This window comes from Pseudomonas donghuensis, assembly GCF_000259195.1.
GTDB classification, from domain to species: Bacteria; Pseudomonadota; Gammaproteobacteria; order Pseudomonadales; family Pseudomonadaceae; genus Aquipseudomonas; species Aquipseudomonas donghuensis.
Genome location: NZ_JH650770.1, coordinates 85,829 through 127,910, shown reverse-complemented (window position 1 = coordinate 127,910; position 42,082 = coordinate 85,829). Strand labels below are relative to the sequence as shown.

At 64.0% G+C, this 42,082-nt stretch carries 36 protein-coding genes; 10 read left to right on the top strand and 26 right to left on the bottom strand.

From position 1 onward, the window contains the following. From UW3_RS27265 to map, 3 genes are all read right to left on the bottom strand, one after another. Positions 1–2,309, bottom strand: a 2,309-nt coding sequence (locus tag UW3_RS27265) for a J domain-containing protein (RefSeq protein ID WP_010224247.1), incomplete at its 3' end; no start/stop codon positions are given. Then, a complete protein-coding gene (locus tag UW3_RS0118290) occupies positions 2,306–3,004 on the bottom strand; it encodes a DUF1266 domain-containing protein (RefSeq protein ID WP_010224245.1) in 699 nt (232 codons plus the stop codon). The genes UW3_RS27265 and UW3_RS0118290, both read right to left, overlap by 4 nt. 99 nt (positions 3,005–3,103) lie before the next feature. Continuing rightward, positions 3,104–3,892: a type I methionyl aminopeptidase gene (map, locus tag UW3_RS0118285; protein WP_010224243.1), complete on the bottom strand. Its 789-nt coding sequence runs from the start codon at positions 3,890–3,892 to the stop codon at positions 3,104–3,106. A gap of 297 nt (positions 3,893–4,189) precedes the next feature. On the opposite strand from map, the gene UW3_RS0118280 reads away from it, so the two are divergent. The 4 genes from UW3_RS0118280 to pcaQ all read left to right on the top strand — a co-directional run bounded on the left by UW3_RS0118280 (position 4,190) and on the right by pcaQ (position 12,233). After that, the gene (locus UW3_RS0118280) at positions 4,190–7,975 is read left to right on the top strand and encodes a bifunctional nitrate reductase/sulfite reductase flavoprotein subunit alpha (protein ID WP_010224240.1); all 3,786 of its coding nucleotides are present in this window, start codon (positions 4,190–4,192) and stop codon (positions 7,973–7,975) included. A 275-nt stretch (positions 7,976–8,250) separates the two neighbouring features. Beyond that, the gene (nirB, locus tag UW3_RS0118275; RefSeq protein ID WP_010224238.1) at positions 8,251–10,809 is read left to right on the top strand and encodes a nitrite reductase large subunit NirB; all 2,559 of its coding nucleotides are present in this window, start codon (positions 8,251–8,253) and stop codon (positions 10,807–10,809) included. Continuing rightward, on the top strand, positions 10,809–11,174 hold the full coding sequence (gene nirD, locus UW3_RS0118270; RefSeq protein WP_010224236.1) for a nitrite reductase small subunit NirD: 366 nt from the start codon (positions 10,809–10,811) through the stop codon (positions 11,172–11,174). Before nirB ends, nirD begins: the two co-directional genes overlap by 1 nt. A gap of 126 nt (positions 11,175–11,300) precedes the next feature. Further along, entirely contained in the window at positions 11,301–12,233 is a 933-nt protein-coding gene (gene pcaQ, locus UW3_RS0118265) for a pca operon transcription factor PcaQ (RefSeq protein ID WP_010224234.1), read from the top strand. Here pcaQ and UW3_RS0118260 read toward each other — a convergent pair. From UW3_RS0118260 to UW3_RS0118210, 11 genes are all read right to left on the bottom strand, one after another. After that, the gene (locus UW3_RS0118260) at positions 12,224–13,573 is read right to left on the bottom strand and encodes a TolC family outer membrane protein (protein WP_010224232.1); all 1,350 of its coding nucleotides are present in this window, start codon (positions 13,571–13,573) and stop codon (positions 12,224–12,226) included. The genes pcaQ and UW3_RS0118260 overlap by 10 nt on opposite strands. Continuing rightward, on the bottom strand, positions 13,537–15,111 hold the full coding sequence (locus UW3_RS0118255; RefSeq protein WP_010224230.1) for a DHA2 family efflux MFS transporter permease subunit: 1,575 nt from the start codon (positions 15,109–15,111) through the stop codon (positions 13,537–13,539). The genes UW3_RS0118260 and UW3_RS0118255 overlap by 37 nt, the downstream gene beginning before the upstream one ends. Continuing rightward, positions 15,108–16,172: an HlyD family secretion protein gene (locus UW3_RS0118250; protein WP_010224228.1), complete on the bottom strand. Its 1,065-nt coding sequence runs from the start codon at positions 16,170–16,172 to the stop codon at positions 15,108–15,110. The genes UW3_RS0118255 and UW3_RS0118250 overlap by 4 nt, the downstream gene beginning before the upstream one ends. Positions 16,173–16,252: 80 nt before the next feature. After that, entirely contained in the window at positions 16,253–17,056 is an 804-nt protein-coding gene (locus UW3_RS27260; RefSeq protein ID WP_010224226.1) for a DUF3050 domain-containing protein, read from the bottom strand. 32 nt (positions 17,057–17,088) lie between these two features. Then, positions 17,089–18,081 carry a fatty acid desaturase family protein gene (locus UW3_RS0118240; protein ID WP_010224225.1) on the bottom strand — a complete coding sequence of 331 codons (993 nt, stop codon included), beginning with the start codon at positions 18,079–18,081 and terminating at the stop codon, positions 17,089–17,091. 10 nt (positions 18,082–18,091) lie between these two features. Continuing rightward, positions 18,092–18,910 (bottom strand): SDR family NAD(P)-dependent oxidoreductase, encoded by an 819-nt coding sequence (locus UW3_RS0118235; protein WP_223253828.1) that lies wholly within the window; start codon positions 18,908–18,910, stop codon positions 18,092–18,094. Positions 18,911–18,915: 5 nt separating this feature from the next. Beyond that, the gene (locus UW3_RS0118230) at positions 18,916–20,061 is read right to left on the bottom strand and encodes an acyl-CoA dehydrogenase family protein (RefSeq protein WP_026001394.1); all 1,146 of its coding nucleotides are present in this window, start codon (positions 20,059–20,061) and stop codon (positions 18,916–18,918) included. Between the two features lie 5 nt (positions 20,062–20,066). Further along, positions 20,067–20,510, bottom strand: a complete 444-nt coding sequence (locus UW3_RS0118225; protein ID WP_010224222.1) for a type II toxin-antitoxin system RatA family toxin — start codon at positions 20,508–20,510, stop codon at positions 20,067–20,069. After that, positions 20,507–21,778 carry an aspartate aminotransferase family protein gene (locus UW3_RS0118220; protein WP_010224221.1) on the bottom strand — a complete coding sequence of 424 codons (1,272 nt, stop codon included), beginning with the start codon at positions 21,776–21,778 and terminating at the stop codon, positions 20,507–20,509. The genes UW3_RS0118225 and UW3_RS0118220 overlap by 4 nt, the downstream gene beginning before the upstream one ends. Further along, positions 21,779–22,852 (bottom strand): SDR family oxidoreductase, encoded by a 1,074-nt coding sequence (locus UW3_RS0118215; protein WP_010224220.1) that lies wholly within the window; start codon positions 22,850–22,852, stop codon positions 21,779–21,781. A gap of 205 nt (positions 22,853–23,057) precedes the next feature. Continuing rightward, a complete protein-coding gene (locus UW3_RS0118210) occupies positions 23,058–23,792 on the bottom strand; it encodes a helix-turn-helix domain-containing protein (protein ID WP_223253819.1) in 735 nt (244 codons plus the stop codon). 327 nt (positions 23,793–24,119) lie between these two features. Between UW3_RS0118210 and UW3_RS0118205 the strand changes: the two genes are divergently transcribed. The 4 genes from UW3_RS0118205 to UW3_RS0118190 all read left to right on the top strand — a co-directional run bounded on the left by UW3_RS0118205 (position 24,120) and on the right by UW3_RS0118190 (position 26,374). Continuing rightward, positions 24,120–24,848: a BamJ family beta-barrel-assembly machinery protein gene (locus UW3_RS0118205; protein ID WP_010224217.1), complete on the top strand. Its 729-nt coding sequence runs from the start codon at positions 24,120–24,122 to the stop codon at positions 24,846–24,848. Between the two features lie 280 nt (positions 24,849–25,128). Then, complete coding sequence (locus UW3_RS0118200) at positions 25,129–25,569, top strand: YkvA family protein (RefSeq protein WP_010224215.1); 441 nt, start codon at positions 25,129–25,131, stop codon at positions 25,567–25,569. Between the two features lie 98 nt (positions 25,570–25,667). Further along, a complete protein-coding gene (locus UW3_RS0118195; protein WP_010224213.1) occupies positions 25,668–26,006 on the top strand; it encodes a helix-turn-helix domain-containing protein in 339 nt (112 codons plus the stop codon). Continuing rightward, positions 26,003–26,374, top strand: a complete 372-nt coding sequence (locus UW3_RS0118190; protein WP_010224211.1) for a hypothetical protein — start codon at positions 26,003–26,005, stop codon at positions 26,372–26,374. The genes UW3_RS0118195 and UW3_RS0118190 overlap by 4 nt, the downstream gene beginning before the upstream one ends. Here UW3_RS0118190 and UW3_RS0118185 read toward each other — a convergent pair. Beyond that, positions 26,350–28,128 (bottom strand): bifunctional diguanylate cyclase/phosphodiesterase, encoded by a 1,779-nt coding sequence (locus tag UW3_RS0118185; RefSeq protein WP_010224209.1) that lies wholly within the window; start codon positions 28,126–28,128, stop codon positions 26,350–26,352. The genes UW3_RS0118190 and UW3_RS0118185 overlap by 25 nt on opposite strands. A 125-nt stretch (positions 28,129–28,253) precedes the next feature. Continuing rightward, positions 28,254–30,341: a carboxy terminal-processing peptidase gene (locus UW3_RS0118180; RefSeq protein ID WP_010224208.1), complete on the bottom strand. Its 2,088-nt coding sequence runs from the start codon at positions 30,339–30,341 to the stop codon at positions 28,254–28,256. 140 nt (positions 30,342–30,481) lie between these two features. Here UW3_RS0118180 and UW3_RS0118175 point away from each other — a divergent pair, with 140 nt between their 5' ends. Then, positions 30,482–31,444, top strand: a complete 963-nt coding sequence (locus UW3_RS0118175) for an NAD(P)H-quinone oxidoreductase (RefSeq protein ID WP_010224207.1) — start codon at positions 30,482–30,484, stop codon at positions 31,442–31,444. A gap of 80 nt (positions 31,445–31,524) precedes the next feature. Here UW3_RS0118175 and UW3_RS0118170 read toward each other — a convergent pair whose 3' ends face one another. From UW3_RS0118170 to UW3_RS0118145, 6 genes are all read right to left on the bottom strand, one after another. Continuing rightward, positions 31,525–32,178: an HAD family hydrolase gene (locus UW3_RS0118170; protein ID WP_010224206.1), complete on the bottom strand. Its 654-nt coding sequence runs from the start codon at positions 32,176–32,178 to the stop codon at positions 31,525–31,527. 25 nt (positions 32,179–32,203) lie between these two features. Further along, a complete protein-coding gene (locus tag UW3_RS0118165) occupies positions 32,204–33,193 on the bottom strand; it encodes an ABC transporter ATP-binding protein (protein ID WP_010224205.1) in 990 nt (329 codons plus the stop codon). 1 nt (position 33,194) lies between these two features. Further along, complete coding sequence (locus UW3_RS0118160; protein ID WP_010224204.1) at positions 33,195–33,992, bottom strand: ABC transporter permease; 798 nt, start codon at positions 33,990–33,992, stop codon at positions 33,195–33,197. Next, positions 33,979–34,812, bottom strand: coding sequence for an ABC transporter permease (locus UW3_RS0118155; protein ID WP_162471133.1), 834 nt, complete (start codon positions 34,810–34,812; stop codon positions 33,979–33,981). The genes UW3_RS0118160 and UW3_RS0118155 overlap by 14 nt, the downstream gene beginning before the upstream one ends. A gap of 5 nt (positions 34,813–34,817) precedes the next feature. Further along, entirely contained in the window at positions 34,818–35,624 is an 807-nt protein-coding gene (locus UW3_RS0118150) for an alkaline phosphatase family protein (RefSeq protein ID WP_010224202.1), read from the bottom strand. Positions 35,625–35,756: 132 nt separating this feature from the next. Then, on the bottom strand, positions 35,757–36,821 hold the full coding sequence (locus UW3_RS0118145; RefSeq protein WP_010224201.1) for an ABC transporter substrate-binding protein: 1,065 nt from the start codon (positions 36,819–36,821) through the stop codon (positions 35,757–35,759). A 293-nt stretch (positions 36,822–37,114) separates the two neighbouring features. Between UW3_RS0118145 and phnR the strand changes: the two genes are divergently transcribed. Further along, on the top strand, positions 37,115–37,828 hold the full coding sequence (phnR, locus tag UW3_RS0118140; RefSeq protein WP_010224200.1) for a phosphonate utilization transcriptional regulator PhnR: 714 nt from the start codon (positions 37,115–37,117) through the stop codon (positions 37,826–37,828). Here phnR and UW3_RS27255 read toward each other — a convergent pair. The 4 genes from UW3_RS27255 to UW3_RS29755 form a co-directional block, all read right to left on the bottom strand. Further along, positions 37,825–39,984 carry a mechanosensitive ion channel family protein gene (locus tag UW3_RS27255; RefSeq protein WP_010224198.1) on the bottom strand — a complete coding sequence of 720 codons (2,160 nt, stop codon included), beginning with the start codon at positions 39,982–39,984 and terminating at the stop codon, positions 37,825–37,827. The genes phnR and UW3_RS27255 overlap by 4 nt on opposite strands. A gap of 48 nt (positions 39,985–40,032) precedes the next feature. Further along, positions 40,033–40,197, bottom strand: coding sequence for a hypothetical protein (locus tag UW3_RS29015; protein WP_010224196.1), 165 nt, complete (start codon positions 40,195–40,197; stop codon positions 40,033–40,035). 162 nt (positions 40,198–40,359) lie between these two features. Beyond that, positions 40,360–41,649, bottom strand: a complete 1,290-nt coding sequence (locus UW3_RS0118125; protein WP_010224194.1) for a M18 family aminopeptidase — start codon at positions 41,647–41,649, stop codon at positions 40,360–40,362. A gap of 135 nt (positions 41,650–41,784) precedes the next feature. Continuing rightward, the coding region (locus tag UW3_RS29755; protein WP_010224191.1) for a pseudouridine synthase at positions 41,785–42,082 on the bottom strand (298 nt) is incomplete at its 5' end.

The following is a 42,082-nucleotide window of genomic DNA, read 5'->3' as shown; positions in this document are numbered from 1 at the left end:
GGCTGGCTGCCGGTATTGGCCAGCAGCAGACGCTCAGACCACGACAGCAATGCCGTCAGTGCTGCGCGAATGCCGGCGTCCATGCCCGGGTAATCCTTGCCGCGCTGCAGCTCCTTGAGCACCTTGGCCCGCGGTACCCCGGCGCTGCCGTAGCGTGCCAGGTTCTTGAGGGCGTCGAGCATGCTGTAGAACAGCGTGCTGTTGATCAGCTCGTCTTCTTCCAGCACCTTGCGTGGCGGGCGCACCGGTTCGCCCTTGATCAGGCCGCTGCGAAACGGTTCGAACCAGGCATCCGGGCAGGTCAGGGTGGAGATGCGCCGCAGCAGGCTGCCATGCTGCTCGGCGCTCAGGCTCGGGTCGTGATAGAGGATGCCGCACAGCACCATCATGCCCAGCACGTCATCGTCAAACGCGTGCGGGTCGTGCTCCAGGCAGGCATACAGTTGCAGGTTGCTGGGCAGCTTGGCGCTGTCCAGGGCTTGTTGCACGGTGAGCAGGCGCTGGCTGATAAAGTGCTGCAGCGGATCGTTGTCGTCCAGCCAGCCCAGCAGGCCATTGACGTTGCCTTGCTGGCTCTGCAGGCGTAGCAGCAACTGCTGCAACCCGGCGAACGGATGGCCAGGCGCATACGGCAGGCTTGCCAGCAGTTGCGTCGGCACCATCGCCAGCCAACGCTCGGGTTCATCGATCAGGGCGAGCATGAACAGGTTCTGCCGGTGCCAGGTCCACAGGCCGTCGTCGGCAGGCGGGCGCGGCAGCTCGATACCGGCCTCGGCCAGTTCCGAAAGCAGCTGCACGCCATAGGGCTCGGGCATCAGGTTGCCCGGCTTGATCAGCTCGGTGAGCTTGGGCAGGGTTGCGGCCGGGTAGCTGCGCACCCGCCGCAGCCAGTCGCGGGCCACCGGCGAGCCGCTGTCTTCGCGCAGCACCTCGGGCAGTTGCGGGTGCGCCGAAGGGCTGTTGATGAAGGCGGTCAGGGCCAGGGCCAGCGGCGACTGGTTGAGCCAGCGCAACTGTTGCTCGGCCTGGTACTTGAAGCCTTCGAGGATCAGGATCTCCAGCGGATCATCGCCCAGCGGTTCGTCCAGGATTTGCCGCAGCAGGCCGCTGTCACCGCGGGTCAGTGCCCAGGCGTGGCGGTACAGGCGCTGCAACTGGCGGTCCGGCTGATCGTCGAGCAGCCAGGCCAGCAGCGGCAGTTCATCTTTGCCGTCCAGGCGCCATTTGACGAAAATCCCGGCGATACCTTCGTGCTCGTTACGCGCGGCTTCGAACAAGCGCGTCACGGTTTCCGGGCGCTGCGACGGGCTGCCCCAGGTCTGCCCTGGATCGTTCAGGTCTTGCGGCCATTCGTATACCGGATCCAGGCGATCCATGGCCAGGATCAGCAGCGGCAGGCGCTGCGGCTGTTGCTTGGCGTACAGGTTCAGCAACCAGCGGGCGGCTTCAGGGTACTGGTGTTCGCGCCACAGGCGGGTCCAGCACTGGCGGGCCAGCTCTACCTGGCCGGTGTCGCTGGCCTGGCAGGCGAGCATATACAGCAGGTCGATATCGTCCGGCGCCTGGCGTTGTTGCTCGGCGATCAAGGCAAAGAAGCAGGTGTTGCCGATGCCGGCCTGGCACAGCTGTGCCAGCAGGCGCTGGATATAGGCCTGGTCATCCGGGAACGGCATGCAGGTGTGCAGGGTGGCGAAGCTCTCGAATTCGAACAGCGGCCGGTTATGGTAGAAGTAATCCAGGTTCCTGGCGAACCACAGGGCTTCGACCTGCGCTTCGGCCGACCAGTGTTTCATCACGCGGGTGTCGAACGGGTCTGGCTCGCTGATACTTTCGAGGAATTCGTCGGCCTGGCGCGGATCCTCCAGACGCAGCACTTCGTTTTCCCAGCCCAGGTGAGTGGCCATCAGCTGCACGCAGGCGTGCGACAACGGGCCGGCCTCCATCAGGTTGTACAAAAGGTGCCAGCTGATCTGTTCCTGGTCACCCAGGCTCAAGCTGCTGAAACCATCGATGAAGGCCTGCCAGGCCGGCGGATCGAAGCGTCGGGTCGGGTCGGCGAGCAGCTTGGCGAAGTCCGCCATGGTCTGTTCGATCAGTGTATTGCGCGCAGGCACCGGATCGTTGTGCTCAAGGTCCTCATCCTGCTCGTCGCGGGCCAGGCGCAGGGCGTGCTCATAGGCCTCGCGCAGGGCCTGGAAACCTTGCGGGTCGGTTTCCGGGTGGTGCTGCGGCAACAACGCGCGGTAAGCGCCGCGGATGACATCGGGATCGTTGGTCGGCTCGATGCCCAGGCGAATCCAGCAGCTCATGACCAGCAATCCTTTGGCAGGGTGTCGGGGCATTCAGGCAGGTTTAGCGGCAGGTCCCAAGGAATGTTGGCGAAAAAGTCCAGGGCGTTTTGGCTCAGGTTCATCATGATGCAACGGTTCCAGTGTTCGCTGCCCTGGCGTTCCAGGTTCTGGGCCAGTTCCTCGTCGCTGCTGCTGGAGCAGTTCCACAGCGCCCTGCCAAACAGGTAACCGGCCAGGTAGCGGTCCCAGTCGTTGTAGTAGTGGCGTGCACGCAGGGCCAGGCGGCCGTGCAGCCAGAGGCTTTCATCGAGGCTGACGTAGCCCTTGCGCAGGCCGGCACGCAGCAGGTAGCTCATGCGCCCGATGTCCCAGGCGCGTACGCCGCCTTGGCCGCAGTCGGCGAGAGTGCGCAGGGCGAATTGGTACTGGATGCGTTGGCGTGGGCTCAACAGCTCAAGCACCTGCTGCCATTCGCTGGGCAGGCAGCGCGCGGCTTGCCAGTAGGCGTCCTTGACCTGCTGGGCGTGGCCAGTGTCGGCCATGGTGAGGATTTTAAGCAGCTCCTGGCGATTGCTGATGCCCCACCACTTTTTCAGGTCGGCCTCGTCTTCCACGTCGGTTTCGAAGTAGGTCGCCGCGGTGTAGCTGGCGCCGTTGAGGGCGACCATGGGCGCGGAAAGGGCGTACAGCCAGTGCTGCTCGATTTCTTCCATGAAAAAGCTCCGGGGCCGGTAGAGGAGTGTGCGGGTGCCGGCCGTAATGGCGCGGATTGTAGAGAGCCGCGCGGTGCGCGGCAAACCGGATTCGCTGCGTTAAGCGCTGGCCAGCATGGCGCGCTCTTCTTCGCGCAGGGTCAGCACTTCAAAACCGTCGGCGGTGACGGCGATGGTGTGTTCCCATTGCGCCGACAGGCTGCGGTCGCGGGTGATCACCGTCCAGCCGTCCTTGAGGGTGCGCACGCCACGTCCGCCCTGGTTGATCATCGGCTCGATGGTGAACACCATGCCGGGCTTGAGCGGCAGGCCGCTGCCGGGGTGGCCGTAGTGCAACACTTCGGGCGCCTCGTGCATCTGCCGGCCGATGCCGTGGCCGCAGTACTCACGCACCACGTTGTAGCCAGCGGCTTCGGCGTGGCGCTGGATGGCGTGGCCGATATCGCCCAGGGTCGCGCCGGGGCGCACGTGGCGAATGCCTTGCCAGAGCGCGGCATAGGTGGTGTCGACCAGTCGCCGGGCGGCGGCATCGATCTGTCCCAGGCAGTACATCTTCGACGAGTCGGCAATGTAGCCGCCTTGCTCCAGGGTGATGTCGACGTTGACGATGGAGCCGGCCTTGAGCACCTCGTCGGCGTGCGGCACGCCGTGGCACACCACGTGGTCGACCGAGGTGTTCAGCGAATAGGCAAAGCCGTACTGGCCCTTGCTCGCCGGTCGCGCCTTGAGCACATCGACGATGAACGCCTCGGCCCGGTCGTTGATCTGCAGGGTGCTGACCCCGGGGGCGATGAAATTGTCGAGGTGGGCGAACACCTGGCTCAGCAACTGGCCGGCAGTGCGCATCAGGGCCAGCTGTTCGGCGTTTTTCAGGACCACTTGGCTCATGGGGGAAGGTATTTCGTCTCTTTGAATGTACGCCAATGATACGGCCACGCCTGCTGGCTGTGCCATCCGATGGTGCAAGCGGGCCCAATGCGGTGCAGCCTGGCAGCCGCCGGTGAGTGCCCGAGCCCCGCACAGCAAGGCCTTGCCGATTCTGGCGCGGCCCTTGCTATAGCTTGAACATCCGGCAATCAACGCAGATTGCCCCGTTCACGACAAAGGCGCCGTGTTGCCCCCGCTTGTTGATTCAAGCCGGGGCAGCAGGGCGCCTTTTTGTTTGCGCAATCAGGAGGTAGGCCGATGAGCAGCACCAGCGTGCGCAGCGTGTGCCCGTATTGTGGCGTCGGTTGTGGCATCGTCATGACCGTGGAAGGCGGGCGGGTGACCAAGGTCAGTGGCGACAAACAGCACCCCAGCAACTTTGGCCGCCTGTGCACCAAGGGCCTGACCGCCCATCAACCGCTGCGCGAGTCCGGGCGCATGGAGCACGCCTACTTGCGTGACCAGCGTCAGCGCGACCCGGTGCAGCGCGGCATGCAGACCGCCATCGAACAGGCCGCGCAGCGCCTGCGGGCGATTATTGATGAGCATGGGCCCGACGCCCTGGGGTTCTATGTCTCCGGACAGATGTCGTTGGAGGCCCAGTACCTGATCAACAAACTGGCCAAGGGCTTTGTCCGCAGCCGGCATATCGAGTCCAACTCGCGCCTGTGCATGGCCAGTGCCAGCAGCGGCTACAAACTGTCGCTGGGCGCCGATGGGCCGCCGGGCAGTTACCAGGATTTTGATCGCGCCGAGGTGTTTTTCGTGATTGGCGCGAACATGGCCGATTGTCACCCGATCCTGTTCTTGCGCCTGCTCGACCGGCTCAAGGCCGGCGCGCGGCTGATCGTCGTCGACCCCAGAAACAGCGCCACCGCCGCCAAGGCCGACCTGTTCCTGCAGATCAAGCCAGGCACCGACCTGGCGCTGCTCAATGGCCTGCTTTATCTATTGCGGCAGAACGGCCAGTGCGACGCCGATTTCATCCAGCGCTACACCGAAGGCTGGGAGGCGATGCCGGCCTTTCTCGAGGACTACACACCTGAGCGGGTCGCCGCCATCACCGGGCTGCGCGAAGCCGATATCCGCCAAGCTGCAGCGTGGATCGGCCAGGCCCCGGAGTGGATGAGTTGCTGGACCATGGGCCTGAACCAGAGCATCCATGGCACCTGGCAGACCAACGCCCTGTGCAACCTGCACCTGGCCACCGGCGCCATTTGCCGGCCGGGCAGCGGGCCGTTTTCGCTGACCGGCCAGCCCAATGCCATGGGTGGGCGCGAAATGGGTTACATGGGCCCCGGCCTGCCAGGGCAGCGTTCGGCGCTGGTCGCGGCAGATCGTGCCTTCGTCGAGCAGCTCTGGCAGATCCCAGCCGGCAGCCTACGCAGCGAAGCCGGTGACGGCACGGTGGCGCTGTTCGAAAGCCTGGCGGCCGGGCAGATCAAGGCCTGTTGGATCATCTGCAGCAACCCGGTGGCCAGCGTCGCCAACCGCCAGCAGGTGATCGAAGGCTTGCAGGCGGCGCAGCTGGTGATCACCCAGGATGCCTTCCTCGACACCGAGACCAATCGCTACGCCGATATCCTCCTGCCCGCCGCCTTGTGGGCCGAGGGCGAGGGGGTGATGGTCAACTCCGAGCGCAACCTGACCCTGATGAACCAGGCCGTCGAGGCGCCGGGCGAGAGTTTGCCCGACTGGCAGATCATTGCCCGTATCGCCTGTGCCATGGGCTACGCCGAGGCGTTCAGCTACGCCAATGCCGAGGCGGTGTTCGACGAGCTGCGCCAGGCCTGGAACCCGGCCACCGGCTACGATGTGCGCGGCGTCAGCTATGCCAGCTTGCGTGAGGCACCGCAGCAGTGGCCGTGTGAGCCCGGGTGCGAGCATGATCGCAGCCCGCTGCGCTATCGCAACGACGGTGTCAGCCAGGTCCTGCTGCGTGATGCGCAAGGCCAGGTGCCTGCCATTGCCTTCCCCACCCCCAGCGGCAAGGCACGCTTCTTTGCCCGGCCTTGCCTGCCCAGCGCCGAACGGCCGGACGCTGACTTTCCGCTGGTGCTCAACACAGGCCGGGTCCAGCACCAGTGGCACACCCTGACCAAGACCGGCAAGGTGGCGGCGTTGAACAAGCTCGACCCCGGGCCGTTCGTGGAGATTCATCCGGACGATGCCGAGCGCCTGGGCATCGCTGAAAAGGATCAGGTGCAGATCCGTTCACGCCGCGGGCAGGCGCTGCTGCCGGCACGGATCACCACCCGGGTACTGGCGGGCAACTGCTTTGCGCCGTTTCATTGGAACGACGTCTACGGCGACAACCTGGCGATCAATGCGCTGACCAGCGACGCGGTCGATCCGCTGTCGCTGCAACCGGCCTTCAAGTACTGCGCGGTGGCCCTGAGCCGGGTCGCTGGCGAACGTATCGAGGCCGTCCAGGTCGATCAGCAGCACGCCTCGGTACAGGACAAGCACCTGCTGCTCTGGGCCTCGCAAACCGGCAACGGTCAGGCCCTGGCCGAACAGTGCGCCGAGCGCTTGCGCCAGGTCGGCTTGCCGGTCCAGTTGCGCTGCATGGAAGACGTGGCTGTGGAGCAACTGGACAATCCCGCCAGCCTGCTGCTGATCGCCAGTACCTTTGGCGACGGTGACGCGCCGGACAGCGGCGCGGCGTTCTGGCGTGGCCTGCATGGCGAGCACTCCCAACGCTGCGCCGGTGTGCCCTATGCGGTGCTGGCCCTGGGGGATTCCAGCTATGAACAGTTCTGCGGGTTTGGTCGCAAGCTCGATCAGCGCCTGGCAGAACTGGGGGCTGAGCGCTTGCTGGACAGGGTCGATTGCGAGGGCGATTTCAATGAACCGGCCGGGCAATGGTTGCAGGCGCTGCTGGGCAAACTGGGCCACGGCGAGCTGCTGTTCGAAGCGCCAGTGGCAGCGCCGGCCGCAACCGGCTTCAGCAAAACCAGGCCGCTGGCAACGACCCTGGTCGGCAATCGCCTGCTCAATGGCCCCGGTGCGCTCAAGGAAACCCGCCAACTGGTATTCGACCTGGGCGACAGCGGTTTCACTTATCAGTCCGGTGACGCCCTGGGTGTATGGCCGCGCAACTGCCCGGCGTTGGTCGACGAACTGCTGACCGCCACCCGCTTCGATGGCAGCCGCTGCGTCAGCCTCAAGGGCCAGGCCGACATGCCGTTGGCCGAGGCGCTGCTGGAGCACCTGGAGATCGCCCGCATCACGCCGCCATTGCTCGAGGCCTTCGCGGTTGGCAATGCGCAGTTGCGCGAGTTGCTTGCACCGCACAACAAGGCTGCGCTCAAGGACTGGCTGTGGGGCAAACAGCTGATCGACCTGGTGCACGCGTGCAAACCCGAGCTGAGCCTGGATAGCTGGTTGGGCCTGCTCAAACCCTTGCAGCCGCGGCTGTACTCGATCAGCTCAAGCCAGAAGCTGCATCCGCATCAGGTGCACCTGACGGTTTCCACCGTCCGTTACGGCCAGCGCAAGGGCGTGTGCTCGACCTACCTGGCCGACCGCAGCGAGCCCGGCCGGGTAGAAATCTTCAGCCAGCCGACCGCGCACTTTCGCCTGCCCAGTGACAGCTCGGCGCCGGTGATCATGGTTGGCCCCGGCACCGGTGTGGCGCCGTTCCGGGCGTTTCTTCAGGAGCGTCAGGCCGAGGGTGCCACAGGCCGCAACTGGCTGCTGTTCGGTGAGCAGCAAGCGGCCACGGATTTCTACTACCGCGACGAGCTGCTGGCCTGGCAGCGGGACGGCCACCTGAGCCGCCTGGACACCGCGTTCTCCCGCGACCAGGCGCAGAAGATCTACGTCCAGCAGCGCATGCTCGAACACGGCGCCGAACTCTGGCGCTGGCTGGAGGAGGGCGGGCACTTGTATGTCTGTGGTGACGCCGAGCGCATGGCCAGGGACGTCGATGCGGCGCTCAAGCAGGCGGTTCATCAGCACGGCGGCATGAGTGTGGAGCGGGCCGAGGCCTATGTCAGCGAACTGAGCCGCGCCAAGCGCTACCTGCGCGACGTCTACTGAGTGCCCCATAAGGGGGAGGGCTGCACCAGCCTGGGTCGATAACGGCCCGGACGGATAGCGTAGAACCCCCGGTTTCAAAGGCTTTGGCAGTTGGCACGCTACCTGCTTTTGCTTGCTTACAACGTCCTCGCGGGTCAATGGCGATTCGCAACCGGGACTACATAAAACGACCAGGCAAAGGCGCCTGGAGCTTCGGCTCCAGGCGCCTTTTTTGTTTTTCGGGGTTGGCCCCCAGCAGCAAAGCCACCGTGAATGGCCTTGAGTGAGGATCGGGTATGAATGGGTTTACCAGCATCGAAGCGCGGCAACAGCTGATCATCGTCGGCAACGGCATGGTCGGTCATCACTGCATCGAGCAACTGATCGAACGCGGTGCCCTGGGCCGCTTCCAGGTGCGGGTGTTCGGCGAAGAGCGCCAGCGCGCCTACGACCGTGTGCACCTGTCGGAGTACTTCAGTGGCAGTGATGCCGAGACCCTGGCGCTGGGCGAGGCGGGTTTGTACGCCGGGCACGGCATCCACCTGCACCTGGGTGAGCCGGTCCTGGAGATCGACCGCGAACGCTGCGAAGTGGTCACCCGCGCCGGGCGCTACCCTTATGATCAACTGGTCCTGGCCACCGGCTCCTATCCGTTCGTGCCGCCGATTGAAGGCTCGCACGGGGCGGCGCGCCTGGTCTATCGCACCCTCGATGATCTCGATGCCATCCGCGCCGCCGCCAGCAGTGCCCGCCGTGGCGTGGTGGTCGGCGGTGGCCTGCTCGGCCTTGAGGCGGCCAATGCCTTGAAGTCCTTGGGCCTGGAGGCCCACGTGGTGGAGTTCGCCCCGCGCTTGATGCCGGTGCAACTGGATGCCGAAGGCGGCGCGGCCTTGCGTGCGCAGATCGAAGCCCTGGGGGTTGGCGTGCACCTGTCGCGGGCGACCCAGGCCATCGTTGCCGGTGAAGACTATCGCTACCGGATGAACTTCGACGGCGGCGAGTTTCTTGAAACCGACCTGATCGTGTTCTCCGCCGGTATCCGCCCACAGGACGCCCTGGGTCGCAGCAGCGGCCTGGAAATCGCGCCGCGCGGCGGGGTGGTGATCGACAGCGCGTGTCGCAGCAGCGACCCACGGATCTTCGCCATTGGCGAATGTGCCTCATGGAACGGCAGCGTGTTCGGCCTGGTAGCGCCGGGCTACAGCATGGCGCGCAATGTCGCGGCGGCCCTGGCCGGTGAAGACGCTGGCAATTTTACCGGTGCCGACATGTCGACCAAGCTCAAACTGCTCGGCGTCGATGTCGGCTCCATCGGCGACGCTCACGGCGCCACGCCGGGCGCACGCAGCTATCGCTTTATCGACGAAGCCGCATCGGCCTATCGCCGGCTGGTGGTCGATGCCAGCGGCAAACAGGTGATCGGCGCGGTGCTGGTCGGCGACAACAGCTACTACGACACCTTGCTGCAATACGTGCAGAACGGCATTGCCCTGCCAGCCGACCCGGCCGGCCTGATCCTGCCGCAGTCGGCCGGCGCGCCGGCACTGGGCATCGATGCCTTGCCCGCCAGCGCGACCCTCTGCTCCTGCCACAACGTCAGCAAGGGCGCGGTCTGCGCGGCTATCGACAACGGTTGCGGCGACCTCGGCGAGCTCAAGCAGCAGACCAAGGCCTGCACCGGTTGCGGTGGTTGTGCGGCGTTGCTCAAGCAGGTGTTCGAGCATGAACTGATCGCCCGTGGGGTCAGCGTCGACAAGAGCCTCTGCGAGCACTTCGCCTACACCCGCCAGGAGCTGTACGCGCTGGTGCGGGTCGAGGGCATCCTCAGTTTTGACGAGATGCTCGCCAGGCATGGTCGCGGCCATGTCGGCTGCGATATCTGCAAACCCACGATCGGCTCGATTCTCGCCTCGTGCTGGAACCAACCGATCATGGACCCGTCGCTGGTACCACTACAGGACACCAACGACACCTTCATGGCCAACATGCAGAAGAACGGCACCTACTCGGTGGTGCCGCGGATTCCCGGCGGCGAGATCACCCCCGAGAAGCTGATCGTCATCGGCGAAGTGGCGAAAAAATACGACCTCTATACCAAGATCACCGGCGGCCAGCGCATCGACCTGTTCGGCGCCCAGCTGCATGAATTGCCAGAAATCTGGGCCGAACTGATTGCCGCAGGCTTCGAGACCGGCCACGCCTACGGCAAGTCGACGCGCACGGTGAAATCCTGCGTGGGCAGTACCTGGTGCCGCTACGGCGTACAGGACAGCGTACAGATGGCCCTGACCCTGGAAGACCGCTACAAGGGCCTGCGTTCGCCGCACAAGCTCAAGTTCGCGGTGTCCGGCTGCACCCGCGAATGCGCCGAGGCACAGAGCAAGGACATCGGCGTGATCGCTACCGAGAAAGGCTGGAACCTGTACATCTGCGGCAACGGCGGCATGCGCCCGCGGCATGCCGAACTGTTCGCCACCGACCTGGACGACGCCAGCCTGATCCGCATCATCGACCGCGTGCTGATGTTCTACATCCGTACCGCCGACAAGCTGCAGCGCACCTCGGTGTGGCGCGAAAGCCTGGAGGGCGGCCTGGACTACCTCAAGCAGGTGATCCTCGACGACAGCCTGGGCCTGGGCGCAGAACTGGAAGCGCAGATGCAGCTGGTGGTCGACCGCTACGAGTGCGAGTGGGCCAATGCCCTCAAAGACCCGGACAAGCTCAAGCGCTTCCGCACCTTCGTCAACGACCAGCGCCCGGACCCGGGTGTGCACTTTGTCCGCGAACGCGGCCAGCGCCGGCCCATCGGCGCCGGCGAACTTCACTTGATCCCGACCACCGAGGAGGTGCTCTGATGAGCCAGACCAACGCTGCGATAACTGTTCAGGCGCAACACTGGCAGGCGGTCTGCAGCCGTACCGACCTGATCGCCCAGTCCGGGGTGGTGGTGTGGTTCGACGGCCGCCAGGTGGCGCTGTTCTACCTGCCCGGGCATGCCACGCCACTGTTTGCCGTGGACAACCGCGACCCCAAGTCAGGGGCCAATGTGATCGGCCGCGGGCTGGTGGGGGAGCTCAAGGGCGAGTTGGTGGTGGCGGCACCGTTGTACAAGCAGCATTTCTGCTTGCGTGACGGGCGTTGCCTGGAGGATCCGCAGCAGGCCTTGCAGGTGTGGCCGGTGCGCATCAGTGGTGAGCAGATAGAGTTGGGGCGCTGCTGATGGCCTCATCGCTGGCAAGCCAGCCCCCGCAGTGTCTGGGGTATGCAGTACCTGTGGGAGCCGGTCTTGTCGGCGATCGACCGCAAAGCGGTCGCAGTCTTGCCGGAGCCCCGATAAACTCCCGGGATGAACCTCGACACCCGGATCAAATTCCGCCACTTGCTGTGCTTTCTCGAAATCGCCCGCCAGGGCAGTTTCGCCAAGGCTGCCGACGCCATGGCGATCAGTCAGCCGGCTATCTCCAAGACCCTCAAGGAGCTTGAAGAGCTGCTTGAGACGCGGCTGTTCGAGCGCAGCAAGCAGGGCGTCGAGCTGACCCCGGCCGGGGTGCGTTTCATGCGCTACGCCGGCCCCAGCGTGCAGGCCCTGCGCGAAGGGGTGAGCACCCTGCGCGGTGAAGAGCACGCACCGCCCCAGGTGCGTGTCGGCGTGTTGTCGACGGTTGAAAGCCTGCTGATGCCCGAGGTGCTGTGCCGCCTGCACCAGCGCCATGAGGCCCTGGTGGTCAGCGTTGCCACTGGCCCCAGTGCGCACCTGCTGGGGCAATTGCATGTGGGCGAACTGGACCTGGTGATCGGGCGCATGACCGACAGCCCGCAGATTCAGGGGCTGATGTTCGAGCACCTGTACAGCGAGTCGATGTCGCTGGTGGTGCGCCCAGGTCACCCTTTGCTCGGCCGCCAGCCGATCGAGCGCAGCCAGGTCGGGCACTACCCGCTGGTGCTGCCGCTGGCCGGCACGACCATCCGCAAGCATGCCGACAGCCTGTTCGTGCAGTGCGCCATCGAGCAACCGGCGCAACGCCTGGAAACCCTGTCGCCGGCCCTCAGCCGACGTTATGTGCAAGGCAGCGATGCGGTCTGGGTCGCCCCCCGGGATGCGGTGCGCGTTGACCTCAGCCGCGGTGAACTGTGCGAGCTGGACCTGGGCGTCAGTGAACCGGGCGGCTCGGTCGGCATCTGCAGCAACGCCGCCTTGCCCCTGGCGTTGCCTGCGCAATGGTTATGCGAGGTTTTGCGCGAGGTGGCGGCGCAGTACCGCGACGGCCACTACCCTTGAGCGCCCGCTGAGAGCAGGGCGTTGATCTCTTGCAGGCCGGCGTCGCCGAGGCTGCCGCTGGCGGCCAGCAACCTGAGCTGGGCCAGCACGATCGCATAACGCTGCTCGGCCAGTTGCTGTTCGGTCTGGGTCACCTGTTGTTCGGCGTCCAGCACATCGGAACTGATCCGCGCGCCGGCCTCGAAGGCGCGGGTGGTCGAGGTCAGGTTGGTCTGGCTGGAACGCAGCGCCTGCTGCAGCGCCGCGTACTGGCTGATGCCGCTGGTCAGGGTCAGGTAGGCCTGGCGCGCCATCAGGCCGGCCTCGCGGCGGGCGTCCTCGACTTCATCCAGGGCCACACCGTGCAGGGCGCGGGCTTCGCGGGTGCGGCTGGTGGTGCCGCCACCGGCGTACAATGGCAGGCTGACCTGCACACCGACCACGGTCTGGGTGTACTTTTCTTCCGGCAGGGTGACGTCGTAGAGGCTGCCGCCCACCGAGGCGAAGCGGCCGTGAGCGGCCACCAGGTCGACCGTGGGCAAATGCCCGGCTTGCTGCTTGTCGATTTCCTTTTCTGCCACCAGGCGCTTGATCTGCGCCGCCTGGACCTTGAGGTTGTGCTGTTGCGCCTGCTCGGCCCAGGTGCCGATCAGCGCTGGCTGCGGCCCCTGGAAGCGCACCTGCGGGTCGAGCCGCGCCAGGGCCGCGGGTACACTGCCGGTCAACTGCGCCAGGGTTTCCTGGTGCAATTGCACGGCGTTGTGCGCGGCCATCTGCCGGGCATAGGCCAGGTCGTAGCGGGCCTGGATGCGCTGCACTTCGCTTTCGGTGCCGGAGCCGGCCTGGTAGAAGCGTTCAGCCTTGCTGCGCTGCTCCTGCAGGGTGCGCACCTGCTGGCGGCTGGTGCTGAGCAGGTCTTCGGCCAGCAGCAGGTCAAAGTAGGCGTCGGCGACTCGCAGCATCAGGTCCTGGCGGGCGGCCTGCAGGTTGATTTCCCCGGCCAGCACCAGGGCCTTGCTCTGGTCATGGCCGATCACGTTCTGCCAGCGCAGCAGCGGCTGGATCAGCACCAGTGCGTAGGCATTGGAGTTGTCGCGGTTGCGTGTGGACGCGCCGCTGTCGTCGCGGTCGACCCAGGCGGCGCCCCCTTCAAGTGACAGGTTGGGCAGCAGCAGGGCGCGGCCCTGGGGTTCTTTCTCGTTGCTGGCACGTTGTTGTTCGATGGCCGCGGCGTATTTCATGTCATGGGCCAGGGCTTTTTGATAGAGCTGGTAGAGGTCATCAGCCCGGGCCTGCTGGCTGCTGGCGAGCAGTAGCAGGGCGATCAGGCTTGCGCGGATTCGCGAGAGTTGTTCGAGCACGGCAAGGCTTCCTGTTCGGATTGAGCGATTCGTTTGGGGTTGCGCATCAGCAGGACCATCGGCACACCGATCAGCATTACTGCGCCAAGCAGGCCGAAGAGCATGCTGAAGCCGAGCATCTGTGCCTGTTCACGGGTATTGACCAGGGCCAGCAGGGCTTGCGCCTGGGCCGGATCGCTGGTGCCCAGCGAGAGCACGCGTGGGTCGTAGCGGGCAACATCCCAGCCGCTGGCGATGATGCTCGACTCGGTGACGTGCTCGGATAATTGCCGGTAGCGCGCCCAGGAAAAGCGCGTCAGCAAGGTCGCGGCGATGGCGATGCCGACGCTGCCACCGAGCTGGCGCATGAGGTTGAGCACCCCCGAACCGACCGAGATCAGCTGTGCAGGCAGTTGGCGCATGGCCAGGTTGGTGAGCGGAACGAAAATCATGCCCAGGCCAAGCCCGCGGATGATCAGCGGCCAGTACAGGGTGTCGGGGCTGCTTTGCAGGGTGAACTGGGTGTGCAGGTACATCGCATAGCCGTAGATGAGGATGCCGACGCTGACGAACAGCCGTTCATCGATCTTGTTTTCCTGGGACAGCTTGCCGATCACCAGGGTGCTCACGGCGCTGGCCAGGGCCCCGGGAAAGATCACCATGCCGCTCTGGTAGGCGCTCTGGTCCAGCAGCGTCTGCAGCAGTAACGGCACCATGAACAGCGTGCTGTACAGGCCGAAGCCGACACAAAAGGCACAGACCGAGCCCATGAGGAACTCGCGGTTGCGAAACAGCGCCATATTGACGATCGGAGTGGCCACGCGCTGCTCCCACCAGAAAAACGCCAGCAGGCCGAAGCTGCCCAGCAGCAGGCAGGCGATGGTCAGGTCCGATTCCAGCCAGTCCCAGTGTTCGCCGCGCTCGAGCATGATCTGCAGGCTGCCGACGCCCAGGGCGAGCAGGGCGAAGCCGATGTAGTCGATGCTTTGCGGGCGTTTCTCGTTGATTGAGTCATGCACGCAGAGCCACGACAGAAGGATCGCCACAGCGCCGATCGGCAGGTTGATCAGAAAGATCCAGTGCCAGGAGAATTCATCGATCAGGTAACCGCCCACCGAGGGCCCCAGGGTCGGTCCCATCATTACCCCGACCCCGTACAGGGCCAGGCCAGTGCTGACCTTTTCCTTGGGGAACACGTCGTAGATGATTGCCTGGGAGATACCCAGCAAGCCACCGCCAGCCAGGCCCTGGATAATCCGGAAGGCCACCAGTTGCCAGAGCTCGGTGGACATCGCGCAGCCCAGCGAGGCCAGTACGAACAGGGTCGAGGAAACCAGGTAGTAGTTGCGCCGGCCGAACCAGGCCGACAGCCAGCCACTGGCCGGGAGGATTACTACGTTGGCGACGATGTAACCGGTCGAGACCCAGGAGATTTCATCCACCGAGGCGCCGAAGCTGCCCATCAAGCTGGGAATGGCAACGTTGACGATGGTGACATCGAGCAGCTCCATCATCGAGATCAGGGTGACCGTGAAGGCCACCAGCCAGGGCGATTTCATAGGGTCTGCTCGGCGTCCCGGATGTTCACCTCAACGAACACGCTCATGCCCTGGCTCAACGCATTGCGGTATCGCTCGGGCACCTGGTCGAGTTCGATGCGCGCCTGGATGCGCTGCACTACCTTGGTGAAGTTGCCGGTGGCGTTTTCCTGGGGCAGCAGTGAGAAGCGCGCACCAGTGGCCGGCACCAGGCTTTGCACGACGCCTTCGAAGCGTTCACCGGGGAAGGCATCGACGCTGATCCGGGCCTTTTGTCCGACCCGCACGCGGCCGATGTGGGTTTCCTTGAAATTGGCGATTACCCACAGGTGCTCGGTACTGACCAGGCTCAAGAGCTTTTGCCCGGCGACCACGAATTGCCCGGGCTCGACTTCCTTTTTTGCGATGATGCCGGCCTGGGGCGAGGTCTGGCGGGTGTCCTGCAGCTGGATCCGAGCCAGTTCAAGTTCCGCTTCGGCAGCACCGATACGGTATTCCTCGACTTTCAGTGCCGCCTTGTTGGCCAGGGTGCCTTCGACGGCGGCGCGGGAGTTACTGCGGGCTGCCTGTAGCTCGTGGTTCAGGGCATTGAAGCGCGCCTGGGCGGCTTCCAGGTCCTGGGTGCTGACTACGCCCTGGCTGGCCAGGCGCCGGGTACGCTGGTAGTCGCTGCGGGCTTGCTCGAGGTTGGCACCGAGCTGGGCGATGGCGGCTTCGGCGGCAAGGCTGCGGGCCGCGGCGCTGCGCACCTGGCTGTCCATCAGGCCGGGCATGCCACCCTGGCCGGCGGCGACCATCAGGCCGAGGTAGTTGGCCTGGGCTTGCTCGACCCGCCGGCGGTACTCGTCCTCGCGTACCTGGTAGAGCAGTTCGCCCTGTTCGACCCGGGCGTTTTCGCGGATCGGAACCTCGACCACGGTTCCGGAGAGTTTGGCACGGATCGGGATGATGACCCCCTCCACCTCGGCATTGTCGGTACTGACGTATTCCCGGGCGTATTGCCAGCGCTGCCAGCCAAGAAACAGCAGGCCACCGATTACCAGTGCACATACCGCCAATTTGCCGTATTTGCTTTTCACCATGTCATACGCTCTTCGTCTGGATTTTTATCGCGCAGGAAGGGCTGTGCACCGGGCCGTAGCCCGGCACGCAGGTGCTGCCCTCAGCCCAGTTCGGCCTGGTACTGGTGTTGTAATTCGGGTGTCGGCAGGCGCTCGGCCAACAGGTGCTGCACGCCGTCCCACAGGCCGATGCGGGCATTGATGGCGCTGCGCGCGCTGTTGACCAACTGGGTTTGCTGGGCCGGTTCGGTGATGATGGCGGCGATGATGCGTTTGGCCGCCGGGCCGTGGTCGTCGCCGTCCATCTCGATGTGGCGTTTGAGGTAGTAGGTCAGCATCGGCACGCTATCCTCGCTGACCGACCAGTTCTCCAGCAGGCGCCCGAACATGTCCGGGATGATGTCTTCGCGACCGAAGAAGAAATACGCCAGGGCTTGCTCCGTGGTGCCGTACAGGGCGACGTCGAGGGTCTGGCTGACGAAGATCTTGGCCGGCAGCGGAATGTCCGGGGCCGCCAGGGCCTGGCCAAGCGGGGCGCCGTTACCGAGCTGGGTGAGGAAGTTGCGAAACGGCGCGGTGTTGGCACCGATTTCTTCCATGGCGTTGACATACAGCTCCATGTGGCTGATGAAGCCGCCACCGGGACGCTCGTCGGTTTCCTCGCCGATGACTATCTCGTTGATCAGGCGGGCGGCGGTGATGTGCTTGGGCGCCAGCCACGGCAGCTCGACGCAGGTCAGGTCACGCTGGATGCGTTTGAGCAGGGTCATGAAGTCCCACACCGCAAAGACGTGGACCTCCATCAGCAAGCGCACGTCATCCAGGGTGGCGATATTGGCGAACAGCGGGTGCTCCAGCAGGGTGCGGCGTTCGTCCTGGATATATTGATCGATCTCGAAAGACATACTCGGCTCCATGAGTGTCATTGTTGGAAGTGTCAGCGGGCGGGTCCGCTGCCCTCGAGCGAAGCGGGTGCCCGCTCGGGTGTTGCCTGCACCTCCCCGCTGTAGGGGAACTGGCTGGAGCAGTACCTGAACGAGCCGATGAAGCTGGGCTCGAGCAAGGCCTGCCGGTCCTGGTACCAGCCACTGGCGAGCAAGCGCCGATGGACCTGGGGGAGCCGCCAGCACGGCACCCGAGGGTACAGATGGTGTTCCAGGTGATAGTTCGAGCCCGCGTGTAGCAGGCTGCACAGCAGCGAAGTGCGCGAACGGGCGATCGGCGTTTCGACGTCGCTGGCGAAGGCATGCTCCTGGTAGGCATTGACGCCGGAAATCAGCAGGGCCAGCAGCAGGCACACCACGAGCGCCGGCAGCAACACTGGCCAGTGGCTGGCCAGGCCAGCCCAGAGGACGATCCAGCCGGCCTGGCACAGCAGGTTGACCCGTGCCAGCAGGCGGATCTGCTGCGCCGGCAATGGCAAGCGGCCCTCGACCCTGGCCCCGGGCAGCGCCAGTTGCACGGTCTGCAGCAAGTAGCGAGCGGTGGCCTGCAAGCGCGAGACAATCATCCGCATCAACGGATGCCGATAGCGGCGAAACAGTCGCCAGTCCGGGTCTTGCGGGCCGTTGCTGTGGCGGTGGTGCTGCCAGTGGTCGACGAAGTAGCCGGTGACACAGAACCCTGTAAGTATCGAACTGCACAGCACGCCTAGCAGGCAACTGAGCAGGCGCTTGTCGCTGAAGTTGAAGTGAAACCCCTCGTGGCCGAGGATGCCCTGCAGGAACATCCCGTACGCCGCCGGTATCAGCAGCGGCAGGGCGCCCAGGGCCCACGCCGGGCCATGTCCGGCAAGGCCCACATAGGCCAGCAGGGGCACGGCGAACAGCAGCAGGGCATAGCCGATGACCAGGGCCGACTCCAGCGCGGACGTCGCGAACAGGCGCCGTTCGAGCTTGAGTTCAGGCTTGTGAAATGCCGGCCGGTGCATGCCTGGCTCCTTACTCGATCAGCTCGGGTTTGAGCGTCAGTTGTCCAGCCTTGGTCAGCGTGCGCAGGCGCAAGGCGATGAAGGCGTCGACCAGGCTCGGCATGCAGCGCGCACTGTACATGGCCACGGTGCCGAGGAAGGTCAGGCCGCGATTGCGCAAACCGCGCTTGAGGCAGGCACGAACCAGGCCGTCGCTGGCAGCGCCGATTTTTTCTTCAAGCGACAGCAGGGTCTTGTCGCCCAGCTTGAAGCTCACCAGGCGCTTGACCGACAGCCCCACCCGCTGGGCGGGCTGGTGGATGGCGGTATCGATGAAACCGGGGTAGACGGTGACCACATCCAGCTCCCCGGGGTACTGCATGCGCAGCACGTCTGAGTAGGCGCTCATGGCCCGCTTGCTGGCGGCATAGGCGGCAACATAGGGGGCGTTGACCAAGGCGAACAGTGACGACACGTTCACCACCTTGCCGCGGCTGCGCAGCAACCCCGGGAGGAAGGCGGCGGTGAGTTGCCAGGGGGCGAGCAGGTTGATTTCCATGGCCCGGCGCACTTCATCGGTAACCCCGGTCTCGCCGCGTTCGAGGGTCAGGGTGCCGGCATTGTTGACCAGGATATCCAGGTCGCCGAATCGTTCCTGGATTGAGTGCACGGCCTCGGCCAGGGCTTGCTGGTCGCACAGGTCGAGCAGGTAGAAGGCATCCAAGTGCAGGCTGGCGTCGCTTTCCAGGCGGTCGATACCGATCACCGTCGCGCCCAGGCGCTTGAGCTTGTGGGCGGTCTCCAGGCCCAGCCCACGGGCGACACCGGTGATCACCACGGTCTTGTTCATCAGGTTCACGCTGCAACTCCTTTGGCAATGCTGAATGAGGCGTCCTGCAGGTAGGCGTCGAGATTCTTGCTCATCGCTATCTTGGCTGGCGGATGGAACTGCAGCCCGCGACAACTGAGCATCCACTGCGAGCTGTCGGTGGAGCGGATGAAGTCCAGGCCGCCGAGCATCTGGTGAGCCTGGTCCGAAGTACTGGCCAGCAGTTGCTCTATGCCGTAGCGCACCAGCAGCAGGCGGGCCAGGACCGCCGAGAGGTCGTCGGGGTGGCGCTGGATATCAAGTGCCGCGCCTTCCAGTGCGCTCAGGCACAGTTGCATCTGCGCGGCCAGTTCGACCCGGTGGTGTTCGCTCCAGCGCTGCTGCGCCACCACCGCTTCCACCAGGCCCAGGCAGGCGCCGAGGTAAGAGGCGCTGATCAACAGCTCGAACCAGATGAAACCGATAGTCTGGACTTCGCCCAGCTGGGTCTTGAGGCCGGCGGAAAACACCATCTTGTTGTCGACCAGCACCCGGTCCAGGCGCACCTCGACGCTTTCGGCTGCCGCCAGGGCGCTGTTTTGCCAGAACGGCTGGTGGCTGATGCCCGGCGCGCTGGCCGGGATAAGCGCGACCATCAGTTCTTCGCCCGCCGGGCTGATGCGGCTGTAACTGGCGGTCAGCAAGTCCATGGACTTGCCCAGGCTGCAGGGTTTCTTGCTGCCGCTGAGGATTACGCCGGAGGGGGTTTGTTCAGCCTGCATGCCGGCGTCGAGAATGCCACCGCCGGGTACGCCCTCGGCAAAACCCGAGGCCAGCAGCAAGCGCTGGCGGGCAATGGCTGAGAGCAACAGGCCTTCGGCGCCCGCGCCGTTCTGGCCGATGGCGACCAGGCTTGCCACCGAGAACTGGTGCATGGTGCTGGCCACCGCCAGTGACGGCGAGCGTGCGCCCAGGGCGAGTTGTACATGCACGGCCTGGAAGGCGTCGGCGCCCAGTCCACCAGCTTCCTGGTTGATCAGCAGGCTCACCGGACCGTGATGCTTGAACCAGCCAACCACCGGGCTGTCGGCTGCTTCCCGTGCGGCGAAGGGGATTTCGCCAAGCAGGGCATCAAAGCCTGGGGCAAAGTGCTCGAGAATGGCCCGCGAGCGTTGCAGTAAAGCCAGGGTCATGGTCATCAATCCTTGATGTAACTGGCCGGGAACAGGCCGCTGATGATGGCGCGGATGTTTTCCGAGATTGCCTGTTCGGCGACCGGATCGAGCATGTCGGCAAGCATCGGCAAACCGAGGTCGAAGCAGGAATCGAAGGCAATGGTGGCGTCGTTGCCATCGGCCTCTACGTGCCAGGAGCCGGAGAAGTGATCGATGTCACCGGCGGTCTGGCGGAAGGAGATCTGGCGGTTGCTCGGGTCGAAGGTGTCGCGTTCCTGCCACTTGAGGATGCCGTTGTGAAAGTTCACCTCCCAGTCAGTGAGCGTCACGTTTTCGCTGAGGTTCTTGACGTCGATCTTGCGTACCGACGTGCAGTACTGCGGATAGGCGCTGAAATTGCTGATGGCGGCGTAGACTTCATCGGCGCTTTGACGGGGGATGAAGGCATTCAGGCGGACTTCTTTCATGGGCGGGTACCGGTCGGGAGTGAGGAGGTGAGTGCCACGGCAAAGCCGTCCAGTAGCCATTCGACGTCGGTTTCGCTGTACAGCGCCGGTGGGGTCAGGCGGATGACCCGGTGATCGTTGAGCGAATGGCAGACGATGATGCGTTGGTCGAGCAGGGCCATGACCATGTTGGCGGCGATGGACGCATCGACGAACTCGAAGCCCAGCAGCAGGCCGGCGCAACGCAGTTGTACCTGTTTGGTCCAGCCGTTTTGCTCCAGTAGCTGTTCGAAGCGCCCGCGCAGCAACTCGCCCAGCGCACGGGCTTTCTGTACCAGGCCGTCACGCTGCATCACCTGCAAGGTGGCCTGCACCGCCGCCATGGCCAGCGGGTTGGCACCGAAGGTGGTGGTGTGCATCAGCGGGTTGCGGTTCAGCGGTTCCTGCATCCGCGCCGTGGCGACCATGGCGCTGACCGGCACGCAGCCACCGGACAGGCTTTTGCCGACCAGCATGATGTCGGCCACCACGCCTTCGCGCTCACAGGCCCACCAGTAGCCGGTTCGGCCCAGGCCCGACTGGATTTCGTCGAGGATCAGCACGGCGTCGTGATCGTCACAGAGTTCGCGCACCCGGCGCAGGTAGCCTGGCGGCGGGATCAGCACGCCAGCTTCGGCCTGGATCGGCTCGAGAATCACGCAGGCACGGCAATCGAGGCTGGCCAACTGCTGTTCCAGGGCCTGGGTGTCACCAAAGGGCAGGAAATGGGTGTTGCCCAGCAGGCCGGCGAACGGCTCGCGGTAGGTCGCGCGGCCGGTCACGGCCAGGGCCCCGAGGGTCTTGCCGTGGTAGCCGCCGATGGTTGAAAGGGTTGCCTGGCAGCCGTTCATGCAGGCCAGCTTCAGCGCCGCTTCGGTGGCTTCGGTGCCTGAGCTGCAGAAGTACACATATTGCAGCCCGGGCGGGCAGACCTCGGCCAGTGCCGCCGCAGCGGCGGCCTGATAGGGGTTGAGCAGCAGCTTGCTGGCCATGGCGTGGCTGTGCAGTTGCTCGCTGACCTTGGCCAGCACCTCGGGATGGCCGTGGCCAAGCAGGAACACGCCATAACCGCCGGCATCCAGGTAGCGATTGCCATCGATGTCGTAGATGTACACACCGGCACTGGAGGCTTCGATCTGCAGGTTCATCATTGACGCCAGGCGCGCATAGCCGGCATTCACATGATTGCGGTACTGCTGCTGGATCTTTGCCTTGAGGGCTTCGTTGGGGTTGGCCGTAATGCTGTTCATTCATGCCTCCATGGCAATGGCGGATCGTTGGGGACCCGGCGCCGGCACCTTGAGCATGCGCTGCATGGCCGAGAGCTTGGGCGAGAGCTGGCCGAGGGTGCGGGCCAGTTCCCGCTGCGGGTCGCGGGTATGCATGCGGTGCGCCGGCAGCAATTGCGCCAGGGAGCTGGGCAGCGGCGTACGCAGGCTGGCGTAGCGGCACATCTGCGTGGCCCGGCCCAGTGCGGCACGTACGTTCTCTTCCAGTGCCGGCAGGAATACCGGACGGATCAGCCGGTCGTAGATGTCCGGGTTCATGCAGCGCGGGCGGTCGAAGGGCTTTTGCTGGTTGGCCATCTCCGCGCACATCAGGTCCAGCAGGGTTGTGATGTCCAGGGCATCGGGGCCGTTGGTGAGGTAGTAGTCATCGCCAATCAGGCGCTGGTCCAGGGCGCTCTTGATTGCCGCGGCAGCGACGTCACGGGCGATCAGGTCGACATAGCCGCGTTCCGGGCAGGGGATGATTGGCAGGTAGCCGGACATCATCAGGCCCATGGTCAGGTGAAACCCCTGGAAGTTGGGCATATGCCCGTTCTCGGCATCGCCGATGATGATCGAGGGGCGGAAGATCGACACCGGGATGTCGGCGCTGCGCACCAGTTTTTCGGCCTGGCGCTTGGCGATTTCATAAGGCGTTTGCGGCACCACGCCAGGGTAGTAGTCGCAAGGGTGGGTGAAGGCTGTACTGATGTGGTACAGCGGCGTGCCCGCCTCCTGGACGAAGCTGACAATGTTTTCCGTGCCCTGGTAGTTCACTGAAAAGATCTGCTCGGCCTGGCCGTCGAGGCGGGTGATGGCGGCCGAATGGATCACCCAGTCGACCCTGGCCAGCAACGCCCGGTAATCGCTGTCGCTCAGGCCCAGGTAGGGCTGGCAGATATCCCCGCGCAGCACTTCGACGTTGCTCTGGCGAATCCGGCTTTTGCGCGCCAGGCAGATAATCCGGTAGTCATCACCCAGCTGGTCGATCAAGGTTTCGCCCAGTACACCGGCTCCGCCGGTCAGTAGAACGGTCATCCGTGAATGTTCAGACATGTGCTTACGCTCCTTGCAGACATGAAGTGAATGAAGAGGGTTGGCGCTGAAGGCGACCGGGCAGTCAAAGGGCGGGCACTGTGCCCGTCGCGAAGCGAATTTTTATTGTTTGGCCGCAGGCCCCATTAAACCGGGGCCGCAGCCGAGCCTTCCCGCCACTGATTGGAGATCCCGAGGAGGAGGGCGGGGCAAGGATGGCGGTTTGTCAGGAGAGGGTCTTGAACGATTCGCTTGTCTTGCGCAGTACCAGCGCGGCACGGCTGGGCGACATGCCGATCATGCGCCGCATCATGCGGGTCAGGTGGGCCTGGTCGGAGAATTCGCCGTCGGTGGCCGCCTCGGTGAGGCTGGCGCCGGCGGCCAGGGACTGGCAGGCGCGTTCCAACTTGCGCCAGATGATCCACTGCGACAGCGGCACGCCCATCTGGCTATGGGCGAAGAAGCGCAGGCGCGGGCTGGACAGCCCCACGGCGTTTGCCGCCCGCGATACGGCGCCGGTGCCGCCACAATATTCACGCAACAGCAGCAGGGCATTGGACAGGCGCGGGTCGAAACTGTCATCGGCCACCAGCACCGCATTGAGCGCTGCCATCACCTCTTCGAAGCTGTCGGCCTGGCGAAAACACTCGAGGATTTCGTCACTCGCCAGGACCGTGCCGCTGGCATCGAGCAGCGCATTGAGGGCGCGGCCCAGCGGCGCGTCCGGATAGACATAAAGGAAGGCGACGCGATCGGCATTGGGCCGCGAGCGGTGATTGACGAAGGGCCCGATGATCACCCCGGCACCGCACAGCGTCCGTTCCTTCAGTTCGACGGTGACATCGCTGTGAATACCGATGCACAACTGGATTGCCACGTGGGCATGAGCACTGGTCTGGTCGGTCTTGCCGACATAGCCGAACCAGTAGTCGCCAAAGGTAACCTTGCCATCCCACATCATCTGATTTCCTTTTCGATTGCGCGGGTCCTCTTGAATGAACGAGTAGCCTCATGCCGTAATCTACCCGGTCAGACGCCGATGATAACTGTGTGCCATGGGCTGGTCGATAAAGGTGGTTACAAATGTACTCTGGCAGATTTGTCATATGCTGCTACGCCTGATGAGGTGCAAGCGCAGGCCCGCTCACCCGGTAATATCCTGCTTAGGCTACAGCGGTGAACTTATCCGGCGTTTCTCGCTCTTATCCCGGTAGCCATTGGTCGTGGCCGCCTGATAAGCTCGCGGCTTTACTCGATTGCCCTATTGGCGCATGAACAAGGAAATAGCATGAAACAGCATCGGTTGGCGGCTGCGGTTGCCCTGGTTAGCCTGGTACTGGCGGGTTGCGATTCGCAGACCAGCGTCGAGCTGAAGACCCCGGCACAGAAAGCCTCCTACGGTATTGGCCTGAACATGGGCAAAAGCCTGGCTCAGGAAGGCATGGACGACCTTGATTCGAAAGCTGTCGCTCAAGGTATCGAAGATGCCATCGGCAAGAAAGAACAGAAGATCAAGGACGAAGAGCTGGTTGAAGCCTTCGCCGCCTTGCAAAAGCGCGCTGAAGAGCGCCTGGTCAAGATGAGCGAAGAGTCGGCTGCCGCCGGCAAGAAGTTCCTTGAAGAAAACGCCAAGAAGGCTGGCGTGGTCACCACCGCTTCGGGCTTGCAGTACGAAGTGATCAAGAAGGCCGACGGCGCCCAGCCCAAGCCGACTGACGTGGTTACCGTTCACTACGAAGGCAAGCTGATCGATGGCAAGGTGTTCGACAGCTCCGTCGAGCGCGGCAGCCCGATCGACCTGCCGGTCGGCGGCGTGATCCCGGGTTGGGTCGAAGGCCTGCAACTGATGCACGTGGGCGAGAAGTACAAGCTGTACATCCCGTCGGACCTGGCTTACGGTGCCCAGAGCCCGAGCCCGATGATCCCGGCCAACTCGGTACTGGTGTTCGAGCTGGAACTGCTGGGTATCAAGGACCAGGCCAAGGCTGAAGAGCCTGCCGATCCAGCTGCCGAGTAAGGCCAGCGGATCCCCGCAACGCCCCGTCTCGACGGGGCGTTGTCGTTTCTGGGGTTTACCGAACCCTGGGGGCCGTGCAGGGTCTTAAGCGCTGCACCTGTTGATGGATGAGCGCGCGGCGGGCAAAACGTTTGCGTGATTGAAACAGGTGTGTAAAAAACGCCCGATTTAACCCGGACCCTTGCCGGGCGGGCGCCTTGAGCCTGAAACTGAGCTCTGTTCACAAGGTTATCCACAATTATTGTGGATAACCTTCCTTGGCACTGGCCCTGGAGGCCGTATGAAAGCACCGTGGAACTTCGCCCGATTTCTGCCCCTGGCCGAGCGTCTGCTCAGCCGCGGACGTTTGCCGGCGCTGATTTTTGCCGTGGCGCGCAAAGGCCCACGGCTGGGAAAACTGCGCGAGGACGTGCGCCTGATGCAGGCCCTGTGCCTGGCCTGGTGGCGCGGCGAGTACCGGGCGATCAGCCCCAAGGCGCTGATCACCGTGGTGGCCGGGCTGCTGTACTTTGTCAGCCCGCTGGATGCAATCCCCGACTGGTTGTTGGGCGTCGGCCTGCTCGATGACATCGCCGTACTGGCCTGGGTGATGAAAGCGGTGGCCGATGAACTGGCCGCCTTCAGCGCCTGGCGCAACCGTCAGGCACCGGAAAAACTGCGGGTGGTCGAACGCCTGCCCGACACCCCCGAAGCCCTGCGCCTGGAGCAAGAAAAAAGCTGATCACATCACGACCCTGCACACCCTTATTGGCTGGTAATATAATTGGCATAAGGATTATGCCTACCGATTACATATCGTAATCCTACAAGGGGGTTGTAATGGGTATTCAGGTCATCAGCCGAGACGGTCAACCCGAGTACGCGGTTGTTCCCTGGGAGCAGTACCAGGCGCTGCTCAAAGCCGCCGGGCAAGGCGAGCCGGGTGCCGCCGAAAACACACCATCCAACATTACCGACAGCGCCAGCTTGCCGAGTTTCAGTGAGCTGGCGCGTTTGCGTGAGGGCAAGGGCCTGGCGCCGGAGCAGTTGGCACGCAGCGTTGGCATCAGCCCGGTGTACCTGGCGCTGATCGAAAGTGGTGAGCGCCAGCCGGATGCTGCGATTCGCCGCAGCCTGGCCTGGGAACTGGGTGTGGCCGGCTGGAGCGAGCCGTCGTGAGCGTTCGGATCAGCCGCCAGCACTGGGAAGGCCTGCTCGGCGAGCTGGACGTCGCCCGCCGCCAACGCCACCTGCTGACTTACCGTGCCTTGCTTGAGCGCCTGCAATTGCCCAGCCCGGCCATGCAGACCCTGACCGCTGCCCTGGAGCACCTGGCGGCGCTTGATGCCCGCGCCGAGCAGCCACTGCGTAGCTCGCTGGTGATCAGCCAGGGCGCCAGCCGCTTGCCGCGTACCGGGTTTTTCGAGTGCGTCGAGCGCCTGGGGCGTTTCTCCGGTCCCTCCGATGGCATGGCTGCGGCCTCCTGGCATGCTTCGGAAGTGGTGCGGGTGTTCGAGTACAGCTACCCCGAACACGAAGAAGCCTGAGCGGCGGGCGCGGTATCGATCAGGTGCAGGCTGTGCCCCGGCACATCCTTGGCCTGATGCTTGGCCTGTGAGGCCAGCTCGGCCAGTTGCCCGGCATCGAGGCCGGCACAGGCCTGTGGGTGCAACTGCACTACGCCGATCGACAGCGACAGCAAGGCGAATTCCTGGCGCCGGCCCTGACGGTCGGTGGCAATGAAGCACCCGGCTTGCAGGTGCTCAGCACGGTAGAAGCGCCGGCACTGTTTGTGAAAATCCTCCAGCAACAGCTGCAAACGCTGTTGCCAATCCTCTGAACCGAGCACCAGCATGAAATCGTCGCCTCCGATGTGGCCGACGAAGTCCCGGCTGGGGTCGACCCGTTCGTTCAGGCACTGAGCCAGGCACAGCAGCACTTCATCGCCGCGAGCGTAGCCGTAGATGTCGTTGAACGGCTTGAAGCTGTCGATATCGACGTAGCAGATCGCCGCAGCGCGCTGCTGTTGCAACAGGCGGGTCAGGCACTGCTGGATCGGCACATTGCCTGGCAGCAGGGTCAACGGGTTGGCGTAACGGGCCTGCTGGATCTTCTGCTCGGTGATCAGCTTGAGCACGTCGATCACCCGTCCCAGGCCCAGGTAACGGCCGTTGTGGGTGATGATGAAATCTTCTTCGATACGCTGGCGGGCGCGGCTGGTGAGCAGGCGGCTGACCTGCTGCAGCGACTGGCCAAGATCCACCGCGAGAAAATCGTCGCTCATCAAGCGGCTGATCGGCTTGCGCGCGAACAGCTCGGTGGCAAACGGCTTGAGCAGGGCATCGGAGAGCGAGTGGCGATGGACGATGCCACAGGGTTGCTGGTGCTGATCGAGTACCGCCAGCGAGTTGAGGTTGGCCTGGCTGCGAAACAGCTCGAGTACCTGCGGGGTTGGCGCGTCGCGGTTCACTGCGGGCTGTTCGATCAGCAGTGCGGCGAGGTTGCCGCTGTCTTCGTGGAGGCTCTGCAGCGCCTGCGTCGGTTGTCCGAGCATGTTCTGCACATCCCGCGCCGCCTGTTCCTGCGGACGGCCCAGCAGGTAGCCCTGGACCAGGTCGATGCCCATCTCGGTCAGTACCTTGAGCTCTTCGGCCAGCTCGATGCCTTCGGCGATCACCTGGGCGCGCGAGGCCCGGGCGATTTGCAGGATCGAGCCGACGAACTCGCGCTTGACCGCATCCAGGTGAATGCCGTCGATGAAATGGCGGTCGATCTTGACGTAGTCCGGGCGCAGCTCCGACCACAGGCGCAGGCTCGAGTAACCGGCGCCCAAGTCGTCGAGGGCGATTGAGAAGCCCATGTCGCGGTAATGGTGCAGGGCATTGAACAGCAGTTGGAAGTCGTCGGTGGGAGTTTGTTCGGTCAGTTCGATCACCACCCGGCTGGGCGGCACGCCAAGCTCGTGAAGCATCTTCAGGGTGCGTCCGGACTGGTACTGCGGCTCGAGCAAGGATTCGGGCGAGACGTTGAGGAACAGCTTGCCCTCGAGGTTCTGCTGGCTGAAGCGCCGGCAGGCGTTTTCCCGGCAGGCCACTTCCAGTTCGGTCAGGCGTCCGGCCTGGCGGGCCACGGCAAACAGGTTGATTGGCGAGTGCAACGGGCTGTTGGATGGGCCGCGGCTGAGGGCTTCGTAGCCAAGGATGCGCCGTTCGGAAAGGCAGACAATGGGTTGGAACAGGCTGTGCAAGCCGCTTTGAGCGAGGATGGTGCTCAACGCGCTGAGCTGTTCGTTGACGGTCATTGTCAGGGCTACCTTGAAAAAAAGGGACTGGGCACCTACGGCGCTCAGTCCCTTATTTCACGACAGTCTGATGACTATTTGATGACGCAATGACGCGCAGTCACATTATTTTGCCATCACCGCTTTCACGGGTTGTTTTTCGCCACCGCCGTATTCAGGCCCAGGTAGTCCAGCAGGATTCGTCCGGACTCCGCCAGGTAGGCGTCGTCTTCCGGCTTGGTATCGTCCGGTTCGACCGGCAGGGCGTCTTCGTCTTCCTTTTTCAGTTCCTTGAGCGGCTCTTCGCCCTTGGCCTTGCGGCGGGTGTTTTCCAACGCCAGCTGCTTGCTTTCGATATCGGCGTGCTGGGCACGGCGTTCGGCTTCGTTGAGGCTGACGGTTTTCTCGTTCATCAGCTTCTGGGTCAACGCCAGGCGGTCGCGGATGTAGACGAACTCCGGGTCCTTGGCCGTACGGGTGTCGTGACGGGCCTTGAGCTGGGCCAGGAACGGCTTGAACGGGTCGAGCGCAGGCTTGATCGCCGGGCGGATGGTGTCCCATGGCATGGCTTCGGGCAGGGCGCTTTCGCCGATTTCCTTGGTGTCGATGATCGACGGGTAATCGATGTCCGGCAGCACGCCCTGGTGCTGGGTGCTTTGCCCGGACACCCGGTAGAACTTGGCCAGGGTCAGCTTCAGCTCGCCATGGTTGAGCGGCTGGATGGTTTGCACGGTGCCTTTGCCGAAGGTCTGCCCGCCGAGGATCAGCGCGCGGTGATAGTCCTGCATGGCGCCGGCGAAAATCTCCGATGCCGAGGCTGACAGGCGGTTGACCACCAGTGCCAGCGGGCCTTTGTAGAAGGCGCCGTTGTTTTCGTCTTCGAGCACGTCGACGCGGCCGTCGCTGTTGCGCACCAGCACCGTCGGGCCCTTGTCGATGAACAGGCTGGTCAGTTCGGTGGCTTCCTGCAGCGAGCCGCCGCCGTTGTTGCGCAGGTCGATGACCACGCCGTCGACTTTTTCCTTCTGCAGTTCAGTCAGCAGTTTCTTCACATCGCGAGTGGTGCTCTTGTACTCGGGATCGCCAGCACGGAAGGCCTTGAAGTCCAGGTAGAAGGCCGGGATCTCGATGATGCCGAGCTTGTAGTCGCGCCCATCCTGCTTGAGCTTGAGCACCGATTTTTTCGCTGCCTGCTCTTCGAGTTTCACCGCTTCACGGGTGATCGGCACGATCTTGGTGGTCTGGTCGTTCGGCGCATTGCTGGCCGGGATGATCTCCAGGCGCACCACCGAGCCCTTCGGCCCGCGGATCAGCTTGACCACTTCATCCAGGCGCCAGCCGATCACATCGACCATTTCCTTGTTGCCCTGGGCCACGCCGATGATCTTGTCGGCCGGTGCCACCTGCTTGGTCTTGGCGGCAGGACCGGCCGGTACCAGGCGCACGATCTTGACCTGGTCGTTGTCGCTTTGCAGCACGGCACCGATACCTTCGAGCGACAGGCTCATGTTGATATCGAAGTTTTCCGCGTTGTCGGGCGACAGGTAATTGGTGTGCGGGTCGTAGGACTGGGCGAAGGTGTTGATGTAGGCCTGGAAGATGTCTTCGGCACGGGTCTGGTCCAGACGCGTGAGCTGGTTCTTGTAGCGCTTGGTCAGCAACTCCTGGATCGCCTTGGGTTCTTTGCCGGCGATTTTCAGGCGCAGCACTTCATCCTTGACGCGTTTGCGCCAGAGGTCGTCGAGCTCGGCCTGGTTCTTCATCCACGGCGCGTCCTTGCGGTCGATCAGCAGGGACTCCTTGGTGGTGAAGTCGAAGTTGTCGACGCCCTTGCTCAGCTCGGCCAGGGCGAAGTCCAGGCGCGATTTGACCCGATCCAGGTAGCGCTTGTAGATGGTGAAGCCGGGGTCGAGATTACCGCTCTTGAGGAAATCGTCGAACTGGGTCTTCCACTTGTCGAACTCGGCGATGTCGCTGGCGGTGAAGTAGCTGCGCGCAGGATCGAGGAGTTTGAGGTAGCTGTCGTAGATGATGACCGAGCGCGCATCGTTGAGCGGCGGCTTGCTGTAGTGGTGGCGCTTGAGCAGCTCGACCACGTTGAGGCTGGCGACCACTTCATCGCGGTCGGGCTGGAGCTTATCCCAGCTGTTGGCGGCCCATGCACTGCCCGCCAATGGCAGACTGCCCAGACCGATCAACAGGGCGAGGGTGGTGCTTGGCAGAAAATGCTTCATGCTGATTCGACGTAGGGACAATTGATCACGCATATTAGGCCGTCTTTGAATTCGCCGGTTCCATGAAAACCGGACGCATAATGCAAAAAGCCCGGGGCTACAGCACCCGGGCTCAGTCATGACTCAACTATGGAGGCACTGTGAAGGCATTGCAAGGCGTTGACGGACATGTGGAGTGGGTTGCGACGACAAGTCCAGCTTGCGATATCGGTCAAGTACGAATTCGCGTGGCCGCAGCCGGCCTCAATCGCGCCGACCTGCTCCAGCGTGCCGGGCTCTACCCGCCACCGCCGGGGGCCAGCGAGTTTCTCGGCCTGGAATGCTCGGGGGTGATCAGCGAAGTGGGCGCAGGCTCCTCCTGGCAGGTCGGCGACCGGGTCTGTGCCTTGCTCGCCGGTGGCGGCATGGCCGAGGAAGTGGTGGTCGACGGCCGTCACGTGCTGCCGGTCCCCGAAGGCCTGAGCCTGCAGGAAGCGGCGGCGATCCCCGAGGTGTACGCCACCGCCTGGCTCAATGTGTTTCAGCTGGCCGGGCTCACGCCGGGCGAGAAGGTCTTGCTGCATGCCGGTGCCAGTGGTGTCGGCTCGGCGGCGATCCAGTTGTGCAAGGCCTTTGGCAGCCCGTGCTGGGTCAGCGTCGGCTCGGCCGAGCGCCTGGCTTATTGCCAAGGGCTGGGTGCCAGCGGCGGCGTGGTGCGCAGTGAAGACCTCAACGCGCTGAACGATTTTGCCCCGTTCAACGTGATCCTCGACCCGGTCGGCGCCAACTATGCCGAGCTCAACCTCAAGCTGCTGGCACGGGACGGACGCTGGGTGATCATCGGCTTGATGGGCGGGCGCAAGGCCGAGCTGGACCTGGCGCAGTTGCTGGGCAAGCGCGTGCAGGTAATGGGTTCGACCCTGCGTACCCGGGACGATCAGTTCAAGGCTGACCTGCTCAGCGACCTCGGCCAGCAGGTGTGGCCGCTGTTCGGCGAAGGCCGGCTCAAGCCGCAACTGGCCAAGGCCTTCCCGATCCAGGATGCAGAAGCGGCGTTTGCCGAGCTTGCCAGCAACCAGGTGTCGGGCAAGCTGGTGCTGGTGATCGACGAGAGTCTGGTGTAGGCCGCCAATCGTTGGCAAGCCAGCTTCCACAGGTCAGGTGTATGCAGTACCTGTGGGAGCTGGCTTGCCAGCGATGCCTTTCATTTCCAGGTATGAATCGGCCACTTGTTATTCTCGGCATGCTCACGCAACACCGGGTCCGGATTGACCACATGCGGGTAATCCACCTTCAACAGCAACGGCAAGTCGTTGCGTGAATCCGAGTAGAAGCTCGCGCCCTCCAGGTTCTCTTCCTGCTCATCCAGCCATTCCAGCAAGCGGGTGATCTTGCCTTCGCGGTAGGTCAGCACGCCAGTGGTCTTGCCGGTATAAACGCCGCGCTCAACCTCCAGCTCAATGCCGAGAATCTCATCGATGCCCAGGCGTTCGGCAATCGGCTTGACCAGGTGGGTGCCGGAGGCGGAGATCACCAGAATCCGGTCGCCGGCCTTGCGGTGGGCGGCAATGGTTTTGCTGGCGTCACTGAAGATGATCGGTTCGATGAAATCTTCCACCCAGGGGTCGACCAGGTGCTCGACCTCTTCCGGGGGGCGGCCAATCAATGGCTCGAGGCTGAAGGCCATGTAGTCCTCCATGGCCAGGTGACCCTTGCCATAGGCGTCCATCAGTGCCTTGTCACGGCGCAAAAAGGATTCGCCATCGACCCAGCCAAGGCGGACCATCTGCTCGCTCCACAGCGACGCGCAGTCACCGTGGATCAGGGTTTCGTCCAGATCGAAAATCGCTAGTGCCATATTCAGAGCAACTCCTGTGCAACCCTCAGGCGACTTCGCAGAGGGCGGTGGGATCGATCGACAAGGCTACCCGCTGGCCATCCGGATGCAGGTCGGCGGACGAGCGGTTGAGCACATCGACCAGCAATTCTACCCCGCGCGCTTCGACACGGTAGCGGATCACGTTGCCAAGCAGGCTATGGCTGCGCACCCGCCCCTCCAGCTCGCCTTCCAGGCCCAGGGCGATGGCCTCCGGGCGGATCGCCAGGCGGCTGCTCACCGGGCGTTGCAGCAGGCGGCTGGCGCTGTCGGCGTCGAGCAGGTTGTAGTTGCCGATGAAGCCGGCGGCAAACACGTCCACCGGTGCGGTATAGAGGGTTTCGGCATCGCCGCTCTGGACGATGCGGCCCTGGTTCATGAGGAAGATGCGGTCGGACAGGGTCAACGCTTCTTCCTGGTCATGGGTGACGAAGATGGTGGTCAGGCCCAGCTCGCGCTGGATGGCGCGGATCTGCTCGCGCAGGTGTTTGCGAATGCGCGCGTCCAGCGCCGACAGCGGCTCGTCGAGCAGCAGCAGGCGCGGGCGGGTGACCAGCGAGCGGGCCAGGGCCACGCGCTGGCACTGGCCGCCGGACAGCTGGTGCGGGTAGCGGCGGGCAAAGTCCTGCAGCTCGACCAGGTGCAGCACTTCGCGGACCCGCGCCTGGCTGTCGTCGCTGTTGACCTTCTGCATGCGCAGGCCGAAGGCGACGTTCTGCTCGACGGTCATGTTGGGGAACAGCGCGTAGCTCTGGAACACCATGCCGATCCCGCGCTTTTGCGGGCTTAGCGGCACCAGGTCGTTGCCATCGAGCAAGATCCGCCCGCTGTCTACGGCGGTCAGCCCGGCGATGCAGCGCAGCAGGGTGGATTTGCCGCAACCGGAAGGGCCGAGCAGGGTGACGAATTCGCCGCGTTCGATCTGGCAGTTGATGTCGTTGAACACCGTGCTGCCGGCATAGCTTTTTTGCAGGTTCTGTACGCTGACAAAGCTCATATCAGGACTTGTCCTTGTTCAGGCGGTTGGCTGCCCAGGTCAGCACCAGCACGAAGAGGAAATAGGAAATCACCAGGGCACTGTTGAAGTGGCCGCTGCTGTTGCGCATGTTGTTGAGGTACACCTGCAGGGTCTCGTAGCGGGTGCCGACCAGCAGGTTGGCGAACACGAACTCGCCGAACAGGAACGAGAACGACAGCAGCAAGGCCACCATCAGGCCCTTGCGCAGGTTCGGCAGCACCACCAGGAAGGCGGCCTGGAAGGTGCTGGCGCCGAGCAACTGGGCAGCGTCCATCAGGTCGCGCAGGTTGATCGCCTGCAGGTTGTTGGTAATCGCCCGGTACATGAACGGCAGGGCCACGGTGAAGTAGCAGCCGATCAGGATCCACGGCGTGCCGACCATGGCCATCGGCCCCGAGCCGTAGAGCTGCAGCAGGCCCACCGACGACACCACCGGCGGCACCGCGAAGGGCAGCAGGATGAGGATGTTCATCAGCGCATCGAGCCGCGGGAAGTGGTAATGCACCACGAACAACAGCGGCAGTATCAGCAGTACCGACAGCAGCAGCGCGCCGACACAGACCAGCAGCGACTGGCCGAAGGCTGCGAGAAAACGCGGGTCGCTCCACAGCGCCAGGTACCACTTGAAGGTCAGGCCGCTGGGCAACAGGCTTGCCGACCAGCTGGTGGCCAGCGAGTAGAGCAGGGTGCCGGCCAGTGGCAGCAGGAGGATGATGAACAGCAGGTAGACCACCAGGCGGTGGTACAGCGACGAGGTGCCCGGTTCAGCGCGCGACATGGTAGCTCCGCTTCAACAGCCATTGATGGACGAAGGTCACCAGGGTCATCAGCCCGACCAGGATGACCGCCAGGGCGCTGGCCAGGTTCGGGTCCAGCGAGATGTCGCCGGCTACCAGCGCGGCGATGCGGATTGGCAGCACGTTGAAGTTGCCGGTGGTCAGCGCATAGACCGTGGCGTAGGCGCCCAGGGCGTTGGCCAGGAGGATCACGAAGGTGCCCAGCAGGGCTGGTGTGAGCACCGGCAGACCGATGTGCCGCCAGTATTGCCAGGCGCCGGCACCGAGCAGCTCGGCCGATTCACGCCAGTCCTCGCGTAGGGCGTCGAAAGCCGGGTAGAGCAGCAGCACGCCAAGGGGGATCTGGAAGTAGGTGTAGAGGATGATCAACCCGCTCTTGGAATAGAGGTTGAAGTCTTCGATGATCCCGGCCTGCTTGAGCAGCATGGTCAGCGCGCCGTTGAAGCCGAGCAGGATGATGAAGGCGAACGCCAGCGGCACGCCGGCGAAGTTGCTGGTCATGTTGGCAAAGGCGTTGACGAAGTCGCGCAGGCGCGAATCGACCCGGCGCAACGAGTAGCTGCCGAGGATGGCGATGAGGATGCCGAACAGGCTCGACCAGAAGCTGATCTGCAGGCTGTGCTGGATCGCCTGGCGGTAGAACTTCGAGTTGAACACCTTGCTGAAATTGTCCAGGCCCCAGCTTGATTCCACCTGCACGCTGTGGAGCATTACCCAGGCTAGCGGGGCGATCTGGAAGATGATGAAAAACACCGCGAAAGGCGCCAGGCAGAGCAGTGCCAGCCATTTGCCGCGCTTGATCGAATTCACTTGAGCAGCTCCCGGCACACCGGTTTGTCGTGGGGCACGCCGAGCAGTTCGCAGAGGGTGCCGCACAGCTCGGTCTGCAGCGGCTTGGCGACCGGGTCGAGGCTGAACGCCTCGCCGAAGACGAACAGCGGTACTTCGCGTTCCTCGGCCAGCAGGCCGTTGTGCGAGCGGTCGTTGTTCATGCCGTGGTCGGCGGTGACCAGCACTTGATAGCCCTCTTCGAGCCAGGTGCGCAGGTAGTCGGCCAGAAGGATGTCGGCGCTGCGTGCGCTGTTGCGGTACTGGCTGCTGTCCAGGCCGTGGCGATGCCCGGCGTCGTCGATGTTCATCGGGTGCACCAGAAGAAAGTTCGGTGCATGACGGCGGCGCAGGTATTCGGCGTCGGCGAACAGGTGCGAATCGGGGTAGTGGTCGGCGTAGTAGAACAGCCCGTGCTGGATCGGCAGCTTGGGCGCGTGGGTGTGGCGGTCGCGCAGCGGGTCGAAGGGCGAGCGGTTGTACAGCTCGCTCATCCAGTGATAGGCCGCCGCTGCCGTGCCCAGGCCGGCTTCGCGGGCGTAGTGGAACACGCTGCGCTGGTTGGACAGGCGGTTGACGTTGTTATGGACGATGCCGCTGTCGATGGGCGCGACACCGGTGAGGATGCATTCGTACAACGGGCGCGACAACGACGGTAGCTCGCACTCGACCCGGTACAGCGCTGCGCGGTCAGCTTCGACATAGGCATGCAGATGGCCCATGGCGTGGTGTGCGACCTGATGGTTGAGGCCATCGAGCAGGACCAGGATGACGTTGTGGTTCATAGGGACTCCGAAATTGTGGCTGACCTCATCGCTGGCAAGCCAGCTCCCACAGGCACTGCATACACCGGACCTTGTGGGAGCTGGCTTGCCAGCGATCGGGGCGGCAGGGGCTGCCTGACGCCCCCAAAGGGTTCACTCCATCTCGATGATCACTTGCTCCTGCCACAGCTGTGGCAGCTTCTTGGAGGTCGCTTCCCACGCCGGCGCATCCTTGATCGGCTGCACCGCCTTGTACTGCTCGTTGGGCAGCAGCTTGGCCTGTACCTCCGCCGGCAGTTTCAGGTGCTCGGCACGGATCGGCCGGGCGTGGCCTTCAGCCAGGTTGATCTGCCCGGCATCGCTGAAGATGTACTCGCGGGTCAGCTTGGCGGCGTTGGGGTTTTTCGCGTACTTGTTGATGATCGTGGTGTAGCCGGAGATCACCGAGCCGTCAGACGGGATCAGCACCTCGAAGCGTTTCGGGTCGATCTGCTGGCGGTAGCTCAGGCCGTTGAAGTCCCAGACCACACCGACTTCGATCTCGCCCTTCTCCAGGGTCTGGATGGTCGGGTTGGCCAGCGACAGGCGCTTTTGCTGGGCCAGCTTGGTGAACAGCTGCAGGCCCGGTTCGATGTTCTTCTCGTCGCCCTTGTAGGCAATGGCGGCGGCCAGTACGCCGTTGGCGGCTTGGGCGGCGGTACCGACGTCACCGATGGCGACTTTGTACTTGCCTTTTTCCAGGTCATGCCAAGTTTTCGGCATGTCTTGTTCCTTCACCAACTGCTTGTTGATGATGAAGGCGATGGTGCCGGTGTAGGCCAGGGCCCAGTGGCCGTCTTTATCCTTGGCCCAATCCGGGATCTGCGCCCAGGTGCTTGGCTTGTACGGCTGGGTCACGCCCTTGGTCACGGCGATCGGGCCGAAGGCGGCGCCGACGTCACCGATGTCGGCACTGGCGTTGTCTTTTTCAGCCTCGAACTTGGCCACTTCCTGGGCCGAGCTCATGTCGGTGTCGATGTGCTTGAGGCCGTATTTTTTCGCCAGGTCGTCCCAGGTGCCTTTCCAGTTGGCCCAGGCATCGGGCATGCCTACGCTATTGACCACGCCTTCCTTGCGGGCAGCGTCCTCGAGGGCCTTGAGGTCGGTGTCGGCGGCCATGGCCGTGGTGCACAGAGCAATGCTCGAGCCTAACAGTGACGCCAGAAAAAACTGTTTCATCCGAAGCTCCTTGATGGGGTGCCTTGCAAAACGCGAATGGTGTTGTTGGACGTTGTTGCGGTTCGGTTGGTCTAGGTCAGCAATACCTGAGCCAAGGTAGGCCTGTTGCATGACAATTTGATGTCCAGGCGTGCTGCCGGCCAGGGCTTGGGGCCCTGAAAATCAAGCGTAGACCACCCTGGCTGTCATCTGGCATTCATCTGCAGTGCCTAGGCTTGCACTATTCTCATAGCCCTGAAGGCGCCAAAAGTGGGCGCTGCCGGTGCTGGACTAGTCCAGATAGGTAACCTTTGATGCAGCCACTGCCACCGCGAGCAGTAACAGCCATCTGTCATGCCCTGCAGGAGCAGATCGAGCATGGCCTCCTGTCGCCCGGCTGCAAGCTGCCGGCCGAACGCAAGCTCAGCGAGGTGTTCGACACCACGCGCATCACCCTGCGGGAAGCGCTGGTGCAACTGGAGGCGCGCGGCTTGATTTACCGCGAGGAGCGGCGCGGCTGGTTTGTCGCGCCCGAGCGGCTGACCTACGACCTGATCGAGCGCAGCCATTTTCACGCCATGGTCCGCGACCAGGGCCGCGAAGCGCGCACCGAGCTGTTGTCGGCGCGCCTGCAACCGGCGGCGGCAGCGGTGTGCGCACGGTTGCAACTGGCGCCGCTGTCGAGTGTGATTCAGATCTGCCGGTTACGCCGGATAGATGGCCGTGCGGTGTTGTATGCCGAGCACTACCTGAACCCCGACTACTTCCCGGGGATTCTTGAACACGACCTGAGCCAGTCGCTGACCGAGCTTTATGCGCGTCGCTATGGCATCGAATACGGCCGGGTGCGTTTCGAGATTTTGCCCACCGCCTTGCCGGTGGCGGCGGCCACCGCGCTCAAGGTCTCGGCCGGCAGCCCCGGCCTGCACATCACCCGGGTCAACAGCGACCAGCACGGGCGGCTGATCGACTGTGACCTTGAGTACTGGCGCCATGACGCGATCCGCATCAAGGCCGAAGCCGGTTAGGCCTTGGTGGGGGTTTCGCTGAACGGGGTGCTGGCGTCGGCGGTGATCACCTGCACGCTCAAGCGCGGGGTGGCCAGGTCCAGGCCAGCTTCGTCGAGCTGACGCTTGAGCGCCAGGTTGAAGGCCCGCGACACTTCCCACTGCTTGATCGGCGCGGTCTTGAAGCGGGCACGCAGGATTGCCGAACCCGACTCGAAGCTCTCCACGCCTTGCAGCTCCAGCGGCGACCAGATGTTGCGGCGCATCAGCGGATCGTTGCGCATCTTCTGCCCGACATCGCGGATCAGGGTAATGGCCTGGTCGATGTTCATGCTGTGCGGGATGGCCACGCGGAAGATCGCGTAGCCGAACTCGCGGGAGTAGTTCTTGATGCTTTTGATTTCGCTGAACGGGATGGTGTGGACGATACCGTCGATGTCGCGCAGGCGCACGGTGCGGATGGTCAGACCTTCGACCGTGCCCAGGTGGCCGCCGACATCGACATAGTCGTCGATGGCCAGGGAGTCTTCGATGATGATGAACAGCCCGGTGATCAGGTCGGCAACCAGCGATTGCGCACCAAAACCGATGGCCAGGCCGATGACACCGGCACCGGCCAGCAACGGGGTGACGTTCATGCCCATGTTGGCCAGGGCGACGATCACCGCAATGATGAAAATCGCCACGAACAGCACGTTGCGGATCAGCGGCATCATGGTTTGTGCGCGGGCGTTGGCCAGGCCCTTGCGCGAGCGGGTCAGGGCGTGGTGCACGGCGGTGTCGGAGAGAATCCAGACCAGCCAGGCGGCGATCAAGGTGCCGGCCAGGCCGAACAGGCGCACCGCCACTTCATGGCCTTCGCCTTCGGCAAAGCCGATCAGCGAGAAGCCCCAGACGCGCAGGCCAAGTTCGATGAACACCAGCCAGATGCTCAGGTGCACCAGGGTGTAGCCGAAGCTTTTCAGGCGCTCCGAGTACACCGCCTGGCGGCGGTTGGCCCGTTGCGGCTTGAGTGCGTGGCGGCGGACCAGGCCGTTGATGACCATGCACAGGATCACCAGCACCGTGCACATCAGCGACTGGCGCAGGGCGGTGCTGGTGTCGCCAGCGGAAATAAAGGTGGCGAACAGCGAAATCGCCACCAGCACCAGCGCTGGCAGGTACCAGAAAGTGCCGAGGATTTCGATGGTGTCGCTTAGCGCCCGGCGGGTCAGGCGCCGTGACAGCGGCTGGTTGCGGATCAGGTGGGCAATGGGCCGGCGAAAGCGCAGGATGAACAGCCCGGTGGACAACCCGGCGAGGATGTTGGCCAGGGTCGCCAGGGTGTGCGACAGGTGATCGCCCAGGGCACCGGCCATGCGCGGGTCGTTCATCGCCTCGCCGAAGGCGGCGAAGCTGCCAATCAGCCACAGCGGGCGGAAGGCCTGGTGGCGGAGGATGTGCAAGGCGCGGTGACGGTGCGGGCCGTCGAGCAGGGAGAAGGCGATGACGCAGATCGCCGAGAAGCAGGTGCCCACCACCAGCGCATAGGCCAGGACCATGGCCATCGACTTGCCCAGCGACGAGGGCAGGGCGAAGCTCAGGTACACGGTGATCACCAGCGCCACCAGCCAGGGCCCGAGCTTGCGCAGGGCAAAGCGCACCAGGTCCCAGGTGCGTGGATGTTGCGGCAGTTCTTCGGTGAGGCCAAAGCGCAGGCGCAGCTGGTGGCCGACCCAGTTCAGGGCGTAGGCCAGCAGGCTCCACAGGGCAATGATCGCGGCAAAGCCGAAGAGGATCGGCGGCCATTCGTGCCAGGGCACCAGGCGGGCGTCGAGCTCGATCTGCGCCAGCTCCAGTTCGCGGGTCCAGCGGTTGAACGGGCTGGCCTCGCCACTGAACTGTTTTTCCAGCTCGTTGAAGGTGCTGCCGATCAGGCCCAGCACGCCTTGCTCGGCACTGGGTTGCGCTTGCTTGGTACTGTCGCGCAGTTTTTTCAGGTCGGCCAGCAGCTTGCTGCGTTGCTGGTCGTTCTCCAGGGTCTTGATCACTTCGTCCAGCGACTGGCCCAGGGGCTCCGTGGCTTCGGGCTGGGCCTTGCTGCCGCCGCCGAGCAGGCCCGGCAGGCCGGCGGCGTGCGCTGGCGCTATGAAGAGCAAGGGTAGGAGCAGGAGAACAACGCGGAAAAAGGCAGGCACCGGACAATCAACCTCAAAACGATCAATCGCCCGAGTGTAGTGTATTTGTCAGTTGAGTTTCTCGAGGATCTTCCAGCACATGATGCCGATCATGCCCAGGGTACCGATCCACATCATCAGCACGCCGATATTGCGGTCGCGCAGGTTGAAGCCCACGGTCAGCAGGATCAGGCCGGCGATGACTGGAAGGAACAGGGATTGGAAGGCTGACATGCGGCAAGGTCCTTGTGCTTGAGAGTTATGGCTCAAGCATAGCGGGAATCGCCGGGGTGGGGGTTGATCGGGGTCAGGCTGGTGGGCCTCATCGCTGGCAAGCCCGCTCCCACCGGTTCGGCATGTGGGAGCTGGCTTGCCAGCGATGCAGGCGCCGCGCAGTTACGGCAGGTCGCGGCTGTGATAGAACGCCGTCAGCACCTTGACCAGATGCGCCAGGTCATGGCTGCCGCACAGTTCGCGGATCGAGTGCATGGCGAAGGTCGGCAGGCCGATGTCAACGGTGCGCACGCCCAGATGGCTGGCGGTGATCGGGCCGATGGTCGAGCCGCAACCCATGTCGCTGCGCACCACGAAGCTCTGCACCGGTACTTCCTCGGCCATGCACAGGTGGCGGAAGAAGCCGGCGGTTTCGCTGTTGGTGGCGTAACGCTGGTTGTTGTTGACCTTGATCACCGGGCCGGCATTGAGCTTGGGTCCGTGGTTGCCGTCGTGCTTCTCGGCGTAGTTGGGGTGCACGCCGTGGGCGTTATCGGCCGAGACCAGCAGCGAACGCTGGATCGTGCGGACAAAATCGTCACCGTCGGGCAGCAGGCGGCGCAGGGTCTGTTCGAGCATCGGGCCGTCGGCGCCACAGGCCGAGCAAGAGCCCACCTCTTCGTGGTCGTTACATACCAGCACGCAGGTTTCATCGCTGTCGGCAGTGAGCAGCGCCTGCAGGCCTGCATAGCAGGACAGCAGGTTGTCCAGGCGGGCACCGGCGATGAACTCGCCGTGCAGACCGACCAGGGCGGCGCTCTGGGTGTCGTAGAAACTCAGTTCGTAGTCCAGCACCACATCGGCGTTCAGGCCGTGCTCGCGGGCCAGTTGGTCGGTGAGCAGGGCGCGAAAATCCACGCGCTCGTCACCGGCGACCTGGGCCAGGATCGGCGGCAGTTCGGTCTGCGGGTTGATTGCCCAGCCTTCGTTGGCGGTACGGTTGAGGTGGATCGCCAGGTTCGGGATCACCGCGATCGGCAGCTTGAAGTCGACCAGCTGGCTTTCGACCTTGCCATCACGGCGGAAGGTCACCCGCCCGGCCAGCGACAGGTCGCGGTCGAACCACGGCGCGAGCAGGGCGCCGCCATAGACTTCTACGCCCAGTTGCCAGAAGCCCTGGCGTTGCAGCTCGGGCTGCGGCTTGACCCGCAGGCACGGGCTGTCGGTGTGGGCGCCGACCAGGCGGATACCGTCGAGCAGCGGCGAGTGACGGCCGAGCTTGAAGGCGATGATCGAGGAATCGTTGCGGGTAACGTAGTAGCGACCGCCGGCCACGGTGGCCCAGCTGTCGCGCTCGTCCAGGCGCTGGTAACCGGCGGCATCGAGGCGCTGGGCCAGGGCGGCGGTGGCATGGAACGGCGTAGGGGAAGCCTTGAGGAAGTCGATCAGGCCTTGATTCAGTGCATCGCGCATAGGTCACTCCAGACAGCAGTGGCGGCATTTTAGCGGGTGAGCTGCAAGCTGCAAGCTGCAAGAGGCGGCGCAACTCGATGCAGAGTGACTGCTTGAAGCTTGAAGCTTGAAGCTTGAAGCTTGCCGCTGGCGCCGTCAGAACGGCGCCGGACACTCGAAGCGCAGCCGCTCCCCGGAAACCGGATGGGTAAAGCTCAGCATGCTCGCGTGCAGGCACAACCGCTCGTGGGCCGCCAGCGCCTCGGGGCAGGCATACAGGCGATCGCCCAGCAGCGGGTGACCGATCGACAGCATGTGCACGCGCAACTGGTGCGAGCGCCCGGTGATCGGCGTCAGCTCGACCCGGCAATGATCGCCACAGCGCTCGACGATACGCCAGAACGTCAGGGCATGCTTGCCTTGCTCGTGGTCGACCACGTGGCGCGGCTTGGTC

Excerpts from the sequence above, each read along its gene's own strand:
- UW3_RS0118240 (WP_010224225.1), bottom strand. The coding sequence starts at position 18,081 with ATGCACCGGCCGGCATTTCACAAGCCTGAACTCAAGCTCGAACGGCGC.
- UW3_RS0118235 (WP_223253828.1), bottom strand. The coding sequence starts at position 18,910 with ATGAACAAGACCGTGGTGATCACCGGTGTCGCCCGTGGGCTGGGCCTG.
- UW3_RS0118160 (WP_010224204.1), bottom strand. The coding sequence starts at position 33,992 with ATGTCGCGCGCTGAACCGGGCACCTCGTCGCTGTACCACCGCCTGGTG.
- UW3_RS27260 (WP_010224226.1), bottom strand. The coding sequence starts at position 17,056 with ATGTCTTTCGAGATCGATCAATATATCCAGGACGAACGCCGCACCCTG.
- UW3_RS0118225 (WP_010224222.1), bottom strand. The coding sequence starts at position 20,510 with ATGAAAGAAGTCCGCCTGAATGCCTTCATCCCCCGTCAAAGCGCCGAT.
- UW3_RS0118200 (WP_010224215.1), top strand. The coding sequence starts at position 25,129 with ATGAAAGCACCGTGGAACTTCGCCCGATTTCTGCCCCTGGCCGAGCGT.
- map (WP_010224243.1), bottom strand. The coding sequence starts at position 3,892 with ATGAGCCAAGTGGTCCTGAAAAACGCCGAACAGCTGGCCCTGATGCGC.
- UW3_RS0118180 (WP_010224208.1), bottom strand. The coding sequence starts at position 30,341 with ATGAAGCATTTTCTGCCAAGCACCACCCTCGCCCTGTTGATCGGTCTG.
- UW3_RS0118215 (WP_010224220.1), bottom strand. The coding sequence starts at position 22,852 with ATGTCTGAACATTCACGGATGACCGTTCTACTGACCGGCGGAGCCGGT.
- UW3_RS0118170 (WP_010224206.1), bottom strand. The coding sequence starts at position 32,178 with ATGGCACTAGCGATTTTCGATCTGGACGAAACCCTGATCCACGGTGAC.
- nirD (WP_010224236.1), top strand. The coding sequence starts at position 10,809 with ATGAGCCAGACCAACGCTGCGATAACTGTTCAGGCGCAACACTGGCAG.
- UW3_RS0118125 (WP_010224194.1), bottom strand. The coding sequence starts at position 41,649 with ATGCGCGATGCACTGAATCAAGGCCTGATCGACTTCCTCAAGGCTTCC.
- phnR (WP_010224200.1), top strand. The coding sequence starts at position 37,115 with ATGCAGCCACTGCCACCGCGAGCAGTAACAGCCATCTGTCATGCCCTG.
- UW3_RS0118165 (WP_010224205.1), bottom strand. The coding sequence starts at position 33,193 with ATGAGCTTTGTCAGCGTACAGAACCTGCAAAAAAGCTATGCCGGCAGC.
- UW3_RS0118230 (WP_026001394.1), bottom strand. The coding sequence starts at position 20,061 with ATGACCCTGGCTTTACTGCAACGCTCGCGGGCCATTCTCGAGCACTTT.
- UW3_RS0118290 (WP_010224245.1), bottom strand. The coding sequence starts at position 3,004 with ATGGAAGAAATCGAGCAGCACTGGCTGTACGCCCTTTCCGCGCCCATG.
- UW3_RS0118255 (WP_010224230.1), bottom strand. The coding sequence starts at position 15,111 with ATGAAATCGCCCTGGCTGGTGGCCTTCACGGTCACCCTGATCTCGATG.
- UW3_RS0118280 (WP_010224240.1), top strand. The coding sequence starts at position 4,190 with ATGAGCAGCACCAGCGTGCGCAGCGTGTGCCCGTATTGTGGCGTCGGT.
- UW3_RS0118195 (WP_010224213.1), top strand. The coding sequence starts at position 25,668 with ATGGGTATTCAGGTCATCAGCCGAGACGGTCAACCCGAGTACGCGGTT.
- UW3_RS0118250 (WP_010224228.1), bottom strand. The coding sequence starts at position 16,172 with ATGGTGAAAAGCAAATACGGCAAATTGGCGGTATGTGCACTGGTAATC.
- UW3_RS0118150 (WP_010224202.1), bottom strand. The coding sequence starts at position 35,624 with ATGAACCACAACGTCATCCTGGTCCTGCTCGATGGCCTCAACCATCAG.
- UW3_RS0118185 (WP_010224209.1), bottom strand. The coding sequence starts at position 28,128 with ATGACCGTCAACGAACAGCTCAGCGCGTTGAGCACCATCCTCGCTCAA.
- UW3_RS0118145 (WP_010224201.1), bottom strand. The coding sequence starts at position 36,821 with ATGAAACAGTTTTTTCTGGCGTCACTGTTAGGCTCGAGCATTGCTCTG.
- UW3_RS29015 (WP_010224196.1), bottom strand. The coding sequence starts at position 40,197 with ATGTCAGCCTTCCAATCCCTGTTCCTTCCAGTCATCGCCGGCCTGATC.
- UW3_RS0118205 (WP_010224217.1), top strand. The coding sequence starts at position 24,120 with ATGAAACAGCATCGGTTGGCGGCTGCGGTTGCCCTGGTTAGCCTGGTA.
- UW3_RS0118220 (WP_010224221.1), bottom strand. The coding sequence starts at position 21,778 with ATGAACAGCATTACGGCCAACCCCAACGAAGCCCTCAAGGCAAAGATC.
- pcaQ (WP_010224234.1), top strand. The coding sequence starts at position 11,301 with ATGAACCTCGACACCCGGATCAAATTCCGCCACTTGCTGTGCTTTCTC.
- nirB (WP_010224238.1), top strand. The coding sequence starts at position 8,251 with ATGAATGGGTTTACCAGCATCGAAGCGCGGCAACAGCTGATCATCGTC.
- UW3_RS0118210 (WP_223253819.1), bottom strand. The coding sequence starts at position 23,792 with ATGATGTGGGATGGCAAGGTTACCTTTGGCGACTACTGGTTCGGCTAT.